We start from the raw sequence: 55,584 nt of genomic DNA, 5'->3' as shown, positions 1-55,584 counted from the left end.
GCAGCCACAGGCAGCGCCGATTACCGTTTGATTGACCCTTTATCGTCCAGGCCTTACGGCCCTGGGCTGGGTGCTGACGTGTCACCGGGCCGCTCCCACTTCAACGCACGGGCGCAAACCGACACCGAGACCCTCGTTGAGTTACCGGAAAATGCCCGGGTACTAGAAGTGCTTGAAGCCGATGGCAGCCGCCTCTTCTATGTGGATGGCGTGCCCTATCGTTTGAAGGCCGGAACCCTGCGTCGCATCAACCACCCGGATGACAGTCCACCCTTCAGGAAACTGGCGTGCCGTGTTCGTCGTGCGCCGGATGAGGTGTGCAAAACCAGGTATGTAGTGCAAGACAAACCTGCCGAGCGCCCACCCGCTGGAGAATTCAGCACTGAGTTAAGCTGGGCGCCCTGGTTTGGTGACGCTACGTTCTATCCCTCCACGCCCAAGCATCCCAACGATCGCGCCCTGCTCGCCTTCGAAGGGAAAATCTATGAACTCAAGGACGGCAAGCTCAACACCTACAAAGGCAAACCGCAATGGATCGGTCTCTCCAGCAGAGTCCCCATCCCCAGAGAAACCATTACGGCGACCCTGGAATTTCAAACCGGTCTGTACGGCGGCATCAAAGTAACCGGTTCGGCAGAAAAAATTGACGATATCCATCAAACCGGCGCGCTCATCATTCCCTCGATCGATGAGCAGTTCACGTACATATTCAGCCGCTTGAACATGGATGATTATTACATGACCAGATTGCTCTCCACTGAGAGTGTCGAGTCTGCTCTGAGCCTGAAAAGGCTTGGCCCAAGCGACCTGACGCCGGGCTCTTTGGGAGAAGAGCTGCAACGGGTTTATATCGGTTCGTTGAACGCCAACAACGCCGCGCGAATCTACGGCAGAGACCAGGTCGAACGGGCACTGGACAAGATCGATGAAATTTCGATCCCCATTGGCGCACCGAGCCATCCACCCTCCAATATGAAGTGGTTGAAAGTCAGTACCTACTACCCCGCCGAGGCGGTGTTATTTTGATCGTCGCACCAGAATGATTGTCTCTGATTTGCCTAACGGGGCAGCCGTGTGGCAACCCACCACACAAGCGCCCGAAGCCATACAAAAATCAACCGCAAGCATCTTCAACGCGCTTTTTACATCGCCGTCCATTGCCGGTCCGTCTCAATCAACCACCCGAGCGGTGACCATCAATGACGCCATGCGGGAACTGCAAAAAACCCTTCCGACCAAAAATCAAAAAAACATAGCTTTTGCCCACGTCATCACGGCATCCGGAAACAACGAAATATATGTCAGTGTTTCCGGAATCGAGGACTACACCAGGCACCTGCCGCTGTTCAAATCCCACAGTGGCTATACGCAAGTCAACGTCAAAGAGGCCACTTACTTCAATGTTGATGGCATCAGGAACGCGATTGACCCGGCATCCCTCACTCTGAGCGCCGATGGAAAATTGCTCGCTATCCCCCATCTGATGGATGCTCCGGGCACCTCGGACAGGCTCAGTCGAGTGACCTCTGCGGACAGTGAAAGCAAACTGATTGCCTACATCAGCGAAAAGTATCCAAACCCTGAAGACATCAAGTCGATCACGCTTGCCACCACCCTACCTCCCTGCGAATCCTGCGCGATTGTCATGAAGGAGTTCGGTCATGAGCGCGGAGCCGCTGCGTTGAACGTCATCTGGGGACAGCGCCGTAAGCGTCCAGCAACTGAAATGAGCTCTTCAACCGAATCCGATTGATCCCTGGCGATCAATGCTGCTGCAGATGCCCGTAGAGCTTGGCGTATAAACCTCCGTCAGCAATCAGTTGCTGATGGTCGCCATCCTCGGCGATTTGTCCGCCGTCGAACACCAGCACCCGGTCGGCCTGCTTCACGGCCGACAACCGATGCGCGATGATCAAGGTGGTACGGTTGCTCAAGAACCGCGCCAGCGCCTGGTGCAGGTTGTACTCGGTGGCGGCGTCCAGCGCCGACGTCGCCTCGTCGAGGATCACCACCTTGGGCTCGGCCAGTACCATCCGGGCAATGGCCAGGCGCTGGCGCTGGCCGCCGGACAGACGCACGCCGGAACGGCCGACGATGCTGTCCAGACCGTTGGGCAAACTTATGATCGTCTGGTGCAGTTGGGCGATTTCCAGTGCCTGCCAGCAGGCCTCGTCCGTGCGCTCGCGGCCCATGGTCAGGTTGGCCCGCACCGTGTCATTGAACAGCGCGGGATGCTGCAGGACCACGGCAACATTGTCGCGCACGGTTTCCAGGCCGATTTCCTGCTGAGTCGAACCGCCGAAACGGATAGTCCCGGCCAGCGGCGTGTACAGCCCCAACAGCAACTGGACCAAGGTACTTTTGCCACCCCCGCTGGCCCCGACAATCGCGACTTTCTCACCGGGGGCAATCGACAGGTTCATCTGGTTCAGCACCAGTTCGTCGCCGTAGCCGAAACTCAGCCCCTGAACTTCGATACCCACGGTGGCACGCCCCTGGAACGGGTTAACACTGCCGGTGTATTGCGGTTCGTCGGCACGGGCCAACAACTCGTTGATCCGCGACAATGCGCCCCCGGCGGCATAAAACGCGTACTGCAGATTGAGCAGTTGCTCCACCGGTCCGATCATGAACCACAGGTAGCTGAACACCGCCAGCATCTGGCCGATGGAGAGGTCGGAGAACAGTACGGTGAGCATCGCCGCTGCGCGGAAAATATCGATACCAAACTGAAACAGCAAACCGCTGGCGCGGTTCGAGGCATCGGTTTTCCACTGTGAACTCACTGCGTAATCACGGACCTCCCTGGCCCGTGTCCCCAATCGACCCAGGAAATAACCCTGGCGGTTACCGGCACGCACCTCCTGGATGGCATCCAGGGTTTCGGTCAGGGCCTGGGTGAAGCGCGAGGTGCTGTCATTCTCCAGCTTCTTGAGGTGCTTGACCCGTTTGCCCAACTGGACCGTGGCGTAGATCACCAACGGGTTGAACAACAGGATCAGCAGCGCCAGTTGCCAGTGCATCCACACCAGAATGCCGGCAGTGCCCACCAGTGTCAGCATCGCCACTAGGAAACGACTGAGGGTTTCGCCGACGAATTTGTCCAGGGTGTCCAGGTCGGTGACCAGGTGTGTGGTCACGGTACCGCTGCCCAGGCTTTCGTACTCGCCCAGGGAAATACGTTTGAGCCGTTCGATCAATCGGACGCGAATGCGATAGACGATGTCCTTGGCCAGCCTGGCGAACAATCGCGCCTGCAGCACGTTGAACAGCAAAGCGCCGCATCGCAGGACCAGGGTCACCACCAACATCAGGCCAATATAACCGGCCGCGCTTTGCCAGCCGCTGGGCAATGCATGGTTCATGACCTTCAATGCCGCGTCGCCCTGGCCCAGCAGCACTTCGTCCACTAAAAGCGGCAGTAGCAGCGGGATCGGTACGCTGCACAGCGTCGCCAGCACGGCCACGCCGTTGGCGATCCACAGGGCTTTCTTGTGTTTAAGGGCCAGACGGCGGATTTCTGCCCAGCTCAAGCGGTCGACGCGCTGCCCAGGGGATGCGTCATCCGCCCGGTCAGGCACAGGCCGCGCGCTCCAGCCAGCGGCCCAACAGCGGAGACAACTGGTTCAGGGGCTGGTAGCCGTTGGTAAGCAAGGCCAATTGACCGTCACGCTCGGCCAGCAGCGTAGGAAAACCCGCGATGCCAAGATCCTGCACCCACGTGAAATCCGCGGCAGTGGCCGCATGTTGCTCGGCGCGGTCAAAGGCTGCGGCGAACTCGATGCGTGGCAGTCCAGCCTGTTCGGCCAGTTCCACCAGGACGCTGGCGTGGGTCACATCACGACCCTCGACATAAAACGCCTGCTGGATCAGCTTCAACAGCTTCCAGGCCAGGTCCGGCGCCAGGCCACGGGCCGTCACCAGTGCCCGGCAGGCCGGTTCGGTGTCATAGACAAAACCGTCCGGCAGCGCCCCTTCAAGCTTGAACGTCTGGCCGGTGGCCTGGGTGACGGCCTGCCAATGCTCGAGGATGTAGCGTCGGGTGGTCGGCTCCAGGGCCGAACCGCTGCCGGTGCGCAAACCGCCCACCACCAGGTGCAGTTCTACCCCGGCGGCCTGCGCCTGCTCGACCAGTGCCTCGGCAACCGGCGCAAAACCCCAGCACCAGGAACACATCGGGTCCATCACATAGAGCAGGCGTGGCGCCATGGTTCAAGCCTCGGAAGGTGATTGCTTATAGTTGTAGCCGATCGGATGCGGCATGTTGCGGGCCTTGGCCAGTTCGATCTGCTTTTGCCGGTCGATGGCGCTGCGCCGGGTCTTCTCGCTCAGCTTGTCCCAGCAATGCGGGCAACTGATGCCTGGCACGTAGTGCTCCGAAGCACGGTCTTCTACGCTCACCGGTGTACGACAGGCATGACACTGATCGTAGTCGCCTTCGCTAAGGTCATGGCGAACGGTCACGCGGTTATCGAACACGAAGCAGTCGCCGCGCCATTTGGTTTCTTCCTGAGGCACCTCTTCAAGGTACTTCAGGATGCCGCCCTTGAGGTGATAGACCTCGTCGAAACCCTGGCCGAGCATGTAGCTGGAAGCTTTTTCGCAGCGAATGCCACCGGTGCAGAACATCGCGACTTTCTTGTGCCTGGCCGGGTCGAAGTTGGCTTTGATGTACTCGGGGAACTCGCGAAAGCTGGTGGTCTTGGGGTCGATCGCGCCTTCAAAGGTGCCGATGGACACTTCGTAGTCGTTGCGCGTGTCGATCAGCAAGACTTCCGGATCGCTGATCAGTGCGTTCCAGTCCTGCGGTTCGACATAAGTGCCAACCTGTTTGTTGGGATCCACGCCTTCGACGCCGAGGGTGACGATTTCCTTCTTGAGCTTGACCTTGGTGCGATAGAACGGCTGCTCATCGCAGTACGACTCCTTGTGGTCGATGTCGATCATGCGCGGGTCGTTCTTGAGCCAGGCCAGCAATCCGTCGATGCCTTCGCGAGTGCCGGAAACGGTGCCGTTGATGCCTTCTTCGGCGATCAGCAGCGTGCCTTTGATGCCGTTGTCGAGCATGGCCTTGAGCAATGGCTCACGCAGCTCGACGTAATCTTCAAGGGTGACGAACTTATACAGTGCCGCCACGACAATGGATGGTGTCATGGGTATTTCTCCAGGTGGCTACCCTCGCAAAGGGTGAACCGGATGCGAAAAAAAACGCGCCCCGTGAGGCGCGTTGCGGATTCTAACAAAAAACAGAGGGGTTGCAGGAGTGCAGCGACAACAGCCACAACAGCAGTCATTCTCTGCAGATCAGTGCTTGCTGCCACCGGCACAAGTCGGCGAAGCCGGGGCTGTATCGATCTGCGCCCATTCCTCGGGGGTATAGGTGTGCAGCGCCAACGCATGGAACTCACCCATCAGCTCGCCCAGCGTGCCGTAGACCTTCTGATGACGCTTGACGCGATTGAGCCCCTCGAACTGGTGGCTGACCACCACGGCCTTGAAGTGGGTCTGTAACCCACGGCTGTGCATGTGGCTTTCATCCAGCACTTGCAGGTGCTCGGGCTGCAACAGCCCGAGCGTCGATTCGATGCGTTGTTGCATGCTCATACCGGGCTCCGCTTACGGCTTTTTCTTGGCAGGGGCGGCTTTGGGCTCAAGCTCGGCGGTCATGTCCGCCAGCAGCTTGTTGACCACCGGCACCGCGCTTTCCAGCTTGGCCTGGGTCAACTGGGCCGATTGCTGGGTCAGCTGGGGCATTTTTTCCAGGACTTTCTTGCCCAGGGGCGAACGGTAGAAGGACACCAGTTCCTTGAGTTCCGGCTCGCTGAAGTTGGAGGTGTAAAGCTTGACCATGTCCGGCTTGAGCTTCTTCCAGCCGATGGCCTGGTCCAGTGCGGCGTTGGCCTTGGCCTGGTAGGTTTCGAGGGTAGCTTTTTTCGACTCGGGAGCCTTGGTCTGCTCAAAGCGCTGGGCAAACATCTGCTGCACTTGCATGTACACCGGGGTACCCAGTTTGTCGGCGTGCGCCAGGGTCAGGAACTCTTCGGCACTGGCGTTGTGGCTGGCGGTATCGGCAAAAACAGGACTGCTGGCACACACCAGAGCAACTGCGGTACAGATGGCACGAAGACGGGTCATCGAGTTTCCTTTTCTACAGGCGAGGTAAAACCCCAAGGGCGATCATTCTGCGCCTAATAAACGCCGGCCCTCAACCCCATTGCTCTGCGCGTCCGATTGACGGGCCGAAACGATCGAAAAATGATTGAGGGAACCCGTGTCGCCCTTCAGGGCCTAAACTGCGCATTCAGACCTACAGGAGTTTGACCCGATGAGCCGTATCGAAACCGACAGCCTTGGCCAGGTTGAAGTCCCGGATGAAGCCTACTGGGGCGCCCAGACGCAGCGCTCCATGATCAACTTTGCCATTGGCAACGAACGCATGCCGCTGTCGGTGCTGCACGCCCTGGCGCTGATCAAGAAAGCCGCCGCGCGGGTCAATGACCGCAATGGCGACTTGCCTGCCGACATCGCGCGCCTGATCGAACAGGCCGCCGACGAAGTCCTGGCTGGCCAGCATGACGACCAATTCCCCCTGGTGGTCTGGCAGACCGGCAGCGGAACCCAAAGCAACATGAACGTCAACGAAGTGATCGCCGGGCGCGCCAACGAGCTGGCGGGCAATCCCCGCGGCGGCAAGAGCCCGGTGCACCCGAACGATCACGTCAACCGCTCCCAGAGCTCCAACGACTGCTTCCCCACCGCCATGCACATCGCCGCCATCCAGGCGGTCCATCAGCAATTGCTGCCGGCGATCGCCGAGTTGTCCGGCGCACTGGCGGAACTGGCGGCGCGCCACATGAAACTGGTCAAGACCGGCCGCACCCACATGATGGACGCCACGCCGATCACCTTCGGCCAAGAACTGTCAGCCTTCATCGCTCAACTCGATTACGCCGAACGGGCGATCCGTGCGGCACTGCCGGCGGTTTGCGAACTTGCCCAGGGCGGCACGGCAGTGGGCACCGGACTCAACTCGCCCCACGGCTTCGGCGAGGCGATCGCCGCTGAACTGGCGGCGCTGTCCGGCCTGCCCTTCGTCACCGCGCCAAACAAGTTCGCGGCGTTGGCCGGCCATGAGCCCCTGACCACGTTGTCCGGCGCGCTGAAAACCCTGGCCGTGACCCTGATGAAGATTGCCAATGACCTGCGCCTGCTGGGCTCCGGGCCACGGGCCGGGTTCGCCGAAGTGAAGTTGCCAGCCAATGAACCGGGCAGCTCCATCATGCCCGGCAAGGTCAACCCGACCCAGTGCGAGGCCTTGTCGATGCTGGCCTGCCAGGTCATGGGCAACGACGTGACCATCGGTTTCGCCGCCAGCCAGGGTCATTTGCAATTGAACGTGTTCAAGCCGGTGATCATTCACAACCTGTTGCAGTCGATCCGTCTGCTGGCCGATGGCTGCAGCAATTTCCAGCAGCACTGCATCGCCGGGCTCGAACCGGATGCCGAGCAGATGGCGGCGCATCTGGAACGTGGCTTGATGCTGGTCACCGCCCTGAACACACACATCGGCTATGACAAATCCGCCGAAATCGCCAAGAAAGCCTACGGCGAAGGGCTGACCCTGCGCGAAGCGGCCTTGCAGTTGGGGTATCTGACCGACGAAGAGTTCGATGCCTGGGTGCGGCCGGAGAATATGCTGGAGGCCGGAAGCCAGGGTTGAGATGTGTGCTTGGTTGGACGCAAAGCGTGCGCTCAACACAACCCACCTGTGGGAGCGAGCCTGCTCGCGATGAGGCCGGTCGGCTCGACATCATTATCGACGACCAGACCGCTATCGCGCGCAGGCTCGCTCCCACAAAAAAGCGGTTCTTCCTGCAGTCGCGGTCTATCGCCCGACAGCCAGTCGCTCACGCCGGGCCCTGAGCCCGGCAATCAGCGACGGCCCCAGGGCAACCAATGCCGATCCCAACACCACCAGCACCGCCCCGCCATACCCCAACAGATTGATCTGCTCGGCATGCACGTAGTCAGGCCACCACCAAGCTGCCAACGCCACCGCGGCGAAGGTCACCAACGGCGTGATCGCCAGGGTTGCGCTGACCCGCGACGCTTCCCAGTGAGCCAGGGCCTCGGCAAAGGCGCCGTAGGCAATCAGGGTATTGAGGCAGCAAGCAAGCAGTAGCCAACCTTGCAGCGGACTCAGTTGCAGCGCCTCCAGCGGATGTACCCAGGGCGTGAGCAGCAGCGCGCAGAACAGGTAGATCACCATCATCACCTGCAACGAATTCCACACCGTCAGCAGTTGCTTCTGGCCCAGGGCATAGAAGGTCCAGACCGTCGACGCCAGCAACACCATCAAGACCCCGGCGGTGTAGTCGCTCAGGGACGTCAGCAGCTCGCCGAGGCGCTGGTTGAAAAACAGCGTGAAGCCGATCAACAACACCAGCAGGCCGATGCCCTGTCCCACGCTGAAACGCTCCTTGAACACAAACAGGCTGGCCACCAGCAACATGATCGGCCCCATCTGCACCACCAGTTGCGCGGTGCCGGGGCTCAAGCGATTGAGGCCCATCAGGTACAGCACGTAGTTGCCGACCAGCCCCAACACCGCCATCGCCACCAGCCAGCCACCCCGGGGGCCCAACACCTTGCGACTGGGCAAACGGCCAGTGGCCGTCAGGTAGATGAACAGCAAGCCACCGGACACCAGCAAGCGAAACCAGGTCACGGTGACCGGATCCATCACCTGCAGCACTTGCTTGAGCTTGATCGGCAGGATGCCCCACAGCAGGGCGGTCAGCAGGGCAAGGAACAGGCCGTAGACCCAGCGACCGGACGATATGTGCATGCAATCCTCGCAGCTCAAGACAAAGAGCCCCCATTCTAGGCGCGGATCGCTTCAGGACACAGGGACAGTTAGGCCGTGGACGTCCATGGGACTGTACGGGTCGTTGCCGTCGATCGCCTGGCCAGGCGCAAATCAAGGACTGCGCATAAGCTCAAATGACATTGCCCCGCTGCCTTTGGAGACCGCCATGTTTGGCAAACGCGCCCAGGATCCCGCCCCTACGACGATTTTTCGCAGCGACCGGATCTGCCGGGTAAACGGCGAGTTTTATTTCAATACCCGAGAAGGCACGCAGGAAGGCCCGTTCGCCAGCCGCGAGGCGGCAGAACGGGAGATAAAAGCGTATATCGCGCGGATGCAGCAACTGACCCAGGTTGCCAGCTAGCGCAGCTGACGCAGCCCCCCCTTGTGGCGAGGGGATTTATCCCCGCTGGGCTGCAAAGCAGCCCCAAAGCAAACCACTCTGTCAGCCTGATATACCTCGGTTGTAGATTTTAGGGTTGCTGCGCAACCCAGCGGGGATAAATCCCCTCGCCACAAGTAATCATCTCGCTAACTGTCAGCGCCCGGTTATCTCACCGCCTCAAACAACCCCGTCGCCCCCATCCCGCCGCCCACGCACATGGTCACGATGCCGTAGCGCAGGCTGCGCCGTTGCAGCTCGCGCACCAGATGGCCGACCTGGCGCGAACCGGTCATGCCGAACGGGTGGCCAATGGAAATCGAACCGCCGTTGACGTTGTACTTCTCGTTATCGATTTCCAGCCGGTTACGACTGTAGAGACACTGGGATGCGAAGGCTTCGTTGAGTTCCCACAAGTCGATATCATCGATATGCAAGCCCTTGGCCTTGAGCAGTTTGGGCACCGAAAACACCGGACCGATGCCCATTTCGTCCGGCGCGCAACCGGCCACGGTAAAGCCACGGAAAAACGCCTTGGGCGTGAGCCCCAGGGCCAGAGCTTTTTCCAGACTCATCACCAGGGTCATCGAAGCCCCGTCGGACAACTGTGACGAGTTGCCTGCTGTCACCGAGCCGTCTTCGGCGAACACCGGCTTCAAGCCCGCCAGACTTTCATAGGTGGTGTCGGGGCGGTTGCAATCGTCGCGATCAACCACGCCGTCGAGAATCTGCACCGCACCGGTGTTCTTGTCCTCGACCTTGTACTTGACCGCCATCGGCACGATCTCGTCGTCGAACAGCCCGGCCGCCTGGGCCTGGGCAGTGCGCTGCTGGCTCTGCAAAGCGTAGCGGTCCTGTTCTTCACGGCTGACCTGATAACGGCGGGCGACGATCTCGGCGGTCTGGCCCATGGGGAAATAAATCCCCGGCACTTGCTCCTTGAGCAGCGGGTTGATCAGGTGATCGGTATTGACGCTTTTCATTGTCAGGCTGATGGATTCCACGCCACCGGCAACAATGATCTCGCTGCAACCGGAGGCGATCTGGTTGGCGGCGATGGCGATGGCTTGCAGGCCCGAGGAGCAGAAGCGGTTGAGGGTCATGCCGGCGGTGCCGATGCCCAATTGCGAGAGCACCGCCACGTTCCGACCGATGTTATAGCCCTGGGCGCCCTCGTTCGAACCGGCGCCGACGATGCAGTCCTCGACGCTGGCCGGATCGATCCCGTTGCGCGCCAACAATGCATCGACACAATGGGCCGCCATGTCGTCCGGACGGGTCATGTTGAACTTGCCGCGAAAAGACTTGGCCAGGCCGGTCCGCACGCTGTCGACGATCACCACTTCACGCATGGCTGTACCTCAATTGTTATTGTCGGTTAGGAGTCAATTGAGCATAGATCCACTGCATAACCGACCGCGACGATCATTCACCCCGCGTATGCGTTCCCATCGCCCACTATTTGCCCTTGCTCGCCTTGCGAGCCTGCTTTGCTGAGCGCTCGAAGGCCTCCTCCAGCGCTTCATTAAGCGTGCGCAACACCTTGACCCGCGCCCAGCGCTTGTCGTTGGCCTCCACCAGGGTCCAGGGAGAAATCTCGGTGCTGGTGCGGTCGACCATGTCGCACACCGCCGCCCGGTAGGCATCCCATTTGTCACGGTTGCGCCAGTCGTCCTCGGTGATCTTGAAACGTTTGAAAGGAATTTCCTCGCGTTCCTGGAAGCGCTCCAGTTGAGTCTCCTTGTCGATGGCCAGCCAGAACTTGACGACCACGACTCCGGCGTCGGCAATCTGCTCCTCGAAATCGTTGATCTCGCCGTAGGCCCGCAGCCAGTCGGCCTTGCTGCAAAAACCTTCGACCCGCTCCACCAGCACCCGGCCGTACCAGGAGCGATCGAACACGGTGAACTTGCCCCGCGCCGGGATATGCCGCCAGAACCGCCACATGTAGGGATGGGCGCGCTCTTCCTCGGTGGGTGCGGCAATCGGTACGATGCTGTACTGGCGCGGGTCGAGCGCTGCCGCGACCCGCCGGATCGCCCCACCCTTGCCCGCCGCATCATTGCCCTCGAACACCGCCACCAGGGCATGGCGGCGCATGCGTTTATCGCGCAACAGGCCGGAAAAACGCGCCTGCTCGGCGATCAGTTGTTCTTCGTAATCGGCCTTGTCCAGACGCAGGGTCATGTCCAGGCTGTCCAGCAGCGTGACCTGGTCGTCCAGCGGCGGCAGTGGCGCCACATTGACCTTTTCCGCTTTGATCCTCGAGCGGTGCAAGGCCTGGCGCATCCCGTCAAGCAGGATCCGTCCGACCGTAAGGCTTCGATAATAACTGTCCATGCCTTCGATCACATGCCACGGGGCGTAGTCTCGACTGGTGCGGCGCAGGACCCGCTCACCGTATTTGACGAACTTGTCGTAGGTCTGGGACTGCTGCCAGTCCAGCGGGCTGATGCGCCAGCTGTGCAGCGGGTCGTCCTTGAGCCCCTTGAGCCGGGCTTTCATCTGTTTCTTGGACAGGTGAAACCAGAACTTGAAGATCAGTGCGCCTTCATCGCAGAGCATTTTCTCCAACCGTTCAGCGCCATTGATGGCCTGGTCGAGCCGTGGATCCTTGATCTGGCCATGAACGCGCCCCTGCAGCATCTGGCTGTACCAGTTGCCAAAGAAAATCCCCATGCGTCCCTTGGCCGGCAGCATCCGCCAATATCGCCAGGCCGGTGGCCGCGCCAGCTCTTCGTCGGTCTGCTGATCGAAGGTACGCACTTCGATCAGCCGCGGGTCCATCCACTCATTGAGCAATTTCACCGTTTCGCCCTTGCCGGCGCCTTCGATGCCGTTGATCAGCACGATGACCGGAAAACGGCTCTGCTGGTGTAGCTCGTACTGGGCTTCGAGCAACGCTTCACGCAGTGCCGGCACTTCGGCGTCATAGGTGTCTTTATCGACGGCGTGACCGATTTCAGCGGATTCGAACATGGACAGCTCCTTCCAGGGAATGGGGCAAGACTAGCGGATTGGACGCGGGCCGGTGCAGCAGATTCCATCCAGACGAACGCTGTATTGCGATGGGTCAAGCAAGCCCATACCGATCGGCTAGAATGGCCTCCCAGTTTTGACCGAGCCTGCCATGACACCCGTACAGCACCACGCCCAACTCGACTGGGACGATCAGGGTCGCCCGCGCTCGCGGGTGTTCGACGATGTGTATTTTTCCGATCAGTCGGGCCTGGAAGAAACCCGCTATGTGTTCCTTGAACAGAACAACCTGACCGAGCGTTTTGCCGCGCTGCCGGACGACGGGCGGCTGGTGATCGGCGAGACCGGGTTTGGCACCGGGCTGAATTTTCTCTGCGCCTGGCAGTTGTTCGAGCAGTGCGCACCGGCCGGGGCGCGGCTGCATTTTGTCAGTGTCGAGAAATTCCCCTTGAGCCCCCCCGACCTGCGCCGGGCACTGGATTTGTGGCCGCAACTCAAGCTTCAGGCGGATCAATTGCTTGCGCAGTACGTCGCCATCCATCAGGGCTTCCAGCGCCTGACGCTGGCAGGTGGCCGGGTGACCCTGACCTTGTTGATCGGCGACGCCCTGGAACAATTGCCACAGCTGGATGCGCAAATCGACGCCTGGTTCCTGGACGGTTTCGCGCCGGCGAAAAATCCCGAGATGTGGACCGCCGAGCTGTTTGCCGAACTGGCGCGCTTGGCTGCCCCCGGCGCGACCCTCAGCACCTTTACCAGCACCGGCTGGGTGCGACGGTTGTTGAACGCGGCCGGCTTCAAGATGAAGCGTACGCCGGGCATCGGCCATAAATGGGAAATCCTTCGCGGGGTGTTTCTCGGCTGGCCGCAACTGACACCCGCACCGCCCCCGGTAAAACCCTGGTACGCCCGCCCCACGGCGCACAGCGGCGAGCGTCGAGCCCTGGTGATCGGCGGCGGCCTGGCCGGTTGCGCCAGCGCGTCCAGCCTTGCGGCCCGTGGCTGGCAGGTGACACTGCTGGAACGGCATGCCGGGTTGGCCGAAGAAGCGTCCGGCAACCCGCAGGGCGTGTTGTATCTCAAGCTTTCGGCCCATGGTACGGCGCTGTCGCAGATGATCCTCAGCGGTTTCGGTTACACCCGGCGCCTGCTCGAACATCTGCAGCGAGGTGTGGACTGGGACGGCTGCGGTGTCTTGCAACTGGCCTTCAGCGCCAAGGAAGCCGAGCGCCAGGCGCAATTGTCCGAGGCCTTTGCCGAAGATTTGCTGCACGTCCTGGATCAGTCCCAGGCCGAGGCGCAGTCCGGTATCGGCCTGGCCTGTGGCGGTCTGTTTTACCCGCAAGGCGGTTGGGTGCATCCGCCCGCGCTGTGCCGCTGGCAGGCATCCGCCCCCAAGATTGAGGTGCAAAACCACCATGAAGTCCTCGAGCTGCGCCGCATCGACGGTCAGTGGCAGGCCTGGGACGGTGAACGTTGCCTGGCCAGCGCGCCGGTAGTGGTCCTCGCCAGCGCCGCCGAGATCAAACGCTTCGATGCGGCCGCCGACTTGCCCCTCAAGCGCATTCGCGGGCAAATCACCCGCCTGTCGCAAACCGCCCACAGCCAGGCACTGCGCACGGTGGTCTGCGCCGAAGGCTACGTGGCTCCGGCACGGTTGGGCGAGCACACCCTGGGGGCCAGTTTCGATTTCAAGAACGACGACCTGACCCCTACCGCCGCCGAGCACGCCGGCAACCTGCAGATGCTGGAGCAAATCTCCGCTGATCTGGTGGAACGCCTGGACGCCAGCACCCTGGACCCGGCACACCTCCAGGGCCGCGCGGCGTTCCGTTGCACCAGTCCGGACTATCTGCCGATTGTCGGCCCCTTGGCCGAGAGTCAGGCCTTCACCCAGGCATACTCGGCGCTGAGCAAGGACGCCCGCCAAGTGCCGGACTGCCCATGCCCCTGGCTCGATGGCTTGTACATCAACAGCGGCCACGGCTCCCGGGGCCTGATCACCGCGCCATTGTCGGGCGAGTTGATTGCCGCCTGGCTGGACAACGAACCTTTGCCCCTGCCCCGAAGCGTGGCCGAGGCCTGCCATCCGAACCGGTTTGCGTTGCGGGCGCTGGTTCGGGGCAAGGCCTAATGCAGATTGCCGGTATGCCACAAAAACCTGTGGGAGCGAGCCTGCTCGCGATTGCGCCAGATCATCTGGCATCCAAGTGACTGGCACACCGCGATCGCGAGCAGGCTCGCTCCCACAGGCTGATGTTTTGCCGTGGTTTTTCAGTCGCCCGAGCGTCCCTACTTCAGCTGCTTATAACGCATTGATCTAAAACTCACACCAATCCCACCGGTCAGTTTCAAAGTACCCGCCATTTTGGCGTATGGTGTTTGACCCTCCCCAACGGAAAAACCGGTAAGGACTTATGTGCGGATTAGCTGGAGAGTTACGTTTCGATCAACAACCTGCGGACCTTGCGGCCGTAGAGCGAATCACCCATCACCTGGCTCCTCGCGGCCCCGACGCGTGGGGTTTCCACAGTCAGGGCCCCATTGCCCTGGGCCATCGGCGCCTGAAAATCATGGACTTGTCCGACGGTTCGGCCCAGCCGATGATCGACAATCAGCTGGGCTTGTCCCTGGCCTTCAACGGCGCGATCTACAACTACCCTGAATTGCGCGCCGAGCTGGAAGGCCTGGGCTACGCCTTCTATTCCGGTGGCGACACCGAAGTGCTGCTCAAGGGCTACCACGCCTGGGGCGAAGCACTGTTGCCCAAGCTCAACGGCATGTTCGCCTTCGCCATCTGGGAACGCGACGCCAAGCGGCTGTTCATCGCCCGCGACCGCCTCGGTGTCAAACCGCTGTACCTGTCGCGCACCGGCCAGCGCCTGCGCTTTGCCTCGGCGTTGCCGGCGCTGCTCAAGGGTGGCGACATCAGCCCGATGCTCGACCCGGTGGCGCTGAACCATTACCTGAACTTTCATGCCGTGGTCCCGGCGCCTCGCACCCTGCTGGCCGGCGTTGAAAAGCTGCCGCCTGCTTCCTGGATGCGGGTCGAAGCCGACGGCTCCACCGAGCAGAAAACCTGGTGGACCCTGCCCTACGGTCCACGGGCCGACGAACAGCACCTGAATCTGCAAGACTGGATCGACCGCGTGCTCGACAGCACCCGTGAAGCGGTCGCCATTCGTCAGCGTGCCGCCGTGGATGTCGGCGTGCTGCTTTCCGGCGGCGTGGACTCCAGCATGCTGGTGGGCCTGCTGCGGGAGGTCGGTGTGGAAAACCTTTCCACATTCTCCATCGGCTTCCAGGATGCCGGTGGCGAGCGCGGTGACGAGTTCCAGTATTCGGACCTGATCGCCAAGCACTACGGCACTCATCACCACCAGTTACGCATCGACGAAAAAGAAATCATCGAGCAACTGCCGGCGGCGTTTCGGGCCATGAGCGAGCCGATGGTCAGTCACGACTGCATCGCCTTCTACCTGCTGTCGCGGGAAGTGTCCAAGCATTGCAAAGTGGTGCAAAGCGGCCAGGGCGCCGATGAACTGTTCGCCGGTTACCACTGGTATCCACAAGTGGACGGCGCCAGTGACCCATACGCGGCCTATCGCGCCGCATTCTTTGATCGCAGCTACGAAGAATATGCCGCTACCGTGCAGCCCAAATGGCTGACGGCCAATGACGCGGCCGGTGATTTCGTCAAGGAACACTTCGCCCAACCGGGCGCCGACGCAGCGGTGGACAAGGCCCTGCGTCTGGACAGCACGGTGATGTTGGTGGACGACCCGGTCAAGCGCGTCGACAACATGACCATGGCCTGGGGCCTGGAAGCGCGCACGCCATTCCTGGATTACCGACTGGTGGAACTCTCGGCACGGGTCCCGGCGAAATTCAAGCTGCCCGACGGCGGCAAACAGGTCCTGAAGGAAGCCGCTCGACGGGTGATCCCTGGCGAGGTCATCGACCGTAAAAAAGGCTATTTCCCTGTACCCGGTCTCAAGCATCTGGAAGGCAACACTTTGGCCTGGGTCCGCGAACTGCTGCTGGATCCGAGCCAGGATCGCGGCCTGTTCAACCCGGCGATGCTTGATCGACTGCTGACCGACCCCAACGGCCAGCTCACCCCGTTGCGTGGCTCAAGGCTGTGGCAATTGGCGGCGCTGAACCTGTGGCTCAGCGAGCAAGGAATCTGATCGATGAAACCCCACAATCAACGCCTGCTGCGGGGCCAGGCGCCCTCCTACGAACGCCTGCAGGCGCGACTGGCCGAAGACGGCAGCGAACTGGGCGCCGACCCGATCGCGGTGCACTGCGGCTGGGGCCGATTGCTGATCGGCCACACCTTCCCGGACCCGGCAAGCCTGGCGCAAGAGCTGCTCAATGAGCAATCGGGTGAGCGCGACATTGCCTTGTACGTCGCCGCCCCCCAGCAAATACTCGGGCTGGAGCCGGCGCAGCTGTTTCTCGACCCATCCGACACCTTGCGCCTGTGGTTCAGCGACTATCGCCAGGCCACCCGGGTATTTCGCGGTTTCCGGATACGCCGGGCCCAGAGCGACGCCGACTGGCAGGCGATCAACCTGCTGTATCAGGCCCGGGGCATGTTGCCCATCGATCCGCAACGACTCACACCGCGCCATGAAGGCGGGCCGGTCTACTGGCTGGCCGAAGATGATGACACCGGCGCGGTGATCGGCAGCGTCATGGGCCTGAATCACCAGAAAGCCTTCAACGACCCGGAAAACGGCAGCAGCCTCTGGTGCCTGGCCGTGGATCCGCAGTGTTCGCGGCCCGGTGTCGGTGAGGTCCTGGTGCGCCACCTCATCGAGCACTTCATGAGCCGGGGCCTGAGTTACCTGGACCTTTCGGTGCTGCACGACAATCGCCTGGCGAAAAGTCTCTACGCCAAGCTCGGGTTCCGCAATCTTTCGACGTTCGCCATCAAACGCAAGAACTGCATCAATCAGCCGTTGTTCCTGGGGCCGGGCCCCGAGGCGCAGTTCAATCCTTATGCGCGCATCATTGTCGAAGAGGCTCACCGCCGGGGCATCGAAGTCCAGGTGGACGACGCCGAAGGTGGATTGTTTACCCTGGTCCACGGCAGCCGCCGGATCAGGTGCCGTGAATCCCTCAGCGACCTGACCAGCGCCATCAGCATGACCCTGTGCCAGAACAAAAGCCTGACCCACAAGGTGCTGAAAAACGCCGGCTTGAACTTGCCGGCCCAACAGTTGGCTGGCAACGCCGATGACAACCTGGCCTTTCTCGATGAGCACGAACGGGTAGTGGTCAAGCCTCTGGACGGTGAACAGGGCCAGGGTGTGGCGGTGGATCTGCGCACGATTGAAGAGGTGCAGAGCGCGATTGAAACGGCCCGCCAGTTTGACAGCCGGGTGCTGCTGGAAAGCTTCCACGAAGGCCTGGACCTGCGCGTCCTGGTGATTGGCTTTGAAGTGGTGGCAGCGGCGATCCGGCGGCCGGCGGAGGTGATCGGCGACGGTCGGCACACCATCGGCGCGCTGATCGAAGCCCAAAGCCGCCGCCGACAAGCGGCCACGGGGGGTGAAAGCAAGATTCCCATGGACGCCGAGACCCAACGCACATTGAGCGCGGCAGGTTATGACTACGACAGTGTGCTGCCCGCTGGCAAACACCTGTTCGTACGGCGTACGGCGAACCTTCATACCGGCGGGGTGCTGGAAGATGTCACGGGCATCCTCCATCCGACCCTGAGCGAAGCTGCGGTACGCGCCGCGCGGGCCCTGGATATTCCCATGGTTGGCCTCGACCTGTTAGTGCCGGCGGCCGATCAGCCCGAATACGTGTTCATCGAAGCCAACGAACGCGCCGGCCTGGCCAACCACGAACCGCAACCCACTGCCGAACGCTTTGTGGATTTATTGTTTCCCCATAGTCAGGCGGTGGCCCAATAGAGGTGTAGTGCCTGGGCGGGCCTCATCGCGAGCAGGCTCGCTCCCACCCGGTGGTATGCACCGCCGCAGAAACCTTGTGGGAGCGAACCTGTTCGCGATGGCGGCTTGAAGGACACCAACCTTTCATAGGTCAGACACATTCCCTTCCTCATCGAAACCATCGATGCGCTCAACTCATCAGGAGTTTCCATGATCAGCAAAATTCCCGAACCGGATCTCGAATACCTGCAAAAGGTCCTGCTGGAAATGCTCGCCATTCCCAGCCCCACCGGCTTCACCGACACCATCGTGCGCTATGTCGCTGAGCGGCTCGAAGAGTTGGGTATCGAGTTTGAAATGACCCGGCGCGGCACGATCCGCGCCACCCTCAAGGGCCGCAAGAGCAGCCCCGATCGGGCCGTGTCGGCTCACCTGGACACCATCGGCGCCTCGGTGCGCGCCATCAAGGACAACGGGCGCCTGACCCTGGCTCCGGTGGGTTGCTGGTCCAGCCGCTTTGCCGAGGGCAGTCGCGTCAGCCTGTTTACGGACACGGGGGTGATCCGAGGCAGCGTACTGCCGCTGATGGCGTCCGGGCATGCATTCAACACCGCCGTGGACGAAATGCCCATCAGTTGGGATCACGTCGAACTGCGCCTGGACGCCTACTGCACCACCCGCGCCGATTGCGAAACACTGGGGGTGGGCATTGGCGACTATGTGGCGTTCGATCCTTTGCCGGAGTTCACCGAGAGTGGCCATATCAGTGCTCGGCACCTGGACGATAAAGCCGGGGTCGCGGCGCTGCTGGCGGCGCTCAAGGCGATTGTCGACAGTGGCGAAGAACTGCTGATCGACTGCCACCCGCTGTTTACGATTACCGAAGAAACCGGCAGCGGCGCGGCGGCTGCACTGCCTTGGGATGTCAGCGAGTTCGTCGGCATCGACATCGCGCCGGTCGCACCGGGCCAGCACTCGAGCGAACACGCAGTGAGCGTGGCGATGCAGGATTCCGGGGGACCCTATGACTATCACCTGTCACGGCACTTGCTGAAGCTGGCCAGGGAAAACGAACTGCCGGCGCGCCGCGACCTGTTCCGTTATTACTTCAGCGATGCCCATTCCGCCGTCACCGCCGGCCACGATATCCGCACCGCCCTGCTGGCCTTCGGCTGCGACGCCACCCATGGCTACGAACGCACCCACATCGACAGCCTGGCCGCCCTGAGCCGTCTGCTGGGCGCCTACATCCTCAGCCCACCGGTATTCGCCAGCGACGCCCAACCGGCCCAGGGTTCGCTGGACCGCTTCAGCCATCAACTCGAACACGATGCGCAGATGGAAAGCGATACCCGGGTGCCGTCGGTGGATAGTTTGATTGGGCAGCGGTCGGATAACTGAGCACAGTTCCAGAATCTCAGTGCCCGTCATGACGCCATCGCGAGCAGGCTCGCTCCCACAAGGAGACCTTCGTTGAGCATAAAGTTCGTGCCCGACGCAGGCCCACTGTGGGAGCGAGCCTGCTCGCGATAGCGCCGCAGCAGACACCGCAATCCCCAAGCCAGGCTAGCCGCAAAAGCCCTTTGGTCGTAGCATCGCGACATTGTCTAGCCGAGGTACCCCATGCTGATCCCTTACGACCAACTCGAAGTCGACACGCTCACTCGCCTGATCGAAGATTTCGTGACCCGCGACGGCACCGACAATGGCGATGACACGCCGCTGGAGACCCGCGTATTGCGGGTCCGGCAAGCCTTGACCAAAGGCCAGGCGATGATCGTCTTCGACCCGGAAAGCGAACAGTGCCAGTTGATGCTCAAGCACGACGTGCCCAAGCATCTATTCGACTGAGCAGACCTTGCGACTGGCCAGGGCCCTTTTTTTCTGAATCTTTTCGTATATCTCGGAGCGATGAACGTCGATGTGCCGTGGCGCTTCCACGCCAAAACGAACAGTGGTGCCGTTGACCGAGAGCACTCGGACGGAAATATCATCACCGATGGAAATCAGTTCACCCACAGCGCGGCTAAGTACGAGCATGGTTCTTGTCCTTAAGAATATCTGGAACTTGACCATGCCCGCCCCGCCTGAGGTTCTCAAGACACCTTCAAGAATTCAGTAACGCCCTACAAGCAACACTCTGGCAACTGAAGGAAACGTCCTGCAAAACCCTGTCAGCTAGCGGACTTATTCAAGAGGCGGAAATCCGCGGACCGAACAGAATCACACTCGCCCCCAACACGCAGAGCGCCACCCCCACCCAGTCGGAAGTCAGCGGCCGCGCTCGCTCCACCACGGCCAGCCAGCCGATCGAGGCGATGATATAGATACCGCCATAAGCGGCGTAGGCACGACCGGCGTAGGTCGCTTCGATGCGGGTCAGCAACAGGGCGAACAGCGTAAGACTCAACAGGGCCGGCACAATCCACCAGGCGCTCTTGCCCTGGCGTAGCCACATCCAGAACGCGTAACAGCCGGCGATTTCAAACAGCGCGGCGAGAAAGAACCAAAAATAGTTGAGCATGTGAGCGTCCATCAGGAGGGCCGAATGCGGCCATCCTGAGGACGCCGGACACTCAGGTCAACTCGGGTTCTGTCGAGCCTTGGCGCGCATCTTGTCGGCCATGACGGTCATTTCGTCGTACAGCAATTGCGGATTCTTCTGCTTGATGGCCCAGGCCATGCGCCCTTGCTCGTGGGGCAGGATCATGAACTGGCCCTGGGCGACCTGTTCATAGATGTAATCGGCAATCTCGGCAGCGCTGATCGGCGAGCTTTCCAGCAGCTTGCCAACCTGGGCTTTCATTGCCGGCGTCGGGCCGCGGAAGGAGTCCAGCAGGTTGGTCTGGAAAAACGACGGGCACACCACATGCACACCGATTTCCTGCTGTGCCAGCTCGATCAACAGGCTTTCCGACAGCGCCACCACACCAGCCTTGGCCACGTTGTAGTTGCTCATGGCCGGGCCTTGCATCAGGGCGGCCATGGAGGCGATGTTGATGATCTTGCCGTGGCTTTTTTCCAGCAACGGCAAGAACGCCTTGCAACCCTTGACCACGCCCATCAGGTTGATTGCGATCTGCCAGTCCCAATCCTCCAAGGACAGTTCACTGAAGAACCCACCCGAGGCCACACCGGCATTGTTGACGATGATGTCGATGCCACCGAGCTTCTCTTCGCAGGCCTGGGCAAACGCCGTCAGTTGGCTGTAGTCGCGCACGTCGCAGCGCTGGACAAAACCGTCGCCGCCAGCGTCACGCACCAACCTGAGGGTTTCCTGAAGGCCCGGCTCACTGACATCCGACAAGGCCAGGCGCCAGCCTTCGCGGGCCCAGCGCAGCGCGATTTCGCGACCCAGGCCAGAACCGGCACCGGTAATCATCATGCGATTTTGCATAGGAAACAGCCTTGTTGTTCCGGGAGAGATGCGCCGAGTGTAGCGAAGGACCCCGCCGCACCCACGCTCCATCAGAGTGCTGAATGGCGAGGGCAAACCTTAATAGGTTTTGAGGGGAACAACCCAGTGGAACCGCCTGTGGGAGCAAAGCTTGCTCGCGATCGGCGCGACGCAGTTCTGGAAGATGGTGTCGTTTGCAGCGCGAGCCCGCTTTGCTCCCGAAGACGGGTTCTTTCACGCCTCAAAAAGACTTTGAATTTTTTACAGGACGTTACGGTCGTACTTATTAAGCCGCCCGGATTTAACGCATGCGTGCTGGTAGTTGAAAGTTGCATCACTCCAGAACTGACCAATAAGGAAATCAACAATGGGCACAATACTCATCATTATCCTGATCCTCCTGCTGATCGGTGGCCTGCCGGTCTTCCCGCACTCTAGAAGTTGGGGTTACGGTCCGTCCGGAATCATCGGTGTCGTACTGGTAGTGCTGTTGATCCTGCTATTACTGGGCAAGATATGAACCACTAAGTGACAAAAAAAGAGGCCCGTTAAGGCCTCTTTTTTATGGGCGGAACTTCTCAGTCCGGAACACCTTGTGTCACGCCGGCGGTGTTATCCAGCAGGCTCTTGGTGGCGGTTTGCAGAAACGCCTCCAGCTTGAGTTTCATTTCGAGAGCCTGCGGCGCGTCGGAGATGACATCCGCGCGTGGCTGGGCACCCAGTTGGTAGCGGTACAGCTTCGGCGCCATTTCCTTTTCCCTTGGCAGTACCAGAATTTTGTCGTCGCGGATGATCGCCGTGGTCTGATCACTGCCCGACGGTTTGATCACGCCAAATCCGCTGTCGCCTGGCGGCAGGTTCAACAGATCGCGGCCCCAGCACTGGTTACGCACTTGCCCGCCGATCCGGCCCATGATGGTCGGGACGATATCGACCTGTGTGCCCACGGTGTGGTTGCGCTGGCCGAACTTTTCCTGGATACCCGGGCCGATCAACAGCATCGGTACGTTGAAACGGCCCAAGTCCATTTCGGTAATCTGGCGCTCGTTACCAAAGCCGTGGTCTCCGACGATGACAAACAGCGTCTCCTTGAAATAAGGCTCCTTGCGGGCCTTTTCGAAGAACTGACCCAGCGCCCAATCGGAATAACGCATGGCAGTCAGGTGCGCATTCAGGCTGCCACGGTCAGTGACCGGTTCCACCGGCAACGGTGTCGGCAGCGCATACGGCGTGTGGTTGGACAGGGTCTGCAGCAACGCATAGAACGGTTTGCCGTTTTCCCGTGCCTTGAGTTCGATCAGGCTGCGGTCGAACATATCCTGGTCGGACACGCCCCAGGTGGGGTCGGAGAACACCGGGTTCACATAATCATTGCGCCCGATGAACGTGGTCATACCCTGGCCGCTGAAGAAACCCGACTGGTTGTCCCAGGCGAAATCACCGTTGTAGACATACACGTCGTCGTAGTTGCGGGCACTGAGCAGTTGCGGCAGCCCCGAAAACTTGTGGCTGCCTTCAGGTGTCTGCATCAGGTACTCGAAGCCCGGCAGGTTCGGGAAGCAGGCCATGGTGGCGAACATGCCCTGATGGGTGTGGGTACCATTGGAGAAGAAGCGGTCAAACAGCAGACCTTCCTTGGACAGTTTGTCCAGATAAGGCGTGATATTGCCCGGCGCGCCCAAGGCACCTACCGAGTGCCCCGCCATGCTTTCCATGAGAATCACTACCACGTTCTTGATCGGCAAAGTCTTGTCGGCCGGTGGCGTGTAGTCGCGACGTACGGCGGCGGTGTCTGCATCGACCAGTTTGTCGTCGGGCATCACCAGCATGTCCCGCACCGTCTGCTGGGCCAGCGGTTGCTCGAGGGTGGCTTTCCAGATGTTGTCGCGATGTTCGGACATCCGGCTCTTGGCCGCGGCCACCAGTGACAACGTGCCATTAAGGCCCAACTGGTTGGCAAAGTTCGAATCGGTGGTGTAGACGTCACCCCAGCGCAGCGGCGGCCCCTGGCGCAAGGTACCCCGGGCGGCGCCCACGGCCACGACCAAGCAGACCATGAACACCGCGACACGCCCGTACCACGGAGCCACCTGGCGTGTGCCAATGGTGCCGCCACTGAACGGCCCGCGCGGTCGAGTCGCGCGGTCGGCGCCCTTGAACGCCATCGTGAGGATCAGCGTGCCCACGGCCCACGCCAACAGGTAGCGCACCACCGGGAACCCATACCAGAGCATGCTCATCACGGTTTTCGGGTCTTCCTGCACATACTGGAAGACCAGGCCGTTGAGACGCTGGTGAAACTCGCGGTAGAAGTCCATCTCCATCAGACCGAGGAACAGCGCGATGCTGGCGGTCACGGTCAGCCAGAAACGAAAAAAACCACGAGCCGCCATGGCCCGCGCGCTGAACAAGGCCAGCAGCAGCGGAATACACAGATAGACCACCAGACGCAGGTCAAAACGCAGACCGTTGACGAACGCCTCGACGAAGGTCGAGGCCGGGGTGTCGAGGATCATTTCGCGGTTGTAGACCAGTAGCGCAACGCGCAACAGGCTGAACATGATCATCATGACCAGGGCACAGAGCAACGTGTAGGCCAGGTGAGATTTGACGGTCGGTTGCAGCAGGCGATGCGTGGTGCGTTGCTGACTCAGGGCGTCCGGGATTGCCATGTCGTGTAAGGACCTAATGGGGTTGAGGGCGAATAGAACAACGGCGCGTCCTATGCCGACCATCACCCGGGTCCCTGGGTCTGCGCGAGTGCGCGAGCGTTGAATGAATGGCTGAGCATCGCCATTCATTCACCGACGGCAACAGGCGCCGGGATTGTCCGCAAGGTCCTGTGAAAATTTTGTTCAATGACTATTCGCAAACACAAAAAACTCCGGATTGCCCGATGAGTCTGTGTCGAACCTCTCTGTGGTCAGGGGATATAACCCCCGCCACAGCTTGTGAGTCCTGATCAGTCGTTGCTTGGCTTGTTGATCGCCCGCAAGACGTACTGCGGCATGGCGAACGCGCCGATGTGAACTTCAGGGTTGTAGTAGCGGGTAACAATGCCGCTGCCAATGAAGCGCTCACGCAGGGTCTCGCGGGTCAGCTTGCGATAGGCAGTATCCGTCGAGCCCCAGGCGAAAGTCATGGCGCCACCAATGTAGGTCGGCACGGCGGCCTGGTAGAAATGCCAGTCGGCAAACAGGCCACGCAGACGCCCGGCAGTGGTTTGTACTTCGCCCAGTTGCATGAACGGTGTGCCGTTCTGGGTCACCAGAATGCCGCCTTCGTTCAGGCAGCGATGACAGGCCTGGTAGAAGTTTTCCGAAAACAGCACTTCACCCGGGCCGATCGGGTCGGTGGAGTCGGAGATGATGACGTCGAACTTCTCCTGGGTGGTGGAGACGAAACGCATGCCGTCATCGATCACCAGGTTCAGGCGCGGGTCGTCGTAGGCGCCCTTGGAGTGGTTGGGCAGGAACGCCTTGCACATGTCCACCACGGTGCCGTCGATTTCCACCATGGTGATGTGCTCAACGCCCAGGTGCTTGGTCACTTCACGCAACATGCCGCCGTCGCCACCGCCGATGATCAGCACGCGTTTGGCCGCGCCGTGGGCGAGGATCGGTACATGGGTCAGCATTTCGTGGTAGATGAATTCATCGGCTTCGGTGGTCTGGATCACGCCATCCAGCGCCATCACCCGGCCCATGCGCGGGTTCTCGAAAATCACCAGGTGCTGGTGCTCGGTGCGCACTTCGTGCAGCAGCTTGTCCATCCGAAAACGCTGGCCGTAGCCTTCGTAGAGGGTTTCCAGATAGTCGCCGGTCGGGGTAGTCGTCATGGTCAGGTGCTCCGATAAATACGCGGTTGGCCGGTGAAGGCTCGCAAAGGCGCGCATTCTACGACGCCGGGCATGACAGGTCGAACCTTGAACTCATCACCGGCCAAACTGCGTAGCAGCTGTCGAGCCCAGCCGGGGCGAGCCGGTTCGCCACAGGCTGGTCTCTCTTAGTGGAATTGACGCCCCAACCCCGCCGGAACGCCTTCGATGGTGGTTTCTTCCCACGGCCCGTTCGGGCTGATGGAGCGGCTCCAGCCGTTGCTCCAGCGGTAATAGGTGCGCTGGCGATAGAAGGTGTTGGTGTGGTTGTCCAGCACATAGACCCCAAGTTTGGCGTCCCAGTGGCTATTGCCGCCGGGTGGTGGGGCGAAGCTGGCGGAAGTACGAGGCAACGGCTTGGCCGGTGTGTTCGGCGTGACGGGCTTGCTTGGGGCGGTCGACGGCCCCGGCTTGGTGGCCGGGCCTGAAGACGGGATGGGAGGCAGCGGCGCCGACGGCTGCGGCGGACGCTGGACCGCACAAGCACTCAGGCCCAGGACGAGCGTGAGCAGGGTGATACGAGCGATGGCGGTCATGGTGCGAATTCCTGTTATTTATCCGGGCTGTCGATAGTCAGTTGTTGCTGCGCCGTGGTGCTGCTCGCCAGAGGCTTGCTGCGGCCGATCCATTCACCGGCGGTCGGTTGACCGGCCCGGGAAATGCGCGCCACCAGTTGGACTTCAGGGAAGTTCGACAGTTTCAGTTGCGGCATCATGGCGTCCGCGTCGCCCAGTTCCACGGTAACAGGCAGATCAGCGACGGTCAGGCGCTTGGCCGCCAGCGGCGCCGGCGGGCCGGAAGCGGCGCGGGCAAAGATGAACACGCTGTCGCCCGGCTGCACCTTGGCCTTGAGCGCTGGCGCCAGCTCGACGCGCACCTTGAGCAATGCCGCAGCCTTGCTCACTGGCGCTTGGGCGACCTTGCCGCCGCTGGCCTCAAGCTTCTCGGTGGCGCGGTTGATACCGCCCTGCAGCGCCTCACGGGACTTGTCGCCTTCCGGCAGTTGCGCGAGCAGGCGGCCCCAATAATCAATGGCTTGCTGATAGCGCTCGCCTTCGAACGCGGCGATTCCCAGCAGGCCCAGGCTGGTGACTTCCTTGGGATCGAGCTTGAGCGCTTCGTCGGTCAGGGCCTGGACCTTGTCCGACCATTTCTTGCCATCGGCGAAATACTGCGCCTGAGCCCATTGCCCGAGCAGCTCGGGTTGCCGGCCGGCCACCACCACGGTGCGCTCGAAGATCTTCGCCGCATCCGCCGGTCGGTCCTGGGCCATGTAGGTGCGACCGAGGAAATACAAGCCCTCGGCGTTATCCGGTTGCGCGGCCACCGCGCGCTCCAGGCGCAGGGTCATTTCTTCCATCGACTGCGGTGCCTGGGCGAACTCACGGGTCAGCTCGACCTTGTCGCTGGCGCCGAAATGCAGATACAGCCCCAGGCCCAACACCGGCACCAGCACGGCGGCGAGTAACGGCAACGGTTTCCCCAAGCGAGACTCGCGCGGCGCATCGGCGCCTTCGGTGTCGGCGAGCAGTTCACGCGCGGCTTCGGCGCGGCCGGTGTCCAGTTGCGCGGCGTTCAGCACGCCCTCTTCCTGCTCGGCCTGCAACTCGGCGACGCGCTCCTGGTACAGCGCCACGTTGAGCGCGGTGCGGTCCTCTTCGCGCTGGGCGCGGCGACCGCGCAATACAGGGATCAACAGAAAACTCAGGGCAACCAGGAGAAGCAGACCTGCGGCGAGCCAGAAATCAATCATGCTTGGTTTTATCCAACAGTTGGTCGAGGCGCTGGCGCTCTTCGACAGAAAGCGTGTCCGGGGCAGCCGTGCGCTGGACCCGGCGGCGGCGCACAATCACCGCGATGACAACGAAACCACCGAACAACAGCCCGGCGGGGCCAAACCAGAGCAGCGCGGTCTTGGAGGTCAAGGCCGGGTTGTAGCGCACGAACTCCCCATAGCGGTCCACCATGAAATCGATGATCTGCTGGTTGTCCTTGCCTTCGCCGAGCATGCGGAAAATTTCCTTGCGCAGGTCGGCGGCAATCGGTGCGTTGGAATCGGCGATGTCCTGGTTCTGACACTTGGGGCAGCGCAGCTCCTTGGTCAATTCACGAAACCGCTCGCGCTCGCCCTCGTTGGCGAATTCATAGGTATCGATGGCGGCGTGGGCCACGCCAGCCAGGCTCACCCCGAGGATGAGGGCTGCTAACCAGCGCTTCATGGCTTGGCCTCGTCGACCAGCGCCTGATACTTGGCGGCCAGCTTCTCGCGCCAGACCTGTTCGTCGATCACGCCGACGAACTTGTCGCGGATGACACCCTTGGCGTCGATGAAGAAGGTTTCCGGCGCCCCGTAGACGCCCAGGTTCAGGCCCAGGGAGCCCTCTTCATCGCGGATATCCAGTTGATACGGGTTATGGAATTCGGCCAGCCACTTCAAAGCATCGGCGTTGACGTCCTTGTAATTGACGCCGTAGATCACCACGCCGTTCTGGGCCAGTTTGTTCAATACCGGATGTTCAACCCGGCAGGAAATGCACCAGGTGCCCCAGACATTGACCAGTGCCGGTTTACCCAGCAGGTCCGCCCGCGTCAGTGTCTTGTCGTCCTGCACAGACGGCAGGGAAAACTCAGGGAACGGCTTGCCGATCATCGCCGAGGGCAATTCGGCCGGGTTCAGGTAGAGCCCCCGGTACAAAAACACCGCCATCAACAAAAACAGCGCCAGCGGCAACAGCATCAACCAACGTTTCATGCAGGGGCTCCCGTCATGCCCAGGGTTTCACGCACCCGGGTTTTTACCTTGACCCGATAACGACGATCCAAGGCCGCCAGCACGCCACCCAGGCCGGTCAGCAAGCCGCCGAACCAGATCCAGCGCACGAACGGCTTGACGTGGACCCGCACAGCCCACGCGCCATCGCCCAGGGACTCACCCAACGCTACATAGAGGTCGCGGGTGAAACCGGCATCGATCCCGGCTTCGGTCATCACCGAATTCTGCACGGTGTAGAGGCGCTTTTCCGGATGCAGCACGGTCACTTCCTGGCCGTCGCGGAGCACCCGCACGGTGCCTTTGTCGGAAGTGAAGTTCGGGCCTTCGTAATGTTTGGCACCCTCGAAGACAAACTGATAGCCACCCAGATCCATGGACTCTCCGGGCGCCAGGCGCAGGTCGCGCTCGGCGCTGTTCTGGCTGGACAGCACCACGCCCAAGGCGCAGACCGCGATACCCAGGTGGGCGAGCTGCATGCCCCAGTAGCTGCGGGTCAGGGTTGGCAGGCCCTTGATCAAGCCCTTGTGGCGGGTCTTGTCGAAGATATCCCTGACCTCGGCCAGCAATACCCAGGCCGCCAGCACGAAGGTCGCCAGCACCGCCCAGTTGAAATCGCCATACGCGATCCCGGCGATGACGGCCAGGGCAGCAGTGCCCAGCAGCACGGGCGTCAGCATGCCCATCAGCCATTTGACCGGTGTGTCTTTCCAGCGCACCAGCATGCCGACAGCCATCACCACCATCAGGATCGCCATCAGCGGAATGAACAAGGCATTGAAGTACGGCGGGCCGACCGACAGCTTGGCGCCGGTCAGCGCGTCGAGCACCAACGGGTACAACGTGCCCAGCAGGATCATCGACGCGGCAACCACCAGTACCAGGTTGTTGCCCAGCAGCAGGGTTTCCCGGGACCAGAGGTTGAAGCCGACCTGGCTTTTCACCACCGGCGCGCGCACAGCGAACAGCGTCAGCGAGCCGCCGACCACGAACAGCAGGAACATCAGGATGAACACGCCACGCTCAGGGTCAGAGGCAAAGGCATGCACCGAAGTCAGTACGCCGGACCGCACCAGGAAGGTTCCCAGCAGACTCAGGGAGAATGCGGCGATGGCCAGCAGCACGGTCCAGCTCTTGAACACGCCACGTTTTTCCGTGACGGCCAGGGAGTGGATCAGCGCGGTGCCCACCAGCCAGGGCATGAAGGAGGCGTTTTCCACCGGGTCCCAGAACCACCAGCCACCCCAGCCCAGTTCGTAGTAGGCCCACCACGAACCCAGGGTGATGCCAATGCCCAGGAAGGCCCAGGCGACAATGGTCCAGGGACGCGACCAGCGCGCCCAGGCGGCATCGAGACGACCGCCCAGCAACGCGGCAATGGCGAAGGCGAAGGCCACGGAGAATCCAACGTAGCCCATGTAGAGCATCGGCGGGTGAACGATCAGGCCGATGTCCTGCAGCAACGGGTTGAGGTCGCGACCGTCCATCGGCACCTGGGGCAGGATGCGCTCGAACGGATTGGAGGTAACGATCAGGAATAACAGGAAACCGATGCTGATCATCCCCATCACCGCCAGCACCCGGGCCAGCATTACCTGGGGCAACTGCCGGGAGAACACCGAGACCGCGAAGGTCCAGCCGGCGAGGATCAACGCCCAGAGCAACAGAGACCCTTCATGGGCGCCCCACACCGCGCTGAACTTGTAGTACCAAGGCAAGGCACTGTTGGAGTTACCGGCAACGTAGGCCACGGAGAAATCATCAGCCATGAACGCGTAGGTCAGGCAACCAAAGGCGAACAACATGAAGGCGAACTGCCCCCAAGCCGCCGGCTGGGCCAGGCTCATCCACAAACGATCGCCACGCCAGGCACCGAGTAAAGGCACCACCGCCTGAACGATGGAGAAACACAAGGCCAGGATCATCGCCAGGTGACCCAGCTCGGGAATAAACAGACCGGTCATCGATCAACCCTCCTTCACGGGAGCGGGCGCCGACTGGCCGCTGTCTTTCAAAGCCTTGGTCACTTCCGGCGGCATGTATTTTTCGTCGTGCTTGGCCAGGACTTCATCGGCCACCACCACGCCTTCGGCATTGAGCTTGCCCAGGGCGACGATGCCCTGCCCTTCGCGAAACAGGTCCGGCAGGATGCCACGATAGGTGATGGTCACGGTCTTGTTGAAATCAGTGACGTTGAATTTCACGTCCAGCGAGTCCCCGGAACGCTCCAGGGACCCCTCCTCCACCATGCCGCCGGCACGAATGCGCGTGTCCTTGGGTGCTTCGCCGTTGGCAATCTGGGTCGGGGTGTAAAACAGGTTGATGTTCTGTTGCAAGGCGCTCAGGGCCAGGCCGACTGCGGCGCCGACCCCCACCAGGATGGCAAGAATGATGACAAGACGTTTTTTGCGCAGCGGATTCACTGACCATTCTCCCGGCGCAGACGACGCGCCTCTTGTTGCAGATACCGCTTGCGGGCCAGGATCGGCGCCGCCACGTTGAGGGCCAGCACCGCCAGGCAGATGCCATAGGCGGACCAGACATACAGGCCGTGATGGCCCATGGCGAGAAAATCGCCGAATGATGCAAAACTCATCGAGCGGCCTCCAGGCTGTTCTGTACTTCGGCCTTCACCCAACTGGCCCGGGACTCGCGCTTGAGCACTTCCAGGCGCATGCGCAGCAGCAGCACCGCGCCGAAGAAACAGTAGAAACCCAGCACGGTGAGCAACAGCGGCAGCCACATTTGCACAGGCATCGCCGGTTTTTCGGTGAGGGTGAAGGTCGCGCCCTGGTGCAGGGTGTTCCACCAGTCCACCGAGTACTTGATGATCGGGATGTTGATCACGCCGACAATCGCCAGTACCGCGCAGGCCTTGGCGGCGCTGTCACGATTGCTGATGGCGTTGCCCAGCGCAATAAGACCGAAGTACAGAAACAGCAGGATCAGCATCGACGTCAGTCGGGCATCCCAGACCCACCATGAGCCCCAGGTCGGCTTGCCCCAGATCGCCCCGGTGACCAGCGCTACGGCGGTCATCCAGGCACCGATCGGCGCGGCGCATTGCAGGGCCACGTCCGCCAGTTTCATCTTCCACACCAGCCCGACCACGCCACACACCGCCAGCATCACGTAGATGGACTGGGCCAACAGCGCCGTGGGAACGTGAATGTAGATGATGCGAAAGCTGTTGCCCTGCTGGTAGTCCGGCGGTGCGAAGGCCAGGCCCCAGACCACGCCGATGCCTATCAGCAGCAGTGCGGCGATGCTCAACCAGGGCAGCAGTTTGCCGCTGATGCCGTAGAACCACTTGGGTGAGCCGAGCTTATGAAACCAGGTCCAGTTCATTGCTGTTTCCATCACGGTTGCGACTCGTCATTACGAGTCGCCAGGTCTGCCTTTACTTCAAAAGAAGTGGTCAGTTCTTGACCAGGCCTCATTATTATTCGCCGACGCTGATTTTCAGGCCAGCGGCTATTGCAAAGGGTGTCAGGGTTATCGCCAGGGCGGTCAGGCTCCCAAGCCACAGCAGATAACCGGTTGCCGGCATGCCTTGCAGCGCGGCTTGCAAGGCGCCACTGCCGAGGATCAACACCGGGATATACAGCGGCAGGATCAGCAGCGCCAGCAACAGGCCGCCGCGCTTCAACCCCACCGTCAATGCCGCGCCGACTGCGCCGAGTAGGCTCAACACCGGCGTGCCCAGCAACAGCGATACCAACAATACCGGCATGCAGGCAGCGGGCAAGCCCAGCATCATTGCCAGCAGCGGCGAGAGCAGCACCAGTGCCAGGCCGGAAAAAACCCAGTGTGCCAGTACCTTGGCCAAAACCAGAAGGGCCAGGGGGTGCGACGAAAGGACCCACTGTTCCAGGGATCCGTCCTCGAAATCACTGCGGAAAAGCCCGTCCAGCGAGAGCAGGACCGATAAAAGGGCCGCCACCCAGACCAGCCCCGGCGACAAGGTTTGCAACAATTGAGTCCCGGGACCGACCGCCAGCGGGAACAGTGCGATGACAATCGCGAAGAACACCAGCGGATTGGCCAGTTCGGCCGGACGGCGGAACAACAGGCGCGCCTCGCGGGCAAGCAGCAGGCCAAACACACTCATACAGCCCAGTTCCCAAGATCGATGTTGCGATAACCGGATGGCATCCGCGCCAATGTGTGGTGAGTGGTCAACAGCACCATGCCGCCACGCTCGCAGTGCCCGGCCAGGTGCTCCTCGAGCTGCGCCACGCCCTGCTTGTCCAGGGCGGTGAACGGCTCGTCGAGAATCCACAGCGGCGGGCTGTCGAGATATAACCGGGCCAGGGCCACGCGGCGCTGCTGGCCGGCGGACAGGGTGTGGCACGGCACGTCTTCGAAGCCGCGCAGGCCCACCGTCGCCAGCGCCTGCCAGATCGCCTCGCGCCCGGCCGGTCGATGCAGCGCGCAGAGCCAACTGAGGTTTTCTTCAGGCGTCAGCAAATCCTTGATGCCAGCGGCATGGCCGATCCAGAGCAGATTGCGGGCCAGTTCGCTGCGCTGGCTGTGCAACGGCTGGCCATTGAGCAGCACTTGGCCGGCAGTCGGCTGCATCAACCCGGCCAACAGGCGCAACAGGCTGGTCTTGCCACTGCCGTTGGGACCGCTGATCTGCACCATATCGCCAGGCGAGAGTCTCAATTGGAGATTCTCGAAAAGCAGCCGCAAATCTCGCTCACAGGCGAGGCCAACGGTTTGCAGGAGAGGACTGGTCAAGGGATAGCGGGCCTTATACGGTTCAAGTCGGCAATGCAGCGGCCGTTAAAGAGGTGCAGCATAGATGCTTTGGCGGCCGGTTCCACAGAGCTGCGTCAAACAATTGCAAGGTTTTCGCCACTCCCTGAAAGACCGGCGGCATTATACATGTCATGCCCCAGGGGGCGTGCTCAATTAGTTTCCCAAGGTAAGACCGCAGATGACAGGCGACATGAACATCCCGCCGTTGCCTCAGGCCTCGGCAACAACCCGTATGCCGGCGGTCACGGGCGAGCTGCTCAAATTGCTGACGCCGGTCGAAGGCCTGATCGGTGCGGGCCAGACCGCCAAGGCCGAGGTGTTGTCGCTCAAGCAGGCGGAACAGACCTTCCAGCTGTTGCTCAAGGTCACCCTGGAGAGCGGTCGCCAAACCACCGTGCAAGCCACCAGCACCCAGCCATTGCCCCAAGGCACCAGCCTGGCCGTGACTCAGCCGTCCGCCAGCAACCTGGCGATTACCGTGCAGCAGGCCATCGCCTCGAGCGTCGCCACCCTGACCCGTATCGACACGGCACAGATGCCGGTCGGCACGCTGCTGCAAGGCAAGGTACTGACCAGCCAGGCGTTGCCGCAGTTGCCGGGGCAACCCGCGGTGTACCGGTCGCTGGTGAGCCTGCTCAACACCCCCCAGGCCGGAAGTACCCTGGACATCGACAGCCCGCAACCGCTGCGCATCGGCACGCTATTGAGCGCTCAGGTACAAGACGCCCAAACCTTGAAATTTGTCCCCTTGAGCAACCGCCAGGAACAACTGGCGGTGAGCCAGCAACTGGTCACGCAGATGAGCCGCCAGGGCTCGTTGGACAGCCTGGTCACCGCGCTGCAAAACACCGCGCTGCAAAAGCTTCCGGCCAGCGACGACACTGGCGCCGAGTTGCGCGCTGCGGTGACACGCCTGTTGGCGGGCCTGCCCGACATCCAGCAACTGAGCACACCCAAGGGCCTGGCCCAGGCCATGGCCGCCAGCGGCGCGTTCCTGGAAAGCAAACTGCTGGCCGGGCAAGTACCGAGCCTGGCGCCAGACATGAAGGGCGATCTGCTGAAACTGATCGCCCAACTGACCCCGGCCCTGCCCGCCTCAACCAACCTCGCCGCCATCATCGCCGCCAACACCTTGGCCCAGGCGCTACCCAGCTTCGTGCGTAACGCCCTCGGCACCCTCGGCCAGGTCAGCGTCAAGCCGCAACCCACCAGTTTCCCCCTGCCTTCGCGCCTGTTGAAAGGCCAGGACGATGAAGGCGACCTGGAACATTTGTTGCGCCTGGCCGCCGCCGCCGTGTCGCGCCTGCAAAGCCATCAATTGTCGAGCCTGGAACAGACGGGCCTGACCGACGACGGTCGATTGATGAGCACCTGGCAGTTGGAAATCCCCATGCGCAACCTGCAGGACATCGTGCCGCTGCAGGTCAAGTTCCAGCGCGAGGAAACCCCGCCCCGGGAGGAGTCACCGGAACGCCGTGAAGAACGCGAGCCGAAACAGCAGCTCTGGCGGGTCGAGCTGGCGTTCGACATGGAGCCACTGGGGCCGCTGCAGATTCAGGCCCAGTTGCTCAGCGGCAGCCTGTCGAGCCAGCTATGGGCAGAGCGGCCGTATACCGCCAACCTGATCGAAAACAATCTGACCGCGCTGCGTGAACGCCTGGTGACCTGCGGCCTGAACGTTGGCGACCTGGATTGCCACCTCGGCACCCCGCCCCAAGGCCCCAAGACGCGACTGGAACAACGCTGGGTGGACGAAACCGCATGACAACCGACACCGCACCACGCCAGGCCATCGCCCTCAAGTACGACGGCCTCCACGCCCCGACCCTCACTGCCAAGGGCGACGAAGCCCTGGCCGAGGAAATCCTGCGGATCGCCCGCGAAAGCGAAGTGCCGATCTATGAAAACGCTGAATTGGTGAAGCTGTTGGCGCGGATGGAACTGGGCGACAGCATCCCGGAAGAGTTGTATCGCACCATTGCCGAAATCATTGCCTTTGCCTGGAACTTGAAAGGCAAATTCCCCCAGGGCTATGACCCGAACGCGCCAAGTGTCGAGAAGGATGTGACCGATCGCGGCGACGATTATTGATCACTGCGATGCTGTTCCTGTGGCGAGGGGATTTATCCCCGCTGGGTTGCGTAGCAACCCCAAAAAAAGCGACTCATTTTCTCTGACTCGCCGGATCGCCCAGATTCAGGACCGCTTCGCGATCCAGCGGGGATAAATCCCCTCGCCACAAAAGCGCACCCCAAAAAAAATCGCAGCCTTCAGCAACGCCTACAGGGGAATGTGAACCCTGTAGGCGCTGCCAAAGGCTGCGATCTCTTGATCTTTCTTGCAGCTTGCCGCTTGAAACTATCAGCCGCCCTTATGCAACTTGCTCATCAACTCTGCCTCGGCCTGGGTCAGGCCGCAGGCTTGGGTCAGTTCGTCGACGCTGGCGCCCATGCCCACCAGGCGAGCGGCCTGGGCGAAGGACAGGCTGGAGGGGTCGCGCTGCTCCAGTTGGGCCAGTTTGTCCGGCAACGGAGCAACCACGGCGCGTAGCTCGTGCAGGGCTTCGCCCATGCGCACGGTGCCGTTCTGGTAATCATCGACGCGTTTGGCCAGGTCGCGGATGCGTTGATCACGCAACGCATCGCCCTGGGCCTGCTGAGCGGCGATCTGCCGCTGGCCGCGTATGTACGCGACAAACATCGCCAGCGTGCCTGCCCAGAAAAGGAACAGGACAATGACTGCTACCTCAAGAATCAAATCAGATACTCTCCAGTTCCGACCATTCCTCTTCGCTCATCATCTTCTCCAGCTCGACCAGGATCAGCAACTCGTTGTTCTTGTTGCACACGCCCTGGATGAACTTGGCCGACTCTTCGTTACCGACGTTAGGCGCGGTTTCGATTTCCGACTGACGCAAGTAAACCACTTCAGCGACGCTGTCGACGAGGATGCCGACCACTTGCTTGTCGGCCTCGATGATCACGATACGGGTGTTGTCGTTGACCTCGGTGGAGTTCAGGCCAAACCGCTGGCGAGTGTCGATCACCGTGACCACGTTACCGCGCAGGTTGATGATGCCCAGCACGTAGCTTGGCGCACCGGGTACCGGGGCGATCTCGGTATAGCGCAGCACTTCCTGAACGCGCATCACGTTGATGCCGTAGGTTTCGTTATCGAGCTTGAAGGTCACCCATTGCAAAATCGGATCTTCGGAACCCTTGAGAGACGACGCCTTATCATTCATACCCTGACCCCTCGAAAAACCGCCTGTGGCGGTGTGTGTTCTGCCCCGTGACGTGGTGCGCCACGGGTTGTCTTATTTCGGTTTCTGAACCGGCTTGGCGCCGCCCAGGTGTTTTGCCCCGCCACTGGCGATCAGCTCGGCCAGCTCGGAAACGTCCAGCAAGGCGCACATGTGTTCGATCACCGTACCGGCCAGCCATGGCCGTTGGCCTCGATGGCTGCGCCACTTGATCTCGTTCGGGTCCAGGCGCAGCGAGCGACTGACCTGATGCACCGCCAAACCCCATTCATACCCTTGCACCGAAATCACGTATTGCAGGCCCTGGCGAAAATCATCGCGATAACGGTCCGGCATCACCCAGCGCGCGGTATCCAGCACCTTCAGGTTGCCGGCCTGGCTCGGCAGGATCCCCAGGAACCATTCCGGCTGACCGAACAACGGCGTCAGTTCCTGCCCGGCCAAGGAATATATCGATCCCAGGCATACCAGCGGCACCGCCAGGGTCAACCCGGCCACATCGAACAACAAACACTCGAACGGCTCGGCGGCCCAGGCCGGACGGTCGTCGGTCGGCACCGGCGGCGGTGGGCTGCTTGGTGGCAGATGGACTTCCACCACCGGCGTCACCAGGCCCTGCAGCAACGGTGCAACGGTCGAGACCGGCGCCAGGATCGGCGCAGGCGCTTGCATCACTGCCACCTGAGGCTTGATGAACGGCGCCTCGACTGCCGCGGCAATCACTGTTTTGTGTGCATCACGGGCCTGCTCTTCGAGCACGGCCGCCTGAAATTCATCCAGTCCACCTTCGGCTTCGACGGTCTCGGGCAACGCCTCGATCACGCTCGGTTGCGGTGGCAGTTCTTCGGTTGCTTCCTGCAGCAGCCCGTCCAGATAAGACTGCAGGGCCAGTTGCGGACGCGAGGTTGTCTTTATCGGGCGGCTCATGGGAACAGTGCGCCACTTGAAAAGGTTATCGGCATGTATGCGCCAGGACTTGAGCGCTCACAAGCGAGTGCAATGCCTTTGGTAAGCCTCGTCACCTTAAGCCACCTGCTGCGAAACGAGCTGCTGGGCCAGCAGGTGCTTGAGCAGCGCCCGGTAGGCCAGCACGCCGCGGCTCTTGCCATCGAATTGCGAAGGGGTCACACCGGCACGGCTGGCGTCACGCAAACGCGTGTCGACCGGAATGTAGCCTTGCCAGATGTCATCCGGGTACATGTCCCGCAGCACGCGCAGGGTGCCCAGGGACGCCTGCGTGCGACGATCAAACAGGGTCGGCACGATGTTGAAGGCCAACGATTGCTTGCGTGAGCGGTTGATCATCGCCAGGGTATTGACCATGCGCTCCAGGCCCTTGACTGCCAGATGCTCGGTCTGCACCGGGATAACCAATTGCTGGCTGGCCGCCAACGCGTTGACCATCAGCACGCCAAGCAGCGGCGGGCTGTCGATGATCGCATAATCGAAATCCTGCCACAGTTGCGCCAGACTCTTGGCGATCACCAGGCCCAGACCGCTTTGTCCCGGCGACTGCCGTTCCAGGGTCGCCAGGGCGGTGCTGGATGGCAACAGGGAAATCCGCTCATCGCTGGTGGACAGCAGCAACTGCCCCGGCAGGCCTTCGGGCACACCGCCCTTGTGCAGGAACAGGTCGTAGTTGCTGTGCTCCAGACTGTCGGGATCGTAACCAAAGTAGCTGGTCATCGAGCCGTGGGGGTCCAGATCGACCATGACCACGCGCTTGCCCGCCTCGGCCAGCAATCCGGCTAAAGCGATGGAAGATGTGGTTTTACCCACACCACCTTTTTGATTGGCGACTGCCCAGACTCTCATTCGGATTGTTCCTCCCGGCCGATACAGGCTCGACCGAGAAATAGCTCGGTTATAAAGCGGGTGACGGAGAATTGACGGCGCTCTGTCTTCCCGGCGACTTGGGCTGGGTCGGTGCAGTTTGTGTGCCAGCACGCTTCAATGCCGCATCCGGTGTTGCATGGGCCGTGCCGGTCCCGGTCAGGCTGCGGCGCACCTCAAGGTTGCGCGACACCACCAACACCACTCGCCGGTTGCGCGCCCGCCCCTCGGCGGTGGCATTGTTGGCCACCGGCTGGAATTCACCATAGCCCACCGACGCCAGCCGACCGGGGTTTACGCCCTGCATCGCGAGCATGCGCACGATGCTCGCCGAACGCGCCGAGGACAGTTCCCAGTTGGTCGGGTACTGCGCAGTGCGAATCGGCTGATCGTCTGTGAAGCCTTCTACGTGGATCGGGTTGTCGAAAGGCCTGAGGATCGCGGCCACTTTATCGATGATGTTGAACGCCATGTCGCTGGGCATGGCATCGCCGCTGCCAAACAACAGGCTGGAATTGAGTTCGATCTCAACCCACAACTCGTTGCCGCGCACGGTCATCTGATTGGAGCTGATCAGATCACCAAACGCCGCGCTGATGTCATCGGCAATGCTTTTCAACGGATCGCTGCCGCCAGCGATACCGGCATCGACCTGCTCGGAGTCCCTGACCAGCGGTTTGGCAGGCGTGGTGGTCTTGGGCCGCTCATCACCAATGGGGATGGGCTTGAGGGCGCGGTCGGAGTCGGTAAACACGCCGATCAGCGCCTCGGAAATAACCTTGTACTTGCCTTCGTTGACCGAAGAGATCGAATACATGACCACGAAAAAAGCGAACAGCAGCGTGATGAAGTCGGCGTAAGAGACGAGCCAGCGTTCATGGTTGACGTGTTCTTCACGATGCCTGCGACGTGCCATTTTCCATGTCTCCCATCAGTCCATGAAGCCCTGAAGCTTCAACTCAATGGAACGCGGGTTTTCACCTTCGGCGATCGACAGGATCCCTTCCAGCAACATTTCGCGATAACGCGACTGGCGCAACGCAATGGACTTGAGCTTGGCGGCGATCGGCAGCAGCACCAGGTTGGCACTGGCCACACCATAAATGGTCGCGACGAAAGCCACGGCGATACCACTGCCCAGTTGCGACGGATCGGCCAGGTTGCCCATCACGTGGATCAGGCCCATCACCGCACCGATGATGCCGATGGTCGGCGCATAGCCACCCATGCTTTCAAAGACTTTGGCTGCTTCGATGTCACGGCTTTCCTGGGTGTAGAAATCCACTTCCAGGATGCTGCGGATGGCTTCCGGCTCAGCGCCGTCCACCAACAGTTGCAGGCCTTTGCGCGAGTAGTTGTCGGGCTCGGCGTCGGCCACCCCTTCCAGACCCAGCAAACCTTCCTTGCGGGCGGTCAGGCTCCAGTTCACCACGCGGTCGATGCCCCCGGCCAGGTCGACGCGCGGCGGGAACAGAATCCAGATGAGCACCTGCATGGCGCGCTTGAAGGCGCTCATGGGCGACTGCAACAGCGCCGCGCCCACGGTGCCGCCGATCACGATCAACGCCGCCGGGCCGTTGGCCAAGGCCCCCAGGTGACCGCCTTCCAGGTAATTGCCACCAATAATGGCGACGAACGCCATGATGATGCCGATCAGGCTGAGCACATCCATTACAGGCACGCCTCGACCAGGTGTCTACCGATGTCGTCCAGCCCGTACACCGCGTCGGCCAGATCCGCTTTGACAATCGCCATCGGCATGCCATAGATCACGCAACTGGCTTCATCCTGGGCCCAAATGGCGCTGCCGCCCTGCTTGAGCAGGCGCGCGCCTTCGCGACCGTCGGCGCCCATGCCGGTGAGCACCACCGCCAGAACTTTGTCGCCGTAGGATTTAGCGGCGGAGCCGAAAGTGATGTCCACGCACGGTTTGTAATTGAGCCGCTCATCGCCGGGCAGGATTTTCACCGCGCCGCGACCATCGATCATCATCTGCTTGCCGCCTGGCGCCAACAGCGCCAGGCCCGGACGCAGGATGTCGCCATCCTCGGCCTCCTTGACGCTGATACGACACAGCTTGTCCAGACGCTCGGCGAACGCCTTGGTGAAGGCCGCGGGCATATGCTGGATCAGCACGATCGGCGCCGGAAAGTTGGCCGGCAACTGGGTCAGGACCCGCTGCAACGCCACCGGGCCGCCGGTGGACGTACCAATAGCGACCAGTTTGTAGGCTTTGCGCTTGGGGGCCGGCGACGATGACGTACTGGCGGGCGCGGAACGAGCTGGCGCTGGGGCCGGGGCACTGCGCGCTGGGGCCGGATTGAAGCTGCCCGATGAAGCCGGGGCTGGTGCAGGCGCTGGCGCAGGTATGCTATAGGCACCGACACGCCGGTTGCTGCGGGAAATACTGTGGACCTTCTCGCACAGCAACTGCCGAACCTTGTCGGGGTTGCGCGAAATGTCTTCGAAATTTTTCGGCAGGAAATCCACCGCCCCGGCGTCCAGCGCATCGAGGGTCACCCGGGCGCCTTCATGGGTCAGGGAGGAGAACATCAATACTGGGGTCGGGCAGCGCTGCATGATATGCCGCACCGCCGTGATGCCATCCATCATCGGCATCTCGTAGTCCATGGTGATCACGTCCGGCTTGAGCGCCAGCGCCTGATCGATTGCCTCTTTGCCGTTGGTCGCCGTACCGACGACCTGAATACTCGGGTCCGCCGAGAGAATTTCCGAGACGCGGCGGCGGAAAAACCCCGAATCGTCCACCACCAGGACTTTAACTACCATAAACACTCCGTTAGACGAGACGCGGCTGCGGGCCGCGCCCCTCCAGAATCAAATACGCCGTGCGGCGTAACGCTTGAGCATGCTTGGCACATCGAGAATCAACGCGATGCGACCGTCGCCGGTGATGGTGGCGCCGGACATGCCCGGGGTGCCCTGGAGCATCTTGCCTAGCGGCTTGATGACCACTTCTTCCTGGCCCACCAACTGATCGACGACGAAGCCGATCCGCTGGGTGCCCACCGAAAGGATCACCACATGGCCTTCACCCTGCTCGACATGAGCGGCGGAGCTGACCAGCCAGCGCTTGAGGTAGAACAGCGGCAGTGCCTTGTCCCGCACGATCACCACTTCCTGGCCGTCCACCACGTTGGTGCGCGACAGGTCGAGGTGGAAGATTTCGTTGACATTGACCAGCGGGAAGGCGAATGCCTGGTTGCCCAGCATCACCATCAGGGTCGGCATGATCGCCAGGGTCAGCGGGACCTTGATGACGATTTTCGAGCCCTGGCCCTTGGTCGAGTAGATGTTGATCGAACCATTGAGCTGGGAAATCTTGGTTTTCACCACATCCATGCCCACGCCACGGCCCGACACGTCGGAAATCTCGGTCTTGGTCGAGAACCCCGGGGCGAAGATCAGGTTGTAGCACTCGGTGTCGCTCAGGCGGTCGGCGGCATCCTTGTCCATCACACCGCGCTTCACCGCGATGGAGCGCAGTACGTTCGGGTCCATGCCTTTGCCGTCGTCGGAGATCGACAGCAGGATGTGGTCGCCTTCCTGCTCGGCGGCCAATACCACCTTGCCGCTGCGGGGCTTGCCTGACTCTTCGCGCTCTTGCGGCGACTCGATACCGTGGTCGACCGCGTTGCGCACCAAGTGGACCAGTGGATCGGCCAGAGCCTCGACCAGGTTCTTGTCCAGGTCGGTCTCTTCGCCCACCAGTTCCAGGTTGATTTCTTTCTTGAGCTGGCGTGCCAGGTCGCGAACCAGGCGCGGGAAGCGCCCGAAGACTTTCTTGATCGGCTGCATCCGGGTCTTCATGACCGCCGTCTGCAAGTCAGCCGTGACCACGTCCAGGTTCGACACGGCCTTGGCCATGGCTTCGTCCTGGCTGTTGAGGCCCAGGCGCACCAGGCGGTTACGCACCAGCACCAGTTCGCCGACCATGTTCATGATCTCGTCCAGGCGAGCGGTGTCGACCCGTACAGTGGTCTCGGCTTCGCTGGCCGGCTTTTCCGCCGGCGCGGCCGCCGGTGCGCGGGCTGGCGCCGGGGCGGCGGCAGCAGGCTTGGGTGTCTCAGCCTTCGGTTCCGGTGCCTTGGCGGCGGGTTTGGCCGCGGCCTTCTCCGCTGGCGCAGCCGCTGTGGCAGTGGCGGCAGGCGCAGTGGCTGTTGAGGCGGTGCCGACTTCGCTGAACTTGCCCTTGCCGTGCAGTTCGTCGAGCAGTGATTCGAATTCGTGATCGCTGATCAGGTCGCTGCCCGCTGCTGCGGCGGCAGGCTTGGCTGGGGTCGGCGCGGAGGCGATAGCCGAATCCAGTGCGTCCACGGCGAAGTTACCCTTGCCGTGCAACTGATCGAGCAAAGCCTCGAACTCATCGTCGGTGATATCGGAGTTGTCGCCCGCCGCTTTCGGGGCGGCCGGGGCACTCGGGGGGGCGACGGCATCCACGGCGAACTGGCCCTTGCCGTGAAGCTGATCGAGCAGCGACTCGAACTCGGCGTCGGTGATTTCATCGCTGGCGGCGGCATCGGCGGCCGGCGCAGCCGGGGCAGCAGGCGCTGCCGGAGCCTGGGCTTGAGCCTTGACGGCGTTCAGCGAGTCCAGCAGTTGTTCGAATTCGTTATCGGTGATGTCGCCTGATTCCTCGGCGACCGGTTCCTCAACCACTGGCGCGGCTACCGGTGCAGCTTCGTCAGCCGACTGCGGCTCGGCCAGGCGCGACAGCGCGGCGAGCAGCTCAGGCGTAGCAGCGGTGATCGGCGAGCGCTCGCGCACTTCACTGAACATGCTGTTGACCGCATCCAGCGCTTCGAGCACCACGTCCATCAATTCCGAGTCAACGCGACGCTCACCCTTGCGCAGGATGTCGAACACGTTTTCGGCAATGTGACAGCACTCCACCAGCTCATTGAGCTGGAGGAAGCCGGCGCCTCCTTTTACAGTGTGGAAACCGCGAAAAATTGCATTGAGCAGATCCGCATCATCAGGTCGGCTTTCCAGCTCGACCAGCTGTTCGGACAGTTGCTCTAGAATCTCGCCGGCCTCAACCAGGAAATCCTGAAGGATCTCTTCATCGGCGCCGAAGCTCATTAATGGGTGCTCCTAGAGGTCTAAAACCTAAAATCCAAGGCTGGACAGCAAATCGTCCACATCGTCCTGACCGGACACAACGTCTTCTCTTTTATCGGCATGAATTTGCGGACCTTCACCCTGAGAGAGATGTTTTTGTGGATCTTTTTCAGCGAGCATCGCTTCACGGTCGTGTTCGATGCCTGCAAAGCGGTCTACCTGGCTGGCCATCAACACCAGTTTGAGCAGGTTGCTTTCCACTTCGGTGACCAGTTGGGTCACCCGCTTGATCACCTGGCCGGTCAGGTCTTGATAGTCCTGAGCCAGCAGAATGTCGTTGAGGTTGCTCGCCACGGCGCGGTTCTCGGCGCTACTGCGCGTCAGGAAACCGTCGACCCGACGGGCCAGCTCGCGAAACTCTTCAGCCCCGACTTCGCGCCGCATGAAGCGACCCCAGTCGGTGCTCAAGGCCTTGGCTTCATCGCTCAGGCCATTGACCAGCGGCGTTGCGTTCTCCACCAGGTCCATGGTGCGGTTGGCCGCGGCCTCGGTCAGCTTGACCACATAACCCAGACGCTCGGTCGCGTCGGTGATCTGCGAGACCTCCTCGGCCTGCGGCATGTTCGGATCGATCTGAAAATTGACAATCGCGCTGTGCAGTTCACGCGTGAGCTTGCCCACTTCCTGATACAGACCGCGGTCACGGGTCTGGTTGAGCTCATGGATCATTTGAACCGCATCGCCAAAGCGGCCTTTCTCAAGGCTGTCGACCAGTTCGCGGGCATGTTTTTTCAGGGTCGATTCGAAATCACCCATTGAAGATTCGTTATCCATAGCTCCCCCGTGGCGCCGTTAACCGATGCGTTCGAAGATTTTTTCGATCTTCTCTTTCAACGCCTGGGCCGTGAAGGGTTTGACCACGTAGCCGTTCACACCGGCCTGGGCCGCTTCGATGATCTGCTCGCGCTTGGCTTCGGCAGTGACCATCAGCACCGGAAGGTGCTTGAGTTTTTCGTCGGCGCGCACATGGCGCAGCAAGTCGATACCGGTCATGCCGGGCATGTTCCAGTCAGTCACCAGAAAGTCGATGCTTCCGCTGTTGAGAACCGGAATGGCAGTGGTGCCATCGTCGGCCTCGACCGTGTTGGTGAACCCAAGGTCACGCAACAGGTTTTTTATGATCCGCCGCATCGTTGAGAAGTCATCAACGATGAGGATTTTCATGTTCTTGTCCAATTCGACCTCCAAGCAGTCTTAAACGCGCCCAGCACCTGAACGCGCCATTTCAATCAATCCGGCACAACACTCGACAACGGTCTGGAGGACAACAGAGAAAGACTGGCTCAGCACATGCCAGGCCAGCCTCGTTCGCAGTGTCCCCACACTGCTGTCAGCGCGCTCGCCACTCCCCCAAACGCCCCCGCAAACGGGCCGCGCACTGGCTGTGTAACTGGCTGACCCGCGATTCGCTGACACCCAGGACCTCACCGATTTCCTTGAGGTTCAGCTCTTCGTCGTAGTACAGCGCCAAGACCAGTCGCTCACGCTCCGGCAAATTGGCAATCGCATCCGCCAGCGCGCTCTGGAAACGCTCATCTTCCAGGTCACGCGATGGCTCCATGTGAGCACTCGCGCCGTCCTCGTGCAGCCCTTCGTGTTCGCCGTCCTGCAGCAGGTCGTCGAAACTGAACAGGCGACTGCCCAAGGTATCGTTCAAAATCCCGTAATAATCATCGAGACTCAATTGGAGTTCGGCCGCAACCTCGTGATCTTTAGCGTCACGCCCGGTTTTAGCTTCAATGGCGCGAATGGCGTCACTGACCATGCGGGTATTGCGATGCACCGAACGCGGCGCCCAATCACCCTTGCGGACTTCATCGAGCATCGCCCCGCGAATGCGAATACCGGCATAGGTCTCGAAACTGGCGCCCTTGCTCGCGTCGTATTTGTTCGACACTTCGAGCAGGCCGATCATGCCCGCCTGGATCAGGTCTTCAACCTGGACACTGGCCGGCAACCGCGCCAGCAAGTGATAGGCGATACGCTTGACCAGAGGCGCGTATCGCTCAATCAATTCGTACTGGGCGTCCCGTGCCGATTTCTTGTAGAGATGGTTGTAACCGCTGGCTGTCATAACACGGGCCCTGCTGTTTGTTGCACGAGACGCTCGACGAAAAACTCCAGATGCCCGCGAGGGTTGGCTGGCAGTGGCCAGGTATCAACCTTCTGGGCAATAGCCTTGAACGCCAGTGCGCATTTGGAACGGGGAAAGGCTTCATAAACCGCACGTTGCTTCTGGACGGCCTTGCGTACGCTTTCGTCGTAGGGCACAGCGCCGACGTATTGTAGGGCGACGTCCAGGAAACGATCCGTGACCTTTGTCAACTTGGCGAACAGGTTGCGACCTTCCTGCGGGCTCTGGGCCATGTTGGCCAGGACGCGGAAGCGGTTCATGCCGTAGTCACGGTTCAATAACTTGATCAAGGCATAGGCGTCGGTGATGGACGTCGGTTCGTCGCAGACCACCAGCAAGACTTCCTGGGCAGCGCGTACGAAACTGACGACCGAATCACCGATACCGGCAGCGGTGTCGATCACCAGCACATCGAGGTTGTCACCGATGTCGCTGAAGGCCTGGATCAGGCCGGCGTGTTGAGCCGGGGTCAGGTGAACCATGCTCTGGGTGCCCGAGGCAGCCGGCACGATGCGAATCCCGCCCGGCCCTTGCAGCAGCACGTCGCGCAGTTCGCAGCGGCCCTCTATCACGTCCGCCAGCGTGCGCTTGGGCGTGAGCCCCAGCAGCACGTCGACGTTCGCCAGGCCCAGGTCGGCGTCCAGCAGCATGACCCGTCGGCCAAGCTCTGCCAGAGCCAGGGACAAGTTCACTGACACGTTAGTCTTGCCGACGCCACCTTTGCCGCCGGTCACCGCGATCACCTGTACGGGATGCATGCTGCCCATGTTCGTTCTTTACCTTGTCTTACTTAGACGGAGGCCACATTACTGGCTGCGCGCTCGCATGAAGGAACAATGCATGGCAGACCATCGATGTAGGTACAAAAAATATTCATGATTACCTCAGCCGACCTGCTTGGTCGGGCTGTGGTAGATATCAGCGAACATATCAGCCATGGCTTCTTCGCTGGGTTCTTCCTGCATTTGCACACTCACGGCACGACTGACCAGTTGATGACGGCGCGGCAGATGCAAATCATCCGGGATCCGCGGCCCGTCGGTCAGGTAGGCCACCGGTAAATCATGACCGATCGCCAGGCTCAACACCTCGCCCAGGCTTGCCGTTTCGTCCAGCTTAGTCAGGATGCAGCCGGCCAGCCCGCAGCGTTTGTAGCTGTGGTATGCGGCGGTTAGAACCTGTTTCTGGCTGGTGGTTGCCAACACGAGATAATTTTTTGACCGGATCCCACGCCCGGCCAGGCTTTCAAGCTGCATGCGCAGGGCCGGATCGCTGGCTTGCAGGCCGGCGGTATCGATCAGCACGACGCGCTTGCGCAGCAGCGGTTCCAGCGCCTGGGCCAGGGACTGGCCCGGATCCACATGGGTCACCGACACATTGAGGATCCGGCCCAAGGTCTTGAGTTGTTCCTGGGCACCGATACGGAAACTGTCCATGCTCACCAGGGCGATGCTCTGGGCGCCGTACTTGAGTACATAACGCGCCGCGAGCTTGGCCAGGGTGGTGGTCTTGCCCATGCCGGCCGGGCCGACCATGGCAATGACGCCACCTTCTTCGAGAGGCTCGACTTCCGGTGTGGCGATCATCCGCGCCAGGTGCGCCAGCAACATGCGCCAGGCCTGACGAGGTTCTTCGATATCGTTGATCAGCGCCAGCAGGTCGCGGGACAACGGACCGGACAGGCCGATACGTTGCAGGCGACGCCACAGGTTTGCCTGGGCCGGACGGTTGCCTTGCAACTGGTTCCAGGCCAGGGAGCCGAGCTGAACTTCCATCAGTTCACGCAGGCTGTTGAGTTCGAAGCGCATCGAGTCCAGGGCGCGCGGGTCGACGCCACCGCCTGAGGCAGCCTGAACCGGCGCCGGACGACGCGGCTCGACCTTGGCCTGCTCGACCAGTGGCTCGGCCGCGGTCAACGGCAATCCAGCGGTCAGAGGCTGGCCGGCGAACAATTGACGATTGGTGCCCGCGCTGGCTTCGCCGTCACTGCTGCGCAAGCTCAATTCGGCCTGGGCACTGGCGATGCGCGACTGGGTCTTGCGCAGCTCATCCTCGAGCTCCACGTTGGGAACCCGCGGGGCCAGCGCCGACAATTTGTAATCCAGAGCCGCCGTCAGCTCGACACCGCCGGCGATCCGACGGTTGCCGATGATGGCGGCTTCAGCGCCCAGCTCGTCACGAACCAGCTTCATGGCCTGACGCATATCGGCGGCGAAAAAACGCTTCACTTGCATAAACCACTACCTCAGCCGTTGGGCCCTACTGTCGCAACGATGGTCACTTGCTTGTTGTCCGGTATTTCCTGGTACGCCAGCACATGCAACCCCGGGACCGCGAGGCGCCCGAATCGCGAAAGCATCGCGCGAATCGGACCGGCCACCAGCAGGATCACCGGTTGGCCTTGCATCTCCTGCCGCTGGGCTGCATCGATCAGCGAACGCTGCAGCTTCTCGGCCATGCTTGGCTCCAGCAGAACGCCCTCTTCCGAGCCTTGTCCTGCCTTCTGCAGACTATTGAGCAATATCTGTTCCAACCTTGGCTCCAACGTGATCACAGGCAGCTCCGACTCAGTGCCTACAATGCTTTGGACGATTGCGCGGGATACGCCAACCCGCACCGCAGCCACCAGAGCGGCGGTATCTTGACTCTTGGAAGCGTTGTTGGCGATAGCCTCGGCAATGCTGCGAATGTCGCGCACCGGCACCTGCTCAGCCAACAGCGCTTGCAACACCTTGAGCAATTGCGACAACGAAACCACGCCAGGCACCAGCTCTTCGGCCAGCTTAGGCGAGCCTTTGGCCAGCACTTGCAGCAATTGCTGGACTTCTTCGTGACCGATCAGCTCGCTGGAGTGCTTGTACAGAATCTGGTTCAAGTGGGTCGCGACCACGGTACTGGCGTCCACCACGGTATAGCCAAGGGACTGGGCCTGGGCCCGCTGGCTGATTTCGATCCATACCGCTTCCAGGCCAAAAGCCGGATCCTTGGCGGTAATGCCGTTGAGCGAACCGTAGACCTGTCCCGGGTTGATCGCCAGTTCACGGTCCGGGTAAATCTCGGCTTCGGCCAGGATCACCCCCATCAGCGTCAAGCGATAGGCACTTGGCGCCAGATCGAGGTTGTCACGAATATGTACGGTGGGCATCAGAAAGCCCAGGTCCTGGGACAGCTTCTTGCGCACACCCTTGATCCGCGCGAGCAATTGACCACCCTGATTGCGGTCCACCAAGGGGATCAGACGGTAACCGACTTCCAGGCCGATCATGTCGATCGGCGTCACGTCGTCCCAGCCCAGCTCCTTGGTTTCCATGGCACGAGCCGGCGACGGCAACAGTTCCTGCTGACGCTTGACCTCCTGCAGGGCCTGAACCTTTTGTACGTTCTGTTTCTTCCAGAACAGGTAGGCGCCACCCGCCGCCAATGCGGCCATGCTCAGAAACGAGAAATGGGGCATCCCGGGGACCAGGCCCATCACGGCCATCAGTCCGGCTGCAACGGCCAACGCCTTGGGCGATGCAAACATCTGCCGGCCGATCTGCTTACCCATGTCTTCGGAGCCGGACGCACGGGTCACCATGATCGCGGCAGCTGTAGATAACAACAGTGATGGCAATTGCGCCACCAAACCGTCACCAATGGTTAACAGTGCGTAAACCTTGCCGGCATCGCCGAATGTCATGCCGTGCTGGAAGATACCGACAGCCATACCGCCGATCAGGTTGATGAAAAGGATCAGCAGGCCGGCGATGGCATCACCGCGCACGAATTTGCTGGCACCGTCCATGGAGCCATAGAACTCGGCTTCCTGGGCCACTTCCAGACGACGGGCCTTGGCCTGGCCCTGATCGATCAGGCCAGCGTTGAGGTCGGCGTCGATTGCCATTTGCTTGCCGGGCATTGCATCGAGGGTGAAACGCGCACTCACCTCGGAAATCCGTCCGGCACCCTTGGTCACCACGACAAAGTTGATGATCATCAAAATGGCGAAGACGACGATACCCACCACGTAGTTTCCGCCGATCACCACTTCACCGAAGGCCTGGATCACCTTACCGGCAGCGGCGTGGCCTTCATGCCCGTGGATCATCACCACCCGGGTGGACGCCACGTTGAGCGCCAGGCGCATCAGCGTCGCCACCAGCAGAATGGTCGGGAACACCGCGAAATCCAGTGGCCGCAATGCGTACACACACACCAGCAGTACAACGATGGACAAAGCGATGTTGAACGTGAAGAACACGTCCAGCAGAAACGGTGGCACCGGCAGCATCATCATGGCGAGCATGACCAGCAGCAACAACGGCACGCCCAGATTACCCCGGCTGAGGTCGGCTACGTTGTTGCGCGCGGTGTTGAATAACTGAGAGCGATCCACCAATAATCCCCGTTCCTGTGAAGCAAACTTTTGACGCCCGAAACGGGCGCAGACGGGGTATTGCAAGAAGCCTTCCAACTTTTGTCAGAGGCTGAAATAGAGGCGCTAGCCAAGGCGCTGAATGCAATCGAGGCTCGCTCCCACTGGTTCTGCATCCGAGCGCAATCAGCGCAGGCCCGAATCAGGAGTCGCGGCGCAAATCCGGTGGAATCGGCAAATCCTTGAGAGGCTCGGGGCGCTTGCCCTTGCCGGCGCGGTGTTGACGGATCTGATAGACGTAGGCCAACACCTGGGCCACGGCCAGGTACAGGCCTCCGGGGATTTCCTGGTCGAGTTCGGTGGAGTAGTAAATCGATCGCGCCAACGCGGGGGACTCGAGCAGCATCACTTCGTTGGCTACGGCAATCTCGCGGATTTTCAGCGCCAGGAAATCACTGCCCTTGGCCAGCAACACCGGAGCATTGCCTTTATCGGGGTCGTACTTGAGTGCCACGGCGTAGTGAGTCGGGTTGGTGATGACCACGTCGGCGTCCGGGATCGCCGCCATCATCCGGCGTTGGGACACTTCACGCTGCAACTGGCGAATCCGTTGCTTGACCTCCGGCTTGCCCTCCTGGTCCTTATGCTCGTCGCGGATCTCCTGCTTGGTCATCATCAGCTTCTGCTTGCTCTGATACAGCTGGATCGGCACGTCGATGGCGGCGATCAGAATCAAGCCGCAAGCCATCCACAAGGTACTCCAGCCCACCAGCTGCACGCTGTGGATAATGGCCTGCTCCAAGGGTTCATGGGCGATGCGCAGCAAGTCGTCGATATCGGCCTGCAGTACCGTCAGCGCGACAAACAGGATCAGGAAAAACTTCCCAAGCGCCTTGAGTAACTCCATCAGCGCCGTACTGGAAAACATTCGCTTGAGGCCGTTGGCCGGGTTCATCCGACTGAACTTGGGCGCCAGGCTCTTACCGGCAAACAGCCAGCCCCCCAGGGAAATCGGGCCAATAATGGCCGCCAACAGCAGAAAGATCAGGACCGGTTGCACGGCCAGGATCGCGATCTTGCCGGAGTGCAGCAGGTATTGCCCCATGGCACCGGGACTGAGCAGTACCTCGCGGGGCAAGGAAAAATTCAGGCGCATGATTTCCAGCAGATCCAGGGCCAGCCCGCCGCCATAAATCAACAGACCGCCCGCCCCGGCCAACATCACCGCCAGGGTATTGAGTTCCTTGGAGCGCGCAATCTCGCCCTTGTCCCGAGACTCCTTCTTGCGCTTCTCCGTGGGGTCTTCTGTCTTGTCCTGCCCACTCTCGCTTTCGGCCATGGTTCAGCGCGCCTGTGCCATGTCGCGTAACAGCTGCAGGGCCTGGGTCGCCAGCGGCTGGTACTGATTGAGAAGATCCCCCAGGCTGATCCAGAAAATCACCAGGCCCAGCACCAGGGTCAACGGAAAGCCAATGGAGAAAATGTTCAACTGCGGCGCCGCCCGGGTCATGACGCCAAAGGCAATATTGACCACCAGCAAGGCGGTAATCGCGGGCAATACCAACACCATCGCCGCCCCTAAAACCCAGCCAAGCTTGCCGGCGATATCCCAGAAATGATTGACCAGCATCGCGCTGCCCACCGGCAACGTGGTGAAGCTCTCGGTCAGTACCTCAAACACCACCAGGTGCCCGTTCATGGCCAGAAACAGCAGGGTCACCAGCATCGTCAAGAACTGCCCGATCACAGCGCTGTTCACGCCGTTGGTGGGGTCGACCATGGAGGCGAACGCCATGCCCATCTGGATCGAAATGATTTGCCCGGCCACCACAAACGCCTGGAAAAACAGTTGCAGCGAAAAGCCCATCAAGACGCCAATCAGAATCTGCTCGGCCACCAGCATCAATGCACTGAGGTCCAGAGCGTTGACCGGCGGCATAGGTGGCAACCCTGGTGCGATGACCACCGTAATCGCCAGGGCGAAATACAGCCGTACGCGGGTCGGCACAAGGGTAGTGCCAAACACCGGCATGCTCATCAGCACCGCGGTGACACGAAACAGCGGCAGGATAAATGACGCCACCCAGGTACTGATCTGGGTATCCGTCAGTTCGAGCATCGACATCAGGTCAGCCGATCAACTGCGGAATACTGCCGTAAAGCTGCAGGATGTATTCCATGAAAGTTTGCACCAGCCAGGGACCGGCGACGATCAACGTCACCAGCATTACCAGCAGACGCGGCAGGAAGCTGAGGGTCTGTTCGTTGATCTGGGTCGCGGCCTGGAACATCGCCACCAGCAAGCCCACCAGCAGGCTGGGTATCACCAGCACAGCGACCATCATGGTCGTCAGCCAGAGCGCTTCGCGGAACAGGTCTACCGCTACTTCAGGCGTCATATTCTTGCTACCCGCACAAATGGCCTAAACACCGCCGAAACTGCCCGCCAGGGTGCCGATGATCAGGGCCCAGCCGTCCACGAGCACGAACAGCATGATCTTGAACGGCAGGGAAATGATCAATGGCGACAGCATCATCATACCCATGGCCATGAGCACACTGGCGACCACCAGGTCGATGATCAGGAACGGGATGAAAATCATGAAACCAATCTGGAACGCGGTCTTGAGCTCGGACGTCACGAACGCCGGCACCAGGATGGTCAGCGGCGCTTGATCCGGGCTGGCAATGTCAGTGCGCTTGGACAGGCGCATGAACAGTTCCAGGTCGCTGGTGCGGGTCTGGGCCAGCATGAAATCCTTGATCGGCACTTCAGCCTTGGCCACCGCGTCCTGGGCGGTGATGGTTTCCGCCAGATAGGGCTGCAGCGCATCCTGGTTCACCCGGTCGAAGACCGGTGCCATGATGAACATCGTCAAGAACAGCGCCATGCCGGTAAGAATCTGATTCGACGGCGTCTGCTGCAAGCCCAGGGCCTGGCGCAGGATCGAAAAGACGATAATGATCCGAGTGAAACTGGTCATCAGCATGACGAACGCCGGGATGAAACTCAGCGCGGTCATGATCAGCAGGATCTGCAGGCTGACCGAATACTCCTGAGCTCCTTCGGCGTTGGTGCCCAAGGTAATTGCCGGGATCGACAGTGGATCGGCGGCAAGCACCAACGGCGCGGCCAGCATCAGGACCACCGCCAACAGAATGCGCAATGGCATTACTTTTTATCCTTCTGATCTTTACCCAACAGTTCCATGAGACGCTGGGCAAACTCGGGGGTGGCCTGGTCGGTGGCAGGCACCTGCACCGGCTCCTTGAGAACATGCAATGCAGTAATGGTGCCCGGGCTCAGCCCCAGCAGAATCTGCTCGTTGCCAACCTGAACCAGCACCAGCCGGTCCCGCGGGCCAAGCGCGCGGGAACCGACGATGTCGATGACCTGCCCCTTGCCGGCTGGCCCCGCCTGCTGCACACGCCGCAGCAACCAGGCCAGGAAGAAGATCAACCCCAGCACCAGCAGCAGACCGAGCACCAATTGCGCCAGTTGCCCGGCGATCCCGCTACTCGCCGCCGGCGCAGCCGCTACGGTGGCTACCGGTTCGGCCGCCAGCACGCTGAATGGCAGCATCAAGGCTGCGGCGAAAAAACCTTTCACTCAGCGCAGCTTCTTGATGCGTTCGCTCGGGCTGATCACGTCCGTCAGGCGAATGCCGAACTTCTCGTTGACCACCACTACCTCGCCATGGGCGATCAGCGTGCCGTTGACCAGTACATCCAACGGCTCGCCAGCCAGGCGATCCAGCTCGATCACCGAGCCCTGGTTAAGCTGCAGCAGATTGCGGATGTTGATGTCGGTGCTGCCCACTTCCATGGAAATCGACACCGGGATGTCGAGAATCACGTCCAGGTTCGGCCCGTCCAGCGTCACCTGTTCGTTGCTTCTGGGCACGCTGCCAAACTCTTCCATCGGCAGGCGGTTGGAGGCATGAGCGCCAGTGTCGGCCGCCAGCAAAGCGTCAATGTCGGCCTGCCCGGCGTCGCCGGTTTCTTCCAGGGCCGCAGCCCACTCGTCGGCCAGCGCCTGGTCATCCTGGGTGTTCATATCGTCAGCCATCATTTGTCCTCGGCGGGCAAAAATTCAGTTAAAAACGTAAGGATTCGACACCGCTCAGCGGCGTTCGATCGGCTCGATCACCTGCAACGCCAGGTTGCCTTTGTGAGAGCCCATCTTGACCTTGAAGGCCGGTACACCGTTGGCGCGCATGATCATGTCTTCAGGCATCTCGACAGGAATAATGTCCCCCGGCTGCATATGCAGGATGTCCCGCAGGCGCAGCTGACGCCGGGCAACCGTCGCGCCGATCGGCACGTCGACATCCAGCACATCCTGACGCAAAGCATTGATCCAGCGCTCATCCTGATCGTCGAGATCCGACTGGAAGCCGGCGTCGAGCATTTCCCGTACCGGCTCGATCATCGAGTACGGCATGGTCACGTGCAGGTCGCCACCACCGCCATCGAGCTCGATGTGGAAGGTCGAAACCACAATGGCTTCGCTCGGGCCGACGATGTTGGCCATGGCCGGGTTCACTTCCGAGTTGATGTACTCGAAGTTCACTTCCATGATCGCCTGCCAGGCCTCCTTCAGATCGACAAAGGCCTGCTCCAGCACCATGCGCACTACCCGCAGCTCGGTCGGGGTGAATTCACGCCCTTCGATCTTGGCGTGACGACCGTCACCGCCGAAGAAGTTGTCCACCAGCTTGAACACCAGTTTGGCGTCAAGGATGAACAGCGCTGTGCCGCGCAACGGCTTGATCTTCACCAGGTTGAGGCTGGTGGGTACATACAGCGAGTGCACGTATTCACCGAACTTCATCACCTGCACGCCACCGACGGCCACATCGGCCGAACGGCGCAGCATGTTGAACATGCTGATGCGGGTGTATCGGGCGAAACGCTCGTTGATCATTTCCAGGGTCGGCATCCGTCCGCGAACGATGCGATCCTGGCTGGTCAGGTCGTAGCTTTTGACGCTGCCCGGCTCAGCAGCGTTTTCGGTCTGCACCAGGCCATCGTCGACACCATGCAACAGCGCGTCGATTTCATCCTGGGACAACAGGTCCTGCACGGCCATGTCGGGTTCCTACTGCAATACGAAGTTAGTGAAGAGCAACTGTTCGATCACCACTTTGCCGAGCTCTTTCTGAGCCACTTCCTGCACGCTGGCCGTGGCTTTCTGACGCAGCATTTCCTGGCCGACGGGCGTGGCCAGGGTGTCGAAATTCTGTCCGGAAAAGAGCATCACCAGGTTATTGCGGATCAGTGGCATGTGCACCCGCAGCGCTTCCAGATCAGCCTGGTTGCGGCCCAACAGGGTGATACTGACCTGCATGTAGCGTTGGCGGCCGTTCTGGGTGTAGTTGGCCACGAAAGCGGGCGCCATCGGCTCGAAAATCGCCGGCTGCTTGCCCACCGGCGCGGCCTCGACCGCCACGGCCGGCTTGCTTTGAGCGTTGTGCATGAAATACCAGGTCGCCCCCACAGAGACCCCAATGGCCAGGAGCAAGCCCACCACGATCAAGATGATCAGCTTGATTTTGCCCTTGGTTGCCGGGTCCTTTACAGCTGCTGCTTCGCTCTTCGCCATGCCAATAATCCGTCACTAATCGGGGTTTTCACTGTTGCACGGCAAGGCAGGAGCAAGTGTTATGCCAGAAGTGTCGGGGCACAAGGATCACGATTGGGATGCAATCTGCAGAACGCCATAAAACCAATGTGGGAGCGAGCCTGCTCGCGATAGCGGAGTGTCAGTCACCCATTTTGGGACTGATTCACCTCTATCGCGAGCAGGCTCGCTCCCACATTGGGGGCATCTTGGGGTCAGGCGTAGAAATCGACCGCGCTGGTGCCGATCACGCTGGTGGCAGTGGCTGCTACTTCCGCAATGCTGGCTG

General features: G+C 61.1%; 58 protein-coding genes (2 of these 58 running past the window's edge). 12 read left to right on the top strand and 46 right to left on the bottom strand.

Going from position 1 to position 55,584, the window contains the following annotated elements:
- Window positions 1-1,026, top strand: partial view of a hypothetical protein gene (locus PSH91_RS08150; RefSeq protein WP_305467809.1) — the 3' end only. 2,916 nt of this gene lie to the left of the window's left edge; only the last 1,026 of its 3,942 coding nucleotides appear in the window; the start codon falls outside the window, past its left edge; its stop codon occupies window positions 1,024-1,026.
- Between the two features lie 13 nt (window positions 1,027-1,039).
- Window positions 1,040-1,753 carry a deaminase domain-containing protein gene (locus PSH91_RS08145; protein ID WP_305467807.1) on the top strand — a complete coding sequence of 238 codons (714 nt, stop codon included), beginning with the start codon at window positions 1,040-1,042 and terminating at the stop codon, window positions 1,751-1,753.
- Between the two features lie 10 nt (window positions 1,754-1,763).
- On the opposite strand, the gene PSH91_RS08140 is transcribed toward PSH91_RS08145, so the two are convergent.
- The 5 genes from PSH91_RS08140 to PSH91_RS08120 all read right to left on the bottom strand — a co-directional run bounded on the left by PSH91_RS08140 (window position 1,764) and on the right by PSH91_RS08120 (window position 6,135).
- Complete coding sequence (locus PSH91_RS08140) at window positions 1,764-3,581, bottom strand: ABC transporter ATP-binding protein (RefSeq protein WP_047226298.1); 1,818 nt, start codon at window positions 3,579-3,581, stop codon at window positions 1,764-1,766.
- On the bottom strand, window positions 3,574-4,176 hold the full coding sequence (locus PSH91_RS08135; RefSeq protein WP_305468513.1) for a DsbA family protein: 603 nt from the start codon (window positions 4,174-4,176) through the stop codon (window positions 3,574-3,576). The genes PSH91_RS08140 and PSH91_RS08135 overlap by 8 nt, the downstream gene beginning before the upstream one ends.
- Window positions 4,177-4,212: 36 nt before the next feature.
- Window positions 4,213-5,154: a rhodanese-related sulfurtransferase gene (locus PSH91_RS08130; protein ID WP_092397619.1), complete on the bottom strand. Its 942-nt coding sequence runs from the start codon at window positions 5,152-5,154 to the stop codon at window positions 4,213-4,215.
- Between the two features lie 150 nt (window positions 5,155-5,304).
- A complete protein-coding gene (locus PSH91_RS08125; RefSeq protein ID WP_047226295.1) occupies window positions 5,305-5,604 on the bottom strand; it encodes a BolA family transcriptional regulator in 300 nt (99 codons plus the stop codon).
- Between the two features lie 12 nt (window positions 5,605-5,616).
- Window positions 5,617-6,135: a DUF2059 domain-containing protein gene (locus PSH91_RS08120; RefSeq protein WP_047226294.1), complete on the bottom strand. Its 519-nt coding sequence runs from the start codon at window positions 6,133-6,135 to the stop codon at window positions 5,617-5,619.
- Between the two features lie 190 nt (window positions 6,136-6,325).
- Between PSH91_RS08120 and PSH91_RS08115 the strand changes: the two genes are divergently transcribed.
- On the top strand, window positions 6,326-7,720 hold the full coding sequence (locus PSH91_RS08115; protein ID WP_047226293.1) for a class II fumarate hydratase: 1,395 nt from the start codon (window positions 6,326-6,328) through the stop codon (window positions 7,718-7,720).
- Between the two features lie 165 nt (window positions 7,721-7,885).
- Here PSH91_RS08115 and PSH91_RS08110 read toward each other — a convergent pair whose 3' ends face one another.
- Entirely contained in the window at window positions 7,886-8,848 is a 963-nt protein-coding gene (locus PSH91_RS08110) for a DMT family transporter (protein ID WP_047226292.1), read from the bottom strand.
- A gap of 187 nt (window positions 8,849-9,035) precedes the next feature.
- Here PSH91_RS08110 and PSH91_RS08105 point away from each other — a divergent pair, with 187 nt between their 5' ends.
- Window positions 9,036-9,233, top strand: coding sequence for a DUF6316 family protein (locus PSH91_RS08105; protein WP_047226415.1), 198 nt, complete (start codon window positions 9,036-9,038; stop codon window positions 9,231-9,233).
- 185 nt (window positions 9,234-9,418) lie between these two features.
- Here PSH91_RS08105 and PSH91_RS08100 read toward each other — a convergent pair whose 3' ends face one another.
- Together PSH91_RS08100 and pap are read right to left on the bottom strand one after the other, a co-directional pair.
- Window positions 9,419-10,603 carry a thiolase family protein gene (locus tag PSH91_RS08100; RefSeq protein ID WP_047226291.1) on the bottom strand — a complete coding sequence of 395 codons (1,185 nt, stop codon included), beginning with the start codon at window positions 10,601-10,603 and terminating at the stop codon, window positions 9,419-9,421.
- A gap of 106 nt (window positions 10,604-10,709) precedes the next feature.
- Window positions 10,710-12,230 (bottom strand): polyphosphate:AMP phosphotransferase, encoded by a 1,521-nt coding sequence (pap, locus tag PSH91_RS08095; RefSeq protein ID WP_047226290.1) that lies wholly within the window; start codon window positions 12,228-12,230, stop codon window positions 10,710-10,712.
- A 151-nt stretch (window positions 12,231-12,381) separates the two neighbouring features.
- On the opposite strand from pap, the gene mnmC reads away from it, so the two are divergent.
- The 5 genes from mnmC (at window position 12,382) to PSH91_RS08070 (ending at window position 19,990) form a co-directional block, all read left to right on the top strand.
- Window positions 12,382-14,364 (top strand): bifunctional tRNA (5-methylaminomethyl-2-thiouridine)(34)-methyltransferase MnmD/FAD-dependent 5-carboxymethylaminomethyl-2-thiouridine(34) oxidoreductase MnmC, encoded by a 1,983-nt coding sequence (gene mnmC, locus PSH91_RS08090; RefSeq protein WP_305467802.1) that lies wholly within the window; start codon window positions 12,382-12,384, stop codon window positions 14,362-14,364.
- Between the two features lie 283 nt (window positions 14,365-14,647).
- On the top strand, window positions 14,648-16,420 hold the full coding sequence (locus PSH91_RS08085; RefSeq protein WP_274090302.1) for an N-acetylglutaminylglutamine amidotransferase: 1,773 nt from the start codon (window positions 14,648-14,650) through the stop codon (window positions 16,418-16,420).
- A gap of 3 nt (window positions 16,421-16,423) precedes the next feature.
- Complete coding sequence (gene ngg / locus PSH91_RS08080) at window positions 16,424-18,160, top strand: N-acetylglutaminylglutamine synthetase (RefSeq protein ID WP_139050805.1); 1,737 nt, start codon at window positions 16,424-16,426, stop codon at window positions 18,158-18,160.
- A gap of 189 nt (window positions 18,161-18,349) precedes the next feature.
- A complete protein-coding gene (locus PSH91_RS08075) occupies window positions 18,350-19,540 on the top strand; it encodes an osmoprotectant NAGGN system M42 family peptidase (protein WP_076385802.1) in 1,191 nt (396 codons plus the stop codon).
- Between the two features lie 222 nt (window positions 19,541-19,762).
- Window positions 19,763-19,990, top strand: coding sequence for a YheU family protein (locus PSH91_RS08070; RefSeq protein WP_047226285.1), 228 nt, complete (start codon window positions 19,763-19,765; stop codon window positions 19,988-19,990).
- On the opposite strand, the gene csrA is transcribed toward PSH91_RS08070, so the two are convergent.
- From csrA to PSH91_RS08055, 3 genes are all read right to left on the bottom strand, one after another.
- Entirely contained in the window at window positions 19,979-20,179 is a 201-nt protein-coding gene (csrA, locus tag PSH91_RS08065; RefSeq protein ID WP_047226284.1) for a carbon storage regulator CsrA, read from the bottom strand. The genes PSH91_RS08070 and csrA overlap by 12 nt on opposite strands.
- A gap of 151 nt (window positions 20,180-20,330) precedes the next feature.
- A complete protein-coding gene (locus PSH91_RS08060; protein WP_047226283.1) occupies window positions 20,331-20,663 on the bottom strand; it encodes a YnfA family protein in 333 nt (110 codons plus the stop codon).
- Window positions 20,664-20,720: 57 nt separating this feature from the next.
- Window positions 20,721-21,536 (bottom strand): SDR family oxidoreductase, encoded by an 816-nt coding sequence (locus PSH91_RS08055; RefSeq protein ID WP_047226282.1) that lies wholly within the window; start codon window positions 21,534-21,536, stop codon window positions 20,721-20,723.
- A gap of 367 nt (window positions 21,537-21,903) precedes the next feature.
- Between PSH91_RS08055 and PSH91_RS08050 the strand changes: the two genes are divergently transcribed.
- Window positions 21,904-22,056, top strand: coding sequence for a DUF3309 family protein (locus PSH91_RS08050; protein WP_018606531.1), 153 nt, complete (start codon window positions 21,904-21,906; stop codon window positions 22,054-22,056).
- Window positions 22,057-22,114: 58 nt separating this feature from the next.
- On the opposite strand, the gene PSH91_RS08045 is transcribed toward PSH91_RS08050, so the two are convergent.
- The 12 genes from PSH91_RS08045 to ccmA all read right to left on the bottom strand — a co-directional run bounded on the left by PSH91_RS08045 (window position 22,115) and on the right by ccmA (window position 32,926).
- The gene (locus PSH91_RS08045; protein ID WP_047226281.1) at window positions 22,115-24,208 is read right to left on the bottom strand and encodes an LTA synthase family protein; all 2,094 of its coding nucleotides are present in this window, start codon (window positions 24,206-24,208) and stop codon (window positions 22,115-22,117) included.
- A gap of 290 nt (window positions 24,209-24,498) precedes the next feature.
- On the bottom strand, window positions 24,499-25,374 hold the full coding sequence (speE, locus tag PSH91_RS08040; protein WP_047226280.1) for a polyamine aminopropyltransferase: 876 nt from the start codon (window positions 25,372-25,374) through the stop codon (window positions 24,499-24,501).
- 167 nt (window positions 25,375-25,541) lie between these two features.
- Complete coding sequence (locus tag PSH91_RS08035) at window positions 25,542-25,949, bottom strand: lipoprotein (protein ID WP_047226279.1); 408 nt, start codon at window positions 25,947-25,949, stop codon at window positions 25,542-25,544.
- Between the two features lie 14 nt (window positions 25,950-25,963).
- The gene (gene ccmI / locus PSH91_RS08030) at window positions 25,964-27,166 is read right to left on the bottom strand and encodes a c-type cytochrome biogenesis protein CcmI (protein WP_047226278.1); all 1,203 of its coding nucleotides are present in this window, start codon (window positions 27,164-27,166) and stop codon (window positions 25,964-25,966) included.
- Window positions 27,159-27,632: a cytochrome c-type biogenesis protein gene (locus PSH91_RS08025; protein ID WP_047226277.1), complete on the bottom strand. Its 474-nt coding sequence runs from the start codon at window positions 27,630-27,632 to the stop codon at window positions 27,159-27,161. The genes ccmI and PSH91_RS08025 overlap by 8 nt, the downstream gene beginning before the upstream one ends.
- Window positions 27,629-28,165 carry a DsbE family thiol:disulfide interchange protein gene (locus PSH91_RS08020; protein WP_288913603.1) on the bottom strand — a complete coding sequence of 179 codons (537 nt, stop codon included), beginning with the start codon at window positions 28,163-28,165 and terminating at the stop codon, window positions 27,629-27,631. The genes PSH91_RS08025 and PSH91_RS08020 overlap by 4 nt, the downstream gene beginning before the upstream one ends.
- Window positions 28,162-30,147: a heme lyase CcmF/NrfE family subunit gene (locus PSH91_RS08015; RefSeq protein ID WP_305467797.1), complete on the bottom strand. Its 1,986-nt coding sequence runs from the start codon at window positions 30,145-30,147 to the stop codon at window positions 28,162-28,164. The genes PSH91_RS08020 and PSH91_RS08015 overlap by 4 nt, the downstream gene beginning before the upstream one ends.
- Window positions 30,148-30,150: 3 nt before the next feature.
- Window positions 30,151-30,606: a cytochrome c maturation protein CcmE gene (gene ccmE / locus PSH91_RS08010; protein ID WP_076385818.1), complete on the bottom strand. Its 456-nt coding sequence runs from the start codon at window positions 30,604-30,606 to the stop codon at window positions 30,151-30,153.
- Entirely contained in the window at window positions 30,603-30,779 is a 177-nt protein-coding gene (gene ccmD / locus PSH91_RS08005) for a heme exporter protein CcmD (RefSeq protein ID WP_007939192.1), read from the bottom strand. The genes ccmE and ccmD overlap by 4 nt, the downstream gene beginning before the upstream one ends.
- Entirely contained in the window at window positions 30,776-31,531 is a 756-nt protein-coding gene (locus PSH91_RS08000; RefSeq protein WP_047226273.1) for a heme ABC transporter permease, read from the bottom strand. The genes ccmD and PSH91_RS08000 overlap by 4 nt, the downstream gene beginning before the upstream one ends.
- 94 nt (window positions 31,532-31,625) lie before the next feature.
- On the bottom strand, window positions 31,626-32,294 hold the full coding sequence (gene ccmB, locus PSH91_RS07995) for a heme exporter protein CcmB (RefSeq protein ID WP_047226272.1): 669 nt from the start codon (window positions 32,292-32,294) through the stop codon (window positions 31,626-31,628).
- Window positions 32,291-32,926, bottom strand: a complete 636-nt coding sequence (gene ccmA / locus PSH91_RS07990; protein WP_047226271.1) for a cytochrome c biogenesis heme-transporting ATPase CcmA — start codon at window positions 32,924-32,926, stop codon at window positions 32,291-32,293. The genes ccmB and ccmA overlap by 4 nt, the downstream gene beginning before the upstream one ends.
- A 199-nt stretch (window positions 32,927-33,125) precedes the next feature.
- Here ccmA and PSH91_RS07985 point away from each other — a divergent pair, with 199 nt between their 5' ends.
- On the top strand, window positions 33,126-34,712 hold the full coding sequence (locus PSH91_RS07985; RefSeq protein ID WP_305467795.1) for a flagellar hook-length control protein FliK: 1,587 nt from the start codon (window positions 33,126-33,128) through the stop codon (window positions 34,710-34,712).
- Window positions 34,709-35,038 (top strand): EscU/YscU/HrcU family type III secretion system export apparatus switch protein, encoded by a 330-nt coding sequence (locus tag PSH91_RS07980; protein WP_047226269.1) that lies wholly within the window; start codon window positions 34,709-34,711, stop codon window positions 35,036-35,038. Before PSH91_RS07985 ends, PSH91_RS07980 begins: the two co-directional genes overlap by 4 nt.
- Window positions 35,039-35,308: 270 nt before the next feature.
- On the opposite strand, the gene PSH91_RS07975 is transcribed toward PSH91_RS07980, so the two are convergent.
- The 23 genes from PSH91_RS07975 to PSH91_RS07865 all read right to left on the bottom strand — a co-directional run.
- On the bottom strand, window positions 35,309-35,704 hold the full coding sequence (locus PSH91_RS07975; RefSeq protein ID WP_047226268.1) for a DUF2802 domain-containing protein: 396 nt from the start codon (window positions 35,702-35,704) through the stop codon (window positions 35,309-35,311).
- Window position 35,705: 1 nt separating this feature from the next.
- Window positions 35,706-36,191, bottom strand: a complete 486-nt coding sequence (locus tag PSH91_RS07970; RefSeq protein WP_024778681.1) for a chemotaxis protein CheW — start codon at window positions 36,189-36,191, stop codon at window positions 35,706-35,708.
- Between the two features lie 72 nt (window positions 36,192-36,263).
- The gene (locus PSH91_RS07965) at window positions 36,264-37,136 is read right to left on the bottom strand and encodes a CheW domain-containing protein (protein ID WP_047226267.1); all 873 of its coding nucleotides are present in this window, start codon (window positions 37,134-37,136) and stop codon (window positions 36,264-36,266) included.
- Window positions 37,137-37,232: 96 nt separating this feature from the next.
- On the bottom strand, window positions 37,233-38,024 hold the full coding sequence (locus PSH91_RS07960) for a ParA family protein (RefSeq protein WP_047226266.1): 792 nt from the start codon (window positions 38,022-38,024) through the stop codon (window positions 37,233-37,235).
- Window positions 38,025-38,073: 49 nt separating this feature from the next.
- The gene (gene motD, locus PSH91_RS07955; protein ID WP_047226265.1) at window positions 38,074-38,958 is read right to left on the bottom strand and encodes a flagellar motor protein MotD; all 885 of its coding nucleotides are present in this window, start codon (window positions 38,956-38,958) and stop codon (window positions 38,074-38,076) included.
- 15 nt (window positions 38,959-38,973) lie between these two features.
- The gene (locus PSH91_RS07950) at window positions 38,974-39,714 is read right to left on the bottom strand and encodes a flagellar motor protein (protein ID WP_018606553.1); all 741 of its coding nucleotides are present in this window, start codon (window positions 39,712-39,714) and stop codon (window positions 38,974-38,976) included.
- The gene (locus PSH91_RS07945; RefSeq protein ID WP_047226264.1) at window positions 39,714-40,832 is read right to left on the bottom strand and encodes a chemotaxis response regulator protein-glutamate methylesterase; all 1,119 of its coding nucleotides are present in this window, start codon (window positions 40,830-40,832) and stop codon (window positions 39,714-39,716) included. The genes PSH91_RS07950 and PSH91_RS07945 overlap by 1 nt, the downstream gene beginning before the upstream one ends.
- A 48-nt stretch (window positions 40,833-40,880) precedes the next feature.
- The gene (locus tag PSH91_RS07940; RefSeq protein ID WP_107322136.1) at window positions 40,881-43,145 is read right to left on the bottom strand and encodes a chemotaxis protein CheA; all 2,265 of its coding nucleotides are present in this window, start codon (window positions 43,143-43,145) and stop codon (window positions 40,881-40,883) included.
- 27 nt (window positions 43,146-43,172) lie between these two features.
- Window positions 43,173-43,958, bottom strand: a complete 786-nt coding sequence (locus PSH91_RS07935) for a protein phosphatase CheZ (protein WP_305467792.1) — start codon at window positions 43,956-43,958, stop codon at window positions 43,173-43,175.
- Between the two features lie 18 nt (window positions 43,959-43,976).
- Entirely contained in the window at window positions 43,977-44,348 is a 372-nt protein-coding gene (locus PSH91_RS07930) for a chemotaxis response regulator CheY (RefSeq protein ID WP_003183998.1), read from the bottom strand.
- A 166-nt stretch (window positions 44,349-44,514) separates the two neighbouring features.
- Complete coding sequence (fliA, locus tag PSH91_RS07925) at window positions 44,515-45,258, bottom strand: RNA polymerase sigma factor FliA (protein ID WP_003184000.1); 744 nt, start codon at window positions 45,256-45,258, stop codon at window positions 44,515-44,517.
- Window positions 45,255-46,085 (bottom strand): flagellar synthesis regulator FleN, encoded by an 831-nt coding sequence (fleN, locus tag PSH91_RS07920; RefSeq protein ID WP_003184001.1) that lies wholly within the window; start codon window positions 46,083-46,085, stop codon window positions 45,255-45,257. Before fleN ends, fliA begins: the two co-directional genes overlap by 4 nt.
- A gap of 117 nt (window positions 46,086-46,202) precedes the next feature.
- Window positions 46,203-47,552, bottom strand: coding sequence for a flagellar biosynthesis protein FlhF (flhF, locus tag PSH91_RS07915; protein WP_305467790.1), 1,350 nt, complete (start codon window positions 47,550-47,552; stop codon window positions 46,203-46,205).
- 11 nt (window positions 47,553-47,563) lie between these two features.
- Window positions 47,564-49,693 (bottom strand): flagellar biosynthesis protein FlhA, encoded by a 2,130-nt coding sequence (gene flhA, locus PSH91_RS07910; RefSeq protein ID WP_047226414.1) that lies wholly within the window; start codon window positions 49,691-49,693, stop codon window positions 47,564-47,566.
- Window positions 49,694-49,874: 181 nt separating this feature from the next.
- Complete coding sequence (gene flhB / locus PSH91_RS07905; protein ID WP_047226260.1) at window positions 49,875-51,011, bottom strand: flagellar biosynthesis protein FlhB; 1,137 nt, start codon at window positions 51,009-51,011, stop codon at window positions 49,875-49,877.
- Between the two features lie 3 nt (window positions 51,012-51,014).
- Entirely contained in the window at window positions 51,015-51,797 is a 783-nt protein-coding gene (fliR, locus tag PSH91_RS07900) for a flagellar biosynthetic protein FliR (RefSeq protein ID WP_047226259.1), read from the bottom strand.
- A 4-nt stretch (window positions 51,798-51,801) separates the two neighbouring features.
- Complete coding sequence (gene fliQ / locus PSH91_RS07895; RefSeq protein ID WP_047226258.1) at window positions 51,802-52,071, bottom strand: flagellar biosynthesis protein FliQ; 270 nt, start codon at window positions 52,069-52,071, stop codon at window positions 51,802-51,804.
- Between the two features lie 24 nt (window positions 52,072-52,095).
- Window positions 52,096-52,845: a flagellar type III secretion system pore protein FliP gene (fliP, locus tag PSH91_RS07890; RefSeq protein WP_047226257.1), complete on the bottom strand. Its 750-nt coding sequence runs from the start codon at window positions 52,843-52,845 to the stop codon at window positions 52,096-52,098.
- A complete protein-coding gene (gene fliO, locus PSH91_RS07885; RefSeq protein WP_092397555.1) occupies window positions 52,845-53,282 on the bottom strand; it encodes a flagellar biosynthetic protein FliO in 438 nt (145 codons plus the stop codon). Before fliO ends, fliP begins: the two co-directional genes overlap by 1 nt.
- A complete protein-coding gene (gene fliN, locus PSH91_RS07880; RefSeq protein ID WP_047226255.1) occupies window positions 53,283-53,741 on the bottom strand; it encodes a flagellar motor switch protein FliN in 459 nt (152 codons plus the stop codon).
- A 54-nt stretch (window positions 53,742-53,795) separates the two neighbouring features.
- Window positions 53,796-54,764 carry a flagellar motor switch protein FliM gene (fliM, locus tag PSH91_RS07875; RefSeq protein WP_003184019.1) on the bottom strand — a complete coding sequence of 323 codons (969 nt, stop codon included), beginning with the start codon at window positions 54,762-54,764 and terminating at the stop codon, window positions 53,796-53,798.
- Window positions 54,765-54,773: 9 nt separating this feature from the next.
- Window positions 54,774-55,277 (bottom strand): flagellar basal body-associated protein FliL, encoded by a 504-nt coding sequence (gene fliL / locus PSH91_RS07870; RefSeq protein ID WP_047226254.1) that lies wholly within the window; start codon window positions 55,275-55,277, stop codon window positions 54,774-54,776.
- 233 nt (window positions 55,278-55,510) lie between these two features.
- On the bottom strand, window positions 55,511-55,584 hold the 3' portion of the coding sequence (locus PSH91_RS07865; RefSeq protein ID WP_305467786.1) for a flagellar hook-length control protein FliK. The gene runs 1,297 nt beyond the window's last position; only the last 74 of its 1,371 coding nucleotides appear in the window; the start codon falls outside the window, past its right edge; its stop codon occupies window positions 55,511-55,513.

The organism is Pseudomonas sp. FP1154 (assembly GCF_030687245.1).
GTDB lineage: Bacteria > Pseudomonadota > Gammaproteobacteria > Pseudomonadales > Pseudomonadaceae > Aquipseudomonas > Aquipseudomonas rhizophila.
The sequence above is the reverse complement of the archived record's forward strand: the minus strand, read 5'-3'. Positions and strand labels throughout refer to the sequence as shown.

What these genes read in the sequence shown, in the direction of transcription:
- PSH91_RS08145 (WP_305467807.1), top strand. Translation starts at nt 1,040, where the DNA reads ATGATTGTCTCTGATTTGCCTAACGGGGCAGCCGTGTGGCAACCCACC.
- PSH91_RS08135 (WP_305468513.1), bottom strand. Translation starts at nt 4,176, where the DNA reads ATGTGTTCCTGGTGCTGGGGTTTTGCGCCGGTTGCCGAGGCACTGGTC.
- PSH91_RS08130 (WP_092397619.1), bottom strand. Translation starts at nt 5,154, where the DNA reads ATGACACCATCCATTGTCGTGGCGGCACTGTATAAGTTCGTCACCCTT.
- PSH91_RS08125 (WP_047226295.1), bottom strand. Translation starts at nt 5,604, where the DNA reads ATGAGCATGCAACAACGCATCGAATCGACGCTCGGGCTGTTGCAGCCC.
- PSH91_RS08120 (WP_047226294.1), bottom strand. Translation starts at nt 6,135, where the DNA reads ATGACCCGTCTTCGTGCCATCTGTACCGCAGTTGCTCTGGTGTGTGCC.
- PSH91_RS08115 (WP_047226293.1), top strand. Translation starts at nt 6,326, where the DNA reads ATGAGCCGTATCGAAACCGACAGCCTTGGCCAGGTTGAAGTCCCGGAT.
- PSH91_RS08110 (WP_047226292.1), bottom strand. Translation starts at nt 8,848, where the DNA reads ATGCACATATCGTCCGGTCGCTGGGTCTACGGCCTGTTCCTTGCCCTG.
- PSH91_RS08105 (WP_047226415.1), top strand. Translation starts at nt 9,036, where the DNA reads ATGTTTGGCAAACGCGCCCAGGATCCCGCCCCTACGACGATTTTTCGC.
- PSH91_RS08100 (WP_047226291.1), bottom strand. Translation starts at nt 10,603, where the DNA reads ATGCGTGAAGTGGTGATCGTCGACAGCGTGCGGACCGGCCTGGCCAAG.
- pap (WP_047226290.1), bottom strand. Translation starts at nt 12,230, where the DNA reads ATGTTCGAATCCGCTGAAATCGGTCACGCCGTCGATAAAGACACCTAT.
- mnmC (WP_305467802.1), top strand. Translation starts at nt 12,382, where the DNA reads ATGACACCCGTACAGCACCACGCCCAACTCGACTGGGACGATCAGGGT.
- PSH91_RS08085 (WP_274090302.1), top strand. Translation starts at nt 14,648, where the DNA reads ATGTGCGGATTAGCTGGAGAGTTACGTTTCGATCAACAACCTGCGGAC.
- ngg (WP_139050805.1), top strand. Translation starts at nt 16,424, where the DNA reads ATGAAACCCCACAATCAACGCCTGCTGCGGGGCCAGGCGCCCTCCTAC.
- PSH91_RS08075 (WP_076385802.1), top strand. Translation starts at nt 18,350, where the DNA reads ATGATCAGCAAAATTCCCGAACCGGATCTCGAATACCTGCAAAAGGTC.
- PSH91_RS08070 (WP_047226285.1), top strand. Translation starts at nt 19,763, where the DNA reads ATGCTGATCCCTTACGACCAACTCGAAGTCGACACGCTCACTCGCCTG.
- csrA (WP_047226284.1), bottom strand. Translation starts at nt 20,179, where the DNA reads ATGCTCGTACTTAGCCGCGCTGTGGGTGAACTGATTTCCATCGGTGAT.
- PSH91_RS08060 (WP_047226283.1), bottom strand. Translation starts at nt 20,663, where the DNA reads ATGCTCAACTATTTTTGGTTCTTTCTCGCCGCGCTGTTTGAAATCGCC.
- PSH91_RS08055 (WP_047226282.1), bottom strand. Translation starts at nt 21,536, where the DNA reads ATGCAAAATCGCATGATGATTACCGGTGCCGGTTCTGGCCTGGGTCGC.
- PSH91_RS08050 (WP_018606531.1), top strand. Translation starts at nt 21,904, where the DNA reads ATGGGCACAATACTCATCATTATCCTGATCCTCCTGCTGATCGGTGGC.
- PSH91_RS08045 (WP_047226281.1), bottom strand. Translation starts at nt 24,208, where the DNA reads ATGGCAATCCCGGACGCCCTGAGTCAGCAACGCACCACGCATCGCCTG.
- speE (WP_047226280.1), bottom strand. Translation starts at nt 25,374, where the DNA reads ATGACGACTACCCCGACCGGCGACTATCTGGAAACCCTCTACGAAGGC.
- PSH91_RS08035 (WP_047226279.1), bottom strand. Translation starts at nt 25,949, where the DNA reads ATGACCGCCATCGCTCGTATCACCCTGCTCACGCTCGTCCTGGGCCTG.
- ccmI (WP_047226278.1), bottom strand. Translation starts at nt 27,166, where the DNA reads ATGATTGATTTCTGGCTCGCCGCAGGTCTGCTTCTCCTGGTTGCCCTG.
- PSH91_RS08025 (WP_047226277.1), bottom strand. Translation starts at nt 27,632, where the DNA reads ATGAAGCGCTGGTTAGCAGCCCTCATCCTCGGGGTGAGCCTGGCTGGC.
- PSH91_RS08020 (WP_288913603.1), bottom strand. Translation starts at nt 28,165, where the DNA reads ATGAAACGTTGGTTGATGCTGTTGCCGCTGGCGCTGTTTTTGTTGATG.
- PSH91_RS08015 (WP_305467797.1), bottom strand. Translation starts at nt 30,147, where the DNA reads ATGACCGGTCTGTTTATTCCCGAGCTGGGTCACCTGGCGATGATCCTG.
- ccmD (WP_007939192.1), bottom strand. Translation starts at nt 30,779, where the DNA reads ATGAGTTTTGCATCATTCGGCGATTTTCTCGCCATGGGCCATCACGGC.
- PSH91_RS08000 (WP_047226273.1), bottom strand. Translation starts at nt 31,531, where the DNA reads ATGAACTGGACCTGGTTTCATAAGCTCGGCTCACCCAAGTGGTTCTAC.
- ccmB (WP_047226272.1), bottom strand. Translation starts at nt 32,294, where the DNA reads ATGAGTGTGTTTGGCCTGCTGCTTGCCCGCGAGGCGCGCCTGTTGTTC.
- PSH91_RS07985 (WP_305467795.1), top strand. Translation starts at nt 33,126, where the DNA reads ATGACAGGCGACATGAACATCCCGCCGTTGCCTCAGGCCTCGGCAACA.
- PSH91_RS07980 (WP_047226269.1), top strand. Translation starts at nt 34,709, where the DNA reads ATGACAACCGACACCGCACCACGCCAGGCCATCGCCCTCAAGTACGAC.
- PSH91_RS07970 (WP_024778681.1), bottom strand. Translation starts at nt 36,191, where the DNA reads ATGAATGATAAGGCGTCGTCTCTCAAGGGTTCCGAAGATCCGATTTTG.
- PSH91_RS07965 (WP_047226267.1), bottom strand. Translation starts at nt 37,136, where the DNA reads ATGAGCCGCCCGATAAAGACAACCTCGCGTCCGCAACTGGCCCTGCAG.
- PSH91_RS07960 (WP_047226266.1), bottom strand. Translation starts at nt 38,024, where the DNA reads ATGAGAGTCTGGGCAGTCGCCAATCAAAAAGGTGGTGTGGGTAAAACC.
- motD (WP_047226265.1), bottom strand. Translation starts at nt 38,958, where the DNA reads ATGGCACGTCGCAGGCATCGTGAAGAACACGTCAACCATGAACGCTGG.
- PSH91_RS07950 (WP_018606553.1), bottom strand. Translation starts at nt 39,714, where the DNA reads ATGGATGTGCTCAGCCTGATCGGCATCATCATGGCGTTCGTCGCCATT.
- PSH91_RS07945 (WP_047226264.1), bottom strand. Translation starts at nt 40,832, where the DNA reads ATGGTAGTTAAAGTCCTGGTGGTGGACGATTCGGGGTTTTTCCGCCGC.
- PSH91_RS07940 (WP_107322136.1), bottom strand. Translation starts at nt 43,145, where the DNA reads ATGAGCTTCGGCGCCGATGAAGAGATCCTTCAGGATTTCCTGGTTGAG.
- PSH91_RS07935 (WP_305467792.1), bottom strand. Translation starts at nt 43,958, where the DNA reads ATGGATAACGAATCTTCAATGGGTGATTTCGAATCGACCCTGAAAAAA.
- PSH91_RS07930 (WP_003183998.1), bottom strand. Translation starts at nt 44,348, where the DNA reads ATGAAAATCCTCATCGTTGATGACTTCTCAACGATGCGGCGGATCATA.
- fliA (WP_003184000.1), bottom strand. Translation starts at nt 45,258, where the DNA reads ATGACAGCCAGCGGTTACAACCATCTCTACAAGAAATCGGCACGGGAC.
- fleN (WP_003184001.1), bottom strand. Translation starts at nt 46,085, where the DNA reads ATGGGCAGCATGCATCCCGTACAGGTGATCGCGGTGACCGGCGGCAAA.
- flhF (WP_305467790.1), bottom strand. Translation starts at nt 47,552, where the DNA reads ATGCAAGTGAAGCGTTTTTTCGCCGCCGATATGCGTCAGGCCATGAAG.
- flhB (WP_047226260.1), bottom strand. Translation starts at nt 51,011, where the DNA reads ATGGCCGAAAGCGAGAGTGGGCAGGACAAGACAGAAGACCCCACGGAG.
- fliR (WP_047226259.1), bottom strand. Translation starts at nt 51,797, where the DNA reads ATGTCGATGCTCGAACTGACGGATACCCAGATCAGTACCTGGGTGGCG.
- fliQ (WP_047226258.1), bottom strand. Translation starts at nt 52,071, where the DNA reads ATGACGCCTGAAGTAGCGGTAGACCTGTTCCGCGAAGCGCTCTGGCTG.
- fliP (WP_047226257.1), bottom strand. Translation starts at nt 52,845, where the DNA reads ATGCCATTGCGCATTCTGTTGGCGGTGGTCCTGATGCTGGCCGCGCCG.
- fliN (WP_047226255.1), bottom strand. Translation starts at nt 53,741, where the DNA reads ATGGCTGACGATATGAACACCCAGGATGACCAGGCGCTGGCCGACGAG.
- fliM (WP_003184019.1), bottom strand. Translation starts at nt 54,764, where the DNA reads ATGGCCGTGCAGGACCTGTTGTCCCAGGATGAAATCGACGCGCTGTTG.
- fliL (WP_047226254.1), bottom strand. Translation starts at nt 55,277, where the DNA reads ATGGCGAAGAGCGAAGCAGCAGCTGTAAAGGACCCGGCAACCAAGGGC.